This window comes from Streptomyces sp. LaPpAH-108 (genome assembly GCF_000373625.1).
Classification (GTDB): domain Bacteria; phylum Actinomycetota; class Actinomycetes; order Streptomycetales; family Streptomycetaceae; genus Streptomyces.
In genome coordinates, this window is sequence record NZ_KB891996.1 from 171402 (window position 1) to 227165 (window position 55764).

Annotated in this window: 52 protein-coding genes and 2 tRNA genes (2 of these 54 running past the window's edge); 23 read left to right on the forward strand and 31 right to left on the reverse strand. The window is 72.4% G+C overall.

Translation table 11 applies throughout. The features are described from left to right. On the reverse strand, positions 1 to 482 hold the 5' end (the start) of the coding sequence (locus B079_RS0122985) for an MMPL family transporter (RefSeq protein WP_018548194.1). 1723 nt of this gene lie to the left of the window's left edge; the window shows 482 of its 2205 coding nt (coding positions 1–482); the start codon lies at positions 480 to 482; its stop codon lies beyond the left edge, outside the window. A gap of 119 nt (positions 483 to 601) precedes the next feature. Further along, complete coding sequence (locus B079_RS0122990; RefSeq protein WP_018548195.1) at positions 602 to 1201, reverse strand: TetR/AcrR family transcriptional regulator; 600 nt, start codon at positions 1199 to 1201, stop codon at positions 602 to 604. Positions 1202 to 1461: 260 nt separating this feature from the next. Here B079_RS0122990 and B079_RS0122995 point away from each other — a divergent pair, with 260 nt between their 5' ends. Both B079_RS0122995 and helR read left to right on the forward strand, forming a co-directional pair. Beyond that, positions 1462 to 4776, forward strand: a complete 3315-nt coding sequence (locus tag B079_RS0122995; protein ID WP_018548196.1) for a S41 family peptidase — start codon at positions 1462 to 1464, stop codon at positions 4774 to 4776. Between the two features lie 161 nt (positions 4777 to 4937). Beyond that, complete coding sequence (gene helR, locus B079_RS0123000; RefSeq protein ID WP_018548197.1) at positions 4938 to 7112, forward strand: RNA polymerase recycling motor ATPase HelR; 2175 nt, start codon at positions 4938 to 4940, stop codon at positions 7110 to 7112. A 75-nt stretch (positions 7113 to 7187) separates the two neighbouring features. Here helR and B079_RS32600 read toward each other — a convergent pair whose 3' ends face one another. From B079_RS32600 to B079_RS0123020, 4 genes are all read right to left on the reverse strand, one after another. Then, positions 7188 to 7454: a hypothetical protein gene (locus tag B079_RS32600; protein ID WP_018548198.1), complete on the reverse strand. Its 267-nt coding sequence runs from the start codon at positions 7452 to 7454 to the stop codon at positions 7188 to 7190. A gap of 90 nt (positions 7455 to 7544) precedes the next feature. Then, a complete protein-coding gene (locus B079_RS0123010; RefSeq protein WP_018548199.1) occupies positions 7545 to 8429 on the reverse strand; it encodes an SDR family oxidoreductase in 885 nt (294 codons plus the stop codon). Then, positions 8426 to 9361 (reverse strand): alpha/beta fold hydrolase, encoded by a 936-nt coding sequence (locus tag B079_RS0123015; RefSeq protein ID WP_026248975.1) that lies wholly within the window; start codon positions 9359 to 9361, stop codon positions 8426 to 8428. The genes B079_RS0123010 and B079_RS0123015 overlap by 4 nt, the downstream gene beginning before the upstream one ends. Beyond that, the gene (locus tag B079_RS0123020; protein ID WP_018548201.1) at positions 9358 to 10920 is read right to left on the reverse strand and encodes a flavin-containing monooxygenase; all 1563 of its coding nucleotides are present in this window, start codon (positions 10918 to 10920) and stop codon (positions 9358 to 9360) included. Before B079_RS0123020 ends, B079_RS0123015 begins: the two co-directional genes overlap by 4 nt. Before the next feature lie 187 nt (positions 10921 to 11107). Here B079_RS0123020 and B079_RS0123025 point away from each other — a divergent pair, with 187 nt between their 5' ends. After that, the gene (locus B079_RS0123025; protein ID WP_026248976.1) at positions 11108 to 11728 is read left to right on the forward strand and encodes a MerR family transcriptional regulator; all 621 of its coding nucleotides are present in this window, start codon (positions 11108 to 11110) and stop codon (positions 11726 to 11728) included. 16 nt (positions 11729 to 11744) lie between these two features. Here B079_RS0123025 and B079_RS0123030 read toward each other — a convergent pair whose 3' ends face one another. Beyond that, complete coding sequence (locus B079_RS0123030; protein WP_086022411.1) at positions 11745 to 12551, reverse strand: exodeoxyribonuclease III; 807 nt, start codon at positions 12549 to 12551, stop codon at positions 11745 to 11747. Between the two features lie 69 nt (positions 12552 to 12620). On the opposite strand from B079_RS0123030, the gene B079_RS0123035 reads away from it, so the two are divergent. Then, positions 12621 to 13097, forward strand: a complete 477-nt coding sequence (locus B079_RS0123035) for a GNAT family N-acetyltransferase (RefSeq protein ID WP_018548204.1) — start codon at positions 12621 to 12623, stop codon at positions 13095 to 13097. 21 nt (positions 13098 to 13118) lie between these two features. Here B079_RS0123035 and B079_RS0123040 read toward each other — a convergent pair whose 3' ends face one another. The 8 genes from B079_RS0123040 to galU form a co-directional block, all read right to left on the reverse strand. After that, positions 13119 to 13973: a DUF1963 domain-containing protein gene (locus tag B079_RS0123040; RefSeq protein ID WP_026248978.1), complete on the reverse strand. Its 855-nt coding sequence runs from the start codon at positions 13971 to 13973 to the stop codon at positions 13119 to 13121. A 657-nt stretch (positions 13974 to 14630) separates the two neighbouring features. Beyond that, positions 14631 to 14704, reverse strand: a tRNA-Ala gene (locus tag B079_RS0123045). Between the two features lie 73 nt (positions 14705 to 14777). After that, entirely contained in the window at positions 14778 to 16052 is a 1275-nt protein-coding gene (gene glpR / locus B079_RS0123050) for a gephyrin-like molybdotransferase receptor GlpR (RefSeq protein WP_018548206.1), read from the reverse strand. Between the two features lie 173 nt (positions 16053 to 16225). Continuing rightward, on the reverse strand, positions 16226 to 16873 hold the full coding sequence (locus tag B079_RS0123055) for a GNAT family N-acetyltransferase (RefSeq protein WP_026248979.1): 648 nt from the start codon (positions 16871 to 16873) through the stop codon (positions 16226 to 16228). Beyond that, positions 16870 to 17427 carry a MogA/MoaB family molybdenum cofactor biosynthesis protein gene (locus tag B079_RS0123060; RefSeq protein WP_018548208.1) on the reverse strand — a complete coding sequence of 186 codons (558 nt, stop codon included), beginning with the start codon at positions 17425 to 17427 and terminating at the stop codon, positions 16870 to 16872. Before B079_RS0123060 ends, B079_RS0123055 begins: the two co-directional genes overlap by 4 nt. After that, positions 17424 to 17903, reverse strand: coding sequence for a cyclic pyranopterin monophosphate synthase MoaC (gene moaC / locus B079_RS0123065; RefSeq protein ID WP_018548209.1), 480 nt, complete (start codon positions 17901 to 17903; stop codon positions 17424 to 17426). Before moaC ends, B079_RS0123060 begins: the two co-directional genes overlap by 4 nt. A 142-nt stretch (positions 17904 to 18045) precedes the next feature. Then, positions 18046 to 19368 carry a gephyrin-like molybdotransferase Glp gene (gene glp / locus B079_RS0123070; protein WP_018548210.1) on the reverse strand — a complete coding sequence of 441 codons (1323 nt, stop codon included), beginning with the start codon at positions 19366 to 19368 and terminating at the stop codon, positions 18046 to 18048. Then, positions 19365 to 20276: a UTP--glucose-1-phosphate uridylyltransferase GalU gene (galU, locus tag B079_RS0123075; RefSeq protein ID WP_026248981.1), complete on the reverse strand. Its 912-nt coding sequence runs from the start codon at positions 20274 to 20276 to the stop codon at positions 19365 to 19367. Before galU ends, glp begins: the two co-directional genes overlap by 4 nt. Positions 20277 to 20355: 79 nt before the next feature. Here galU and B079_RS0123080 point away from each other — a divergent pair, with 79 nt between their 5' ends. Further along, on the forward strand, positions 20356 to 21000 hold the full coding sequence (locus B079_RS0123080) for a 5-formyltetrahydrofolate cyclo-ligase (RefSeq protein WP_086022412.1): 645 nt from the start codon (positions 20356 to 20358) through the stop codon (positions 20998 to 21000). 93 nt (positions 21001 to 21093) lie between these two features. On the opposite strand, the gene B079_RS0123085 is transcribed toward B079_RS0123080, so the two are convergent. Further along, positions 21094 to 23940, reverse strand: coding sequence for a penicillin acylase family protein (locus tag B079_RS0123085; RefSeq protein ID WP_026248983.1), 2847 nt, complete (start codon positions 23938 to 23940; stop codon positions 21094 to 21096). Between the two features lie 195 nt (positions 23941 to 24135). On the opposite strand from B079_RS0123085, the gene B079_RS0123090 reads away from it, so the two are divergent. From B079_RS0123090 to mscL, 6 genes are all read left to right on the forward strand, one after another. Next, the gene (locus B079_RS0123090) at positions 24136 to 25725 is read left to right on the forward strand and encodes a potassium/proton antiporter (protein WP_051095259.1); all 1590 of its coding nucleotides are present in this window, start codon (positions 24136 to 24138) and stop codon (positions 25723 to 25725) included. Between the two features lie 286 nt (positions 25726 to 26011). Further along, positions 26012 to 27313, forward strand: a complete 1302-nt coding sequence (locus B079_RS0123095) for an MFS transporter (RefSeq protein WP_018548215.1) — start codon at positions 26012 to 26014, stop codon at positions 27311 to 27313. A gap of 67 nt (positions 27314 to 27380) precedes the next feature. Continuing rightward, positions 27381 to 27683 (forward strand): FmdB family zinc ribbon protein, encoded by a 303-nt coding sequence (locus B079_RS34230; RefSeq protein WP_026248985.1) that lies wholly within the window; start codon positions 27381 to 27383, stop codon positions 27681 to 27683. A gap of 152 nt (positions 27684 to 27835) precedes the next feature. Continuing rightward, positions 27836 to 28669, forward strand: coding sequence for an S-methyl-5'-thioadenosine phosphorylase (locus tag B079_RS0123105; protein ID WP_018548217.1), 834 nt, complete (start codon positions 27836 to 27838; stop codon positions 28667 to 28669). A 147-nt stretch (positions 28670 to 28816) separates the two neighbouring features. Continuing rightward, a complete protein-coding gene (locus B079_RS0123110) occupies positions 28817 to 29443 on the forward strand; it encodes a hypothetical protein (protein WP_037801867.1) in 627 nt (208 codons plus the stop codon). A gap of 120 nt (positions 29444 to 29563) precedes the next feature. After that, positions 29564 to 30106, forward strand: coding sequence for a large conductance mechanosensitive channel protein MscL (gene mscL, locus B079_RS0123115; RefSeq protein WP_037801815.1), 543 nt, complete (start codon positions 29564 to 29566; stop codon positions 30104 to 30106). Positions 30107 to 30125: 19 nt separating this feature from the next. Here mscL and B079_RS35570 read toward each other — a convergent pair whose 3' ends face one another. Next, positions 30126 to 30302 (reverse strand): hypothetical protein, encoded by a 177-nt coding sequence (locus B079_RS35570; RefSeq protein ID WP_018548220.1) that lies wholly within the window; start codon positions 30300 to 30302, stop codon positions 30126 to 30128. Positions 30303 to 30376: 74 nt separating this feature from the next. On the opposite strand from B079_RS35570, the gene B079_RS0123125 reads away from it, so the two are divergent. The 3 genes from B079_RS0123125 to B079_RS0123135 all read left to right on the forward strand — a co-directional run bounded on the left by B079_RS0123125 (position 30377) and on the right by B079_RS0123135 (position 33067). Next, positions 30377 to 31036: a flavin reductase family protein gene (locus B079_RS0123125; protein WP_026248987.1), complete on the forward strand. Its 660-nt coding sequence runs from the start codon at positions 30377 to 30379 to the stop codon at positions 31034 to 31036. Positions 31037 to 31066: 30 nt separating this feature from the next. Beyond that, complete coding sequence (locus B079_RS0123130; protein ID WP_026248988.1) at positions 31067 to 32107, forward strand: P1 family peptidase; 1041 nt, start codon at positions 31067 to 31069, stop codon at positions 32105 to 32107. Between the two features lie 210 nt (positions 32108 to 32317). Beyond that, complete coding sequence (locus tag B079_RS0123135; RefSeq protein ID WP_018548223.1) at positions 32318 to 33067, forward strand: DUF6227 family protein; 750 nt, start codon at positions 32318 to 32320, stop codon at positions 33065 to 33067. Positions 33068 to 33210: 143 nt separating this feature from the next. On the opposite strand, the gene B079_RS0123140 is transcribed toward B079_RS0123135, so the two are convergent. From B079_RS0123140 to B079_RS0123150, 3 genes are all read right to left on the reverse strand, one after another. After that, positions 33211 to 35346: a PTS fructose transporter subunit IIABC gene (locus B079_RS0123140; RefSeq protein WP_018548224.1), complete on the reverse strand. Its 2136-nt coding sequence runs from the start codon at positions 35344 to 35346 to the stop codon at positions 33211 to 33213. Positions 35347 to 35523: 177 nt separating this feature from the next. After that, a complete protein-coding gene (gene pfkB / locus B079_RS0123145; protein WP_018548225.1) occupies positions 35524 to 36471 on the reverse strand; it encodes a 1-phosphofructokinase in 948 nt (315 codons plus the stop codon). After that, positions 36468 to 37229 carry a DeoR/GlpR family DNA-binding transcription regulator gene (locus B079_RS0123150; RefSeq protein WP_026248989.1) on the reverse strand — a complete coding sequence of 254 codons (762 nt, stop codon included), beginning with the start codon at positions 37227 to 37229 and terminating at the stop codon, positions 36468 to 36470. Before B079_RS0123150 ends, pfkB begins: the two co-directional genes overlap by 4 nt. Before the next feature lie 250 nt (positions 37230 to 37479). Here B079_RS0123150 and B079_RS0123155 point away from each other — a divergent pair, with 250 nt between their 5' ends. Next, entirely contained in the window at positions 37480 to 38454 is a 975-nt protein-coding gene (locus B079_RS0123155; protein WP_018548227.1) for a helix-turn-helix transcriptional regulator, read from the forward strand. 13 nt (positions 38455 to 38467) lie between these two features. Here B079_RS0123155 and B079_RS0123160 read toward each other — a convergent pair whose 3' ends face one another. Beyond that, positions 38468 to 39124, reverse strand: coding sequence for a TetR/AcrR family transcriptional regulator (locus B079_RS0123160; RefSeq protein ID WP_026248990.1), 657 nt, complete (start codon positions 39122 to 39124; stop codon positions 38468 to 38470). Between the two features lie 509 nt (positions 39125 to 39633). After that, positions 39634 to 40632 (reverse strand): sigma-70 family RNA polymerase sigma factor, encoded by a 999-nt coding sequence (locus tag B079_RS0123165; protein WP_026248991.1) that lies wholly within the window; start codon positions 40630 to 40632, stop codon positions 39634 to 39636. A 193-nt stretch (positions 40633 to 40825) separates the two neighbouring features. Between B079_RS0123165 and B079_RS0123170 the strand changes: the two genes are divergently transcribed. Then, positions 40826 to 41350, forward strand: a complete 525-nt coding sequence (locus B079_RS0123170) for a GNAT family N-acetyltransferase (protein ID WP_018548230.1) — start codon at positions 40826 to 40828, stop codon at positions 41348 to 41350. Between the two features lie 17 nt (positions 41351 to 41367). On the opposite strand, the gene B079_RS0123175 is transcribed toward B079_RS0123170, so the two are convergent. Beyond that, positions 41368 to 42177: a dioxygenase gene (locus B079_RS0123175; RefSeq protein ID WP_018548231.1), complete on the reverse strand. Its 810-nt coding sequence runs from the start codon at positions 42175 to 42177 to the stop codon at positions 41368 to 41370. 120 nt (positions 42178 to 42297) lie between these two features. On the opposite strand from B079_RS0123175, the gene B079_RS0123180 reads away from it, so the two are divergent. Then, on the forward strand, positions 42298 to 42807 hold the full coding sequence (locus tag B079_RS0123180; RefSeq protein WP_018548232.1) for a MarR family winged helix-turn-helix transcriptional regulator: 510 nt from the start codon (positions 42298 to 42300) through the stop codon (positions 42805 to 42807). Between the two features lie 35 nt (positions 42808 to 42842). On the opposite strand, the gene B079_RS0123185 is transcribed toward B079_RS0123180, so the two are convergent. Together B079_RS0123185 and B079_RS0123190 are read right to left on the reverse strand one after the other, a co-directional pair. Further along, on the reverse strand, positions 42843 to 44384 hold the full coding sequence (locus B079_RS0123185; protein WP_018548233.1) for an MFS transporter: 1542 nt from the start codon (positions 44382 to 44384) through the stop codon (positions 42843 to 42845). A gap of 200 nt (positions 44385 to 44584) precedes the next feature. After that, on the reverse strand, positions 44585 to 45226 hold the full coding sequence (locus B079_RS0123190) for a TetR/AcrR family transcriptional regulator (protein ID WP_026248993.1): 642 nt from the start codon (positions 45224 to 45226) through the stop codon (positions 44585 to 44587). A gap of 288 nt (positions 45227 to 45514) precedes the next feature. Between B079_RS0123190 and B079_RS32605 the strand changes: the two genes are divergently transcribed. The 3 genes from B079_RS32605 (at position 45515) to B079_RS0123205 (ending at position 48983) form a co-directional block, all read left to right on the forward strand. Beyond that, a complete protein-coding gene (locus B079_RS32605) occupies positions 45515 to 46852 on the forward strand; it encodes a M6 family metalloprotease domain-containing protein (RefSeq protein WP_018548235.1) in 1338 nt (445 codons plus the stop codon). A gap of 177 nt (positions 46853 to 47029) precedes the next feature. Then, a tRNA-Arg gene (locus tag B079_RS0123200) sits at positions 47030 to 47102 on the forward strand. Between the two features lie 447 nt (positions 47103 to 47549). Further along, the gene (locus B079_RS0123205) at positions 47550 to 48983 is read left to right on the forward strand and encodes a SulP family inorganic anion transporter (protein ID WP_018548236.1); all 1434 of its coding nucleotides are present in this window, start codon (positions 47550 to 47552) and stop codon (positions 48981 to 48983) included. 3 nt (positions 48984 to 48986) lie between these two features. On the opposite strand, the gene B079_RS0123210 is transcribed toward B079_RS0123205, so the two are convergent. Continuing rightward, the gene (locus B079_RS0123210; protein ID WP_018548237.1) at positions 48987 to 49637 is read right to left on the reverse strand and encodes a peroxiredoxin-like family protein; all 651 of its coding nucleotides are present in this window, start codon (positions 49635 to 49637) and stop codon (positions 48987 to 48989) included. 114 nt (positions 49638 to 49751) lie between these two features. Between B079_RS0123210 and B079_RS0123215 the strand changes: the two genes are divergently transcribed. After that, complete coding sequence (locus tag B079_RS0123215; RefSeq protein WP_018548238.1) at positions 49752 to 50363, forward strand: TetR/AcrR family transcriptional regulator; 612 nt, start codon at positions 49752 to 49754, stop codon at positions 50361 to 50363. Here the strand turns inward: B079_RS0123215 and B079_RS0123220 are convergent. Both B079_RS0123220 and B079_RS0123225 read right to left on the reverse strand, forming a co-directional pair. Continuing rightward, positions 50360 to 50725, reverse strand: coding sequence for a TraR/DksA family transcriptional regulator (locus tag B079_RS0123220; protein ID WP_018548239.1), 366 nt, complete (start codon positions 50723 to 50725; stop codon positions 50360 to 50362). The two genes, B079_RS0123215 and B079_RS0123220, sit on opposite strands and share 4 nt — an antisense overlap. A gap of 79 nt (positions 50726 to 50804) precedes the next feature. Then, positions 50805 to 51995, reverse strand: coding sequence for a hypothetical protein (locus B079_RS0123225; RefSeq protein ID WP_018548240.1), 1191 nt, complete (start codon positions 51993 to 51995; stop codon positions 50805 to 50807). Positions 51996 to 52071: 76 nt separating this feature from the next. Between B079_RS0123225 and B079_RS0123230 the strand changes: the two genes are divergently transcribed. Together B079_RS0123230 and B079_RS0123235 are read left to right on the forward strand one after the other, a co-directional pair. Next, positions 52072 to 53211: a helix-turn-helix domain-containing protein gene (locus B079_RS0123230; RefSeq protein ID WP_018548241.1), complete on the forward strand. Its 1140-nt coding sequence runs from the start codon at positions 52072 to 52074 to the stop codon at positions 53209 to 53211. Further along, on the forward strand, positions 53195 to 53701 hold the full coding sequence (locus B079_RS0123235) for a glutathione peroxidase (protein ID WP_018548242.1): 507 nt from the start codon (positions 53195 to 53197) through the stop codon (positions 53699 to 53701). Before B079_RS0123230 ends, B079_RS0123235 begins: the two co-directional genes overlap by 17 nt. Before the next feature lie 249 nt (positions 53702 to 53950). Here the strand turns inward: B079_RS0123235 and B079_RS0123240 are convergent, their stop codons facing one another. From B079_RS0123240 to B079_RS0123250, 3 genes are all read right to left on the reverse strand, one after another. Further along, positions 53951 to 54142 carry a DUF397 domain-containing protein gene (locus B079_RS0123240; RefSeq protein WP_018548243.1) on the reverse strand — a complete coding sequence of 64 codons (192 nt, stop codon included), beginning with the start codon at positions 54140 to 54142 and terminating at the stop codon, positions 53951 to 53953. 188 nt (positions 54143 to 54330) lie between these two features. After that, positions 54331 to 55188 carry a helix-turn-helix domain-containing protein gene (locus B079_RS0123245; RefSeq protein ID WP_026248995.1) on the reverse strand — a complete coding sequence of 286 codons (858 nt, stop codon included), beginning with the start codon at positions 55186 to 55188 and terminating at the stop codon, positions 54331 to 54333. A gap of 201 nt (positions 55189 to 55389) precedes the next feature. Next, positions 55390 to 55764 carry the 3' portion of a GOLPH3/VPS74 family protein gene (locus B079_RS0123250; RefSeq protein ID WP_026248996.1) on the reverse strand. 372 nt of this gene lie beyond the right edge of the window, so only the last 375 of its 747 coding nucleotides appear in the window; its start codon lies off the right edge, out of view; the stop codon is at positions 55390 to 55392.

Below are 55764 nucleotides of genomic sequence, written 5' to 3' on the forward strand. Positions count from 1 at the left end.
ACGGTGAGCCCGGCCTCGCGGGCGTGCCCGGCGGCCTCCTTGAGGGCGTCCCGGGAGGCGTCCTCCAGCTCCATGCCGGAGACCTTGTACTTCACCGAGGTGTAGGCGATCGTGCCGTCCTGGCTGACGGTGTGTCCGGCGTACGGGTCGGCGACGGAGGCGACCTCGGAGCCGGAGGACAGCTCCTTGACGGCCTTCTGGACGGCCGCCTTCTCACCGGCGTCGGTCATCTTGTGCCCGGCGGGCGCCTTGAAGACGACGCGGGCGGTGGCGCCGTCGGCGCTCATGCCGGGGAAGCGCTGTTCCAGCAGGTCGAAGGCGCGCTGCGCCTCGGTGCCCGGGATGGAGAAGGAGGAGTTGCCGGCGGGCGGCGCGGAGGCGGCGCCCACCCCGGCGAGGGTGAGCAGCGCGATCCACAGCAGGGCGACGAAGTGCCGTCGCCGGAAGGCGAACCGGCCTAGTTTGTAGAGGTACGTGGCCACGAGGGCGTACTCCCGGTCAGGTCGTGACGGGCATCTGGGCAGGGGGGATCAGCCCGGCGACGTGAGCGGTGACGTCAGGTGGTGGGCTTGCTGGGGAGTTCCGAGAAGGGCGGGACAGGTCAGGAGACGGGGACGCCGAGGGCGGGGAGGACCACGGCGTCGATGTACGAGCGCAGGAACGCCTGCGTCGGAGGCTGTTCGTCGATGAGCGCGCGCGTCGCGAACGCGCCGATCATCATGTGCACCACGTACGGCAGCGCCGGGTTGTCCGGCGCGACCTCGCCCCGGTCCACGGCCCGGCCGACCATCGCGCGCAGCGCGCCCATCTCGGGCTCGATGAGGTGCTCCCGGAAGGCCGCGAGCAGGTCGGGGTTGTTGTGGACGGCCATGGCCAGGCCCCGCATCAGGGCGTTGTTCTGCTCCATGGCGCAGTCGTCCTCGTGCTCGACGACCGCGTGGAAGTCGCCGCGCAGCGAGCCGGTGTCCACGTCGGAGACCGGGCCCGGTTTGCCGTGCCGTATCGCGCGGGCGACCAGTTCGGCCTTGCCGCCCCACTGGCGGTAGAGGGTGGCCTTGCTGGAGCGGGTGCGGGCGGCGACGGCGTCCATGGTGAGGGCGTCGTAACCGACCTCGCGCAGCAGGTCGAGCACGGCCTCGTACAGCTCGGCGGCACGCTCGGGGGTGAGCCTGCTGCGCCGCGCGGTGGCGGCATCGGTCATCGGTCTCACCCTCCCGCTGGTCAACGACACGGTCCCGTAGGGGACTTCATGCACACGTCTCTACGACACAGCGTAGGAGACCTCGCATGGGACGAAGGTACCGCAGCCTCTCGCGAAACGAAACCGTTTCGTACGTGTCCTGCATCACGGGCGCCCGTGTCAACCGGAACGGCCCACCCGGCGTCCCCCGGAAGGCCCACCTCCACCCGGCCCGGAAAGCCCGAGTTGCCCCACCCTCGCCGCCGGAAAAGCATGGAGAGGTGAGCTATCTGCGCCTTCCCCACATCAGCGGCGATCAGCTGTGCTTCGTGGCCGAGGACGACCTCTGGCTGGCGCCCCTCGACGCGCCGGGACGCCCCTGGCGGCTCACGGCGGACCGCACCAAGGCCGGTCACCCGCGCTTCTCGCCGGACGGCAGCAAGATCGCGTTCACGAGCTGGCGCAGCCTGATGCCCGAGATCCACCTGGTCGGCACCGACGGCGGACCCGCGCGGCAGCTGACGCACTGGGGCACCGCCGACACCCAGGTGTGCGGCTGGACGCCCCCGGACCAGAGCGGGCGCAGCGACATCCTGGCCGTCGCCTCCCACGGCCAGCCGTTCTCGTACTTCAGCTGGGCCCACAAGGTCCCCACCGACGGCGACCCGGGCGGCAGGCTGCCCTGGGGCCCGGTCGGCGACATCCAGGTCGCCGATGTCGACGGCGAGCACATGACGCTGCTGCTCACCGGCACCCCGCCGCACGAGATGGCCTCCTGGAAGCGCTACCGGGGCGGCGCCATGGGCAGGCTCTGGCTCCAGGGCAAGCGGCTCCTGGAGGACATCGACGGCCAGCTGGGCTCCCCGATGTTCGTCGCCGGGCGCATCGCCTTCCTCTCCGACCACGAGGGCATCGGCAACCTCTACTCCGTCGCCATGGACGGCACCGACCTGCGCCGCCACACCGACCACGACGCCTTCTACGCCCGGCACGCCTCCACCGACGGCGACCGGGTGGTCTACCAGTGCGCGGGCGACCTGTGGATCGTGGACGACTTCTCCCCCACCGGCACCTCGCGCAAGCTGGACGTCCGGCTCAGCGGCCCGAGCCCCGGCCGCCGCCCCTACCAGGTGCCCGCCGCGCACAACGTGGACGGCCTCTCCGTGGACGAGACGGGGCGGGCCAGCGCGGTCGTGGTGCGCGGCAGCCTGTACTGGCTCACCCACCGCGACGGCCCCGCCCGCACCATCGCCGACACCCCGGGCGTCCGGGTCCGGCTGCCGGAGATGCTGGGCTCGACCGGCCAGATCGCCTACGTCACCGACGCCGAGGGCGACGACGCGATCGGCATCGCCCAGCTGCCCCGCGCGAGCGGCGACCGCGAGCCCCGGCTGCTGGCGCAGGGCAGGCTCGGCCGGGTCCTGGAGATGGTCTCGGACCCGCAGGGCGAGCGGATCGCCGTCGCGTCCCACGACGGACGGCTGCTGCTGATCGACGTGGCGGAGAACGCCGAAGACGCCGGGGGCGCCGCAGGCGAGAGCGGGGAGGGCGGGGAGGGCGCCGAGAGCACCGCCCCCGGCACCGTCACCGAGCTGATCCACTCCGTCAACGGCCCGGTCCGCGACCTCGCCTTCTCCCCCGACGGCGCCTGGCTGACCTGGTCCCACCCGGGCATCGGCCGCTCGCTGCGGCAGATCAAGCTGGCCCGGATCAAGGACCGGATGGTCGTGGACGTCACCAACGGCCGCTTCGAGGACGAGAACCCGGTCTTCACCAGCGACGGCCGCTATCTCGCCTTCCTGTCCTGGCGCGGCTTCGACCCGGTCTACGACGTGCACACCGGCGACCTGTCCTTCCCGCTCGGCTCCCGCCCGTACCTCGTCCCGCTGTCCTCCGCGACGCCCTCGCCCTTCGCGCTGAACCCCGAGGGGCGCCCGGCGGCGGGCGGGCTCGACCCGCTGGAGGGGGAGAGCGGCGAGGGCGGCACGGTGATGGTGGAACTGGAGGGCCTGGAGAACCGGGTCACGCCGTTCCCGGTGATCGCCTCCAAGTACTCGGCGCTGCGCCCGGTCGCGGGCGGCGGCCTGGTCTGGCTGCGCTGGCCGATCTCCGGCGCGCTCGGCGAGACCTTCGTGAACCCGGCCGACATCTCGGGCCGCCCGACCCTTGAGCACTTCAACCTCAGCAAGGCCAAGAAGTCCGAACTCGTGGGCCATCTCGACTGGTTCGAGGTGAGCGGCGACGGCACCCGGCTCGTGGTGGTGGACGAGGGCGAGCTGCGCGCGGTGCCCGCGACCGAGCCGGGCGACAGCGACACCACCGTCTGGATGGACCTGCGCCGCATCCTGCACGAGGTGGACCCCGGCGCCGAGTGGCGGCAGGCGTACGGCGAGGCGGGGCGGCTGATCCGGGACTACTTCTGGGCGCCCAACATGTGCGGCGTCGACTGGGACGCGGTCCTGGAGCAGTACCGTCCGCTGGTCGAACGGGTCACCTCCCCCGACGAGTTCGCCGATCTGCTGCGCGAGGTCCTGGGCGAACTCGGCACCTCCCACGCCTATGTCACCCCGGCCCGGCGCAGCGAGGGCCCGCCGCACTACCAGCGGCGTCAGGGGCTGCTCGGCGCCAACTTCGTCCGCAGGGACGGCAACTGGGTGGTCCGGCGCATCCTGCACGGCGACTCCTCCGACTCGCGGGCGCGCTCCCCGCTGGCCGGCACCGGCATCCGCGAGGGCGCGGTGCTGACCCACGTCAACGGCCGCCCGGTCGACCCGGTGACCGGTCCGTACCCGCTGCTCGCGGGCTCGGGCGGCACCACCGTGGACCTGACCTTCACCCCGCCGCCGGGCGAGCCGGGACCGCCGCGCCGGGTCGCGGTCGTCCCGCTGATCGACGAGCGCCCGCTGCGCTACCAGGACTGGGTGGCGGGGCGCCGCCAGGTGGTGCGGGAGCTGAGCGGCGGCAAGTGCGGCTATCTGCACATCCCCGACCTGGGCGGCTCAGGGTGGGCGCAGTTCAACCGCGACGTACGCCTGGAGGTCTCGCGGCCCGCGCTGATCGTGGACGTGCGGGGCAACGCGGGCGGCCACATCAGCGAGCTGGTCATCGAGAAGCTGACCCGGACCATCCTCGGCTGGGACCTCACCCGGGACGCGCAGCCGGTGTCGTACGCCTCCAACGCGCCCCGGGGTCCGGTCGTGGCGCTGGCCGACGAGGCGACCTCCTCCGACGGCGACATGATCACCGCCGCGTTCAAGCTGCTGGGGATCGGCCCGGTGGTCGGGCAGCGGACCTGGGGCGGCGTGGTCGGCATGACCGGACGGCACCGGCTCGGGGACGGCACGGTCATCACGGTGCCGATGAACGCGGCCTGGTTCGACGAGTACGGCTGGTCCGTGGAGAACCGGGGCGTCACCCCCGACCTGGAGGCCCTGCGCACCCCGCTGGACTGGGCCGAGGGCCGCTACGCCCAACTGGACGACGCGGTGCGGCTCGCGCTCGACATGCTGGAGACGACGCCCGCCTCGGTGCCGCCCGACTACAGCGACGTACCGGACCGCTCGCGGCCCAAGCTGCCGCCGCGCGAGGAGAGTTGAGCGGGCCGCGTGAAGGGCCTCGGAGGAAGGGGCGCGAGGAGGTGTCCGCACTCCCCGCCACTTACAACGTATAGCGCAAGGGGGGCCTTGCGGCAAGGCCCCCCTCATGCCGCAGAATCGCTGGCCGAGCCCAGAACCTGCGGAAATGAGTGATCCACGCCATGTGTGCGCTGCTGTCCGAGCGTGAGCCCGAGTCCCGCGCGTTCGACCTGCCCGACCGGCTCGCCGCCAAGGCCGACCCGGCACTGATCGCCGCCGACGAGCGGCACTTCGCGGCCATCGCCGAGAGCCTGGAGCGGACCGTCGCCGAGCTGTCCGCGAGCATCGACGCGCTGCGCCGGGCGCCCGGCGGGGTCGGCCGGGAGGTGCTGGAGCGCGACCTGGAGATCCACCGGCTGACCGCCCGGCTGCGCGCGCTGCGCCGCTTCGGGCTCGACCTGTGCCTCGGCCGCATCGTCCACGCCGACGACCCGGAAGGCGCCGAGCCCGTCTACATCGGGCGGCTCGGCCTCACCGACAGCACCGGCCGCCGTCTGCTGGTCGACTGGCGCTCCCCCGCCGCCGAACCGTTCTTCGCCGCCACCCACGCCCGGCCGATGGGCCTGGCCAGCCGCCGCCGCTACCGCTGGACGCGCGGCCGGATCAGCGACTACTGGGACGAGGTGTTCACCACCGAGGGCCTGGAGCACCACGCGGCGCTCGACGACCAGTCCGCGTTCATCGCCACCCTCGGCACCAACCGCTCCGAGCGGATGCGGGACGTGCTCGCCACCATCCAGTCCGACCAGGACGCCATCATCCGCGCCTCCTCGCGCGGCGCCCTCGTGGTGGACGGCGGCCCCGGCACCGGCAAGACCGTCGTCGCCCTGCACCGCTCCGCCTACCTCCTCCACTCCGACCCGCGCCTCGGCCACCGCAAGGGCCGGGTGCTGTTCGTCGGCCCGCACCAGCCGTACCTGAACTACGTCGCGGACGTGCTGCCGAGCCTGGGCGAGGAGGGCGTACGGACCTGCACCGTGCGGGACCTGGTCACCGAGGGTGCCACGGCGGGCGTCGAGGCCGAACCGGAGGTGGCCCGGCTGAAGTCCTCGGCGGAGCTGGTGAAGGCGCTCGAGAAGGCGGTGCGCTTCTACGAGACCCCGCCCACCGACGGGCTCACCGTCTCCACCCCCTGGGCCGAGCTGCGGCTGACCGCCGCCGACTGGGCCGAGGCGTTCGAGGCCGCGGAGACGGGCGTCCCGCACAACGAGGCCCGCGAGCTGATCTGGGAGGCCCTGATCACGATCCTGCGGGACAAGCTCGACGTGGAGGTCCCGCCCAAGCTGTTCCGCCGGGCGCTGGCCGCCGACACCGAGCTGACCGGCACCCTGCGCCGGTCATGGCCCCTGCTGGAGGCGGCCGACCTGGTCGGCGACCTGTGGACGGTCCCCGCCTACCTGCGGATGTGCGCCCCCTGGCTCACCCCTGACGAGGTACGCCTGCTGCGGCGCGCGGAGCCCCAGGCGTGGACGGTGTCCGACCTGCCCCTGCTCGACGCAGCCCGGCAGCGGCTCGGTGATCCGGAGACCGCCCGGACCAAGCGCCGCCAGGCCGCCACGGCGGCCGTCGAGCGCGAGCGCATGGCCGCCGTCATCGACAGCGTGATCGCCGCCGACCCCGACGGCGAGGGCGCGGTGACCATGCTGCACGGGCAGGACCTCAAGGACAGCCTGGTCGACGAGGACGCGCTGCCGACCCTGACCACGGACGAACTGGCCGGTCCCTTCGCGCACATCGTGGTGGACGAGGCCCAGGAACTGACCGACGCCGAGTGGCAGATGCTGCTGCTGCGCTGCCCGTCCCGCAGCTTCACCATCGTCGGCGACCGCGCGCAGGCACGGCACGGTTTCACCGAGTCGTGGAAGGAACGGCTCGCGCGCATCGGGCTCGACCGGGCGGAGGTGGCCTCGCTGAGCATCAACTACCGCACGCCGGAAGAGGTGATGACGGAGGCGGAGCCGGTGATCCGCGCGGCGCTGCCGGACGCCAACGTGCCGGTGTCCGTGCGGTCCAACGGAGTTCCGGTCACGTACGGCGCGGTGTCCGACCTGGACGAGGTCCTGGACGACTGGCTGGCCGGGCACGCCGAAGGGACCGCCTGTGTCATCGGCGATCCCACGTTCCTGGAGCGGCCCCGAGTCCGGTCGCTGACACCGGAGTTGGCGAAGGGGCTCGAATTCGACCTGGTCGTCCTTGTGGAGCCGGAGGCGTTCGGCACGGGCATCGAGGGCGCGGTGGACCGCTATGTGGCGATGACCCGGGCGACCCAGCGGCTCGTCGTCCTCACCGGCGCGTAGCGCAGGACGGCCGGGGCGGGGTGCCCGGTGGCCTACCGGGCACCCCGCCTTCACGGCTGACGCCGGACCTGACGCTCAGGCGCTGTGGTCCGGGTCGAAGCGGTCCTCGCGCTGGTCGCGGTGCGCCTCGTGGGCACCGGCCTGGCGGGCGTCGCGCTCCGGACGGCCGTCACGGCCGTCACGCTGCTGCTGGCCACGCTGACCGGCGGCAGCGGCCTTCTCACGGCCCTGGGCCGCCTTGTCACGAGCCTGCCCCGCCTTCTCGCGAGCCTGGCCCATCTTCTCCTTGGCCTGGCCCTGCGCCTGGCGGGACTTCTCCTGGATCTGGTCCTTCATACCCATGTGGGTTCACATCCCTGGTGGGGTGAGGGGAAATCGGCCCTTGCTGGGCCTCGACCAGATTCACACGGCCGAACACGGAGCGCATGTCGATCAGTTACGTTCCGTAGCCCTCTCCGCCTCGTCCGCCGCGCCGCCCGCGCCCACCAGGCCCGAGCGCATCCCCTGGAGCCGGGAGGCGTACCGGCGCATCTCGCGCTGTCCGACCGTGCCGATCAGCGCCGGGAGGTAGCCGCGCACCCCCTGCATGCCGCGCAGCCACCACTGCCCGTACACATGCGCCGAGCGCCGCTCGATGCCGTCCGCGATACGGTCCACGGCCGGGCCGAGCGGATAGGTCTTGTTCGACGGCCAGGGCAGCCGCTTCCTCAACTCCCGCATCACGTCGTCCTGATCGGCGCCGCGCACCATGTCGGTGTCGGTCCAGGACAGATACGCGACGCCCACCCGCACGCCCTGGTAGCCGACTTCGGCGCGCAGGCTGTGCGCGTACGCCTCCACGCCCGACTTGGAGGCGCAGTACGCCGTCATCATCGGGGCCGGGGTCATCGCGGCGAGCGAGGCGACCTGGAGGAGATAGCCCCGGCTCTCGGTCAGCACCGGCAGGAAGGCGCGGGCGGTGACGGCCGAGCCGATCAGGTTCACCTCGATCACCCGGCGCCAGGCCACCGGGTCGGAGTCGGCGAACGGACCCCCGGTCGCCACACCGGCGTTGGCGACCACGATGTCCACCTTGCCGAAGCGCTCCTTGACCTCCCGGGCCACCCGGCTCATCGCCTCGTGGTCGGTGACGTCGGCGTACCAGTAGCCGCCCTCGCCGTGCAGCCGCTCGGTGGCGGCCTTCAGTGCCTCCTCCTCCAGGCCCACCAGCGCCACCGTCGCCCCGCGCGCGGAGAGCTTGCGCGCCAGCAGCTCCCCGACGCCGCGCGCCGCCCCGGTGACGACCGCGACCTGTCCTTCGAGACCCACCCTGCTCATGCGCCCTCCTCCAGCGATGCGGGGGCGTTCCCCGCGACGTACGTGGTGACGAGTTCCCGTATCCGGGCGGTCACCGCCTCCGGTGCCTCCACCGGGGTCATGTGGCCCGCCCCGGGCAGCTCCTTCAGGCCGACGCAGCGGGGCAGCGCGGCGACCAGCGCGTGCGCGTGCGCCACGGGGGTGAGCCGGTCGGCGGTGCCGTGCAGCACCTCGGTCGGCGCGGTCAACTGCCGTACGCCGTGGTCGAGATCGAGCGTGTCCAGGACCGTGCCCCAGGTGTGGCGGGCGGTGCGCGGGCAGGCGTGCACGATGCGGGCGCAGGCGTCCACCATGTGCGGGGCCGAACCGGCGCCCATGGTCGCGTACTTGAGGACCGCCTTCGCCACCGGCGTGACCGGGCCGAGCGGGGCGCGCGAGCCGAGGACGCGCCCGCTCAGCCAGGTGCGCAGCCGCCCGGCGGGCAGCGGCACCACCCGGGCCTCGGCGGTGAGCCGCGAACTGCCGGTGCTGCACAGCAGGACGGCGGCGGTGTGCTCGCGGAAGCGGGGGCGGTGCGCGGCGGCCATGATGGTCATCCCGCCCATCGAGTGGCCCGCGATCAGGGCCTGTTCGCCGGGTGCGAGGGTGTGCGCGAGGACGGCTTCGAGGTCGTCGGCGAGCGTGTCCGTGGAGCAGTCCGGGCTGAGCGGGCTGCGGCCGTGGCCGCGCTGGTCGTACGCGATCACCCGGTGGTCGCGCGCCAGGTCCCGTATCTGCGCGGCCCAGAAGGCGGTGGAACAGGTCCACCCGTGGGCGAGCACGACGGCCGGGGCACCCTCGGAACCGTGCACCTCGACATGCAGCCGGGCGCCGTCGGCAGAGATGACGTCGACCGTACGGGCGGGAACCGGCGGGGCATAGGGGCCGGTGGCACCCGGCACGGGGCGGCTCATGCGCCGGCCTCGGTACGGGCGGGCTTCTTGGCGGCGGGCTTCGCGACCTCGGGAGCCTCGGAAACCTCGGGAGCCTCAGCCGTCACCTTCCGGGCGCGGATCACCTCGTACTCCCCGAGGTCCACCCGTCGCACCGCGCGGCGGAACTCGGCGGTCGTGCCCGGCCAGAGCGTGGTGTTGCGGCCGCTGGCGTCGAGGTACCAGCTCGTGCAGCCGCCGTTGTTCCAGACCGTGCGCCGCATCCGCTCCTGGACCCGGTCGTTCCAGGCGTCGACGGCGGCGGGGCGGGCGTCCAGGGCGGCCCGGCCGCCGAGCACGTCGAGCTGGCGCAGATAGTCGGCGAGGTAGTTCAGCTGGGACTCGATCATCAGGATCATGGAGGAGTTCCCGAGGCCGGTGTTGGGCCCGATGATGCTCAGCCAGTTCGGGAAGCCCGCGGCGGCGCCCCCGCGCAGCGCCTGCATCCCGCCCTTCCAGGACTCCGCGAGCGTGACGCCCCCGACGCCGACCACGCGCTCGGCGATGGGCATGTCCGTGACGTGGAAGCCCGTACCGAAGATGATCGCGTCGACCTCGGTCTCGGTGCCGTCGGCGGCGACCACGGTCGAGCCGCGGATCTCGCTGAGCCCGCTGGCGACCACGTCCACGTTGGGCCGGGCGAGCGCCGGATAGTAGGCGTTGGACAGCAGGATCCGCTTGCAGCCGATGCGGTAGTCCGGGGTGAGCTTGGCGCGCAGGGCCGGGTCCTTGATCGCGCGGGCCATGTTCCGCTTGGCCAGCCGCTCGACCAGGCCGAGTTCGTCGGGGTGCTTGGTGAACGCCTGCACCTGGAGTTCCCGGATGCCCCACAGCAGCCCGCGCCGCAGCCGGGTGGTCAGCGGCAGCGCCTGGTGCAGCCGCCGCTCGGCGGTGCTGATGGCGCGGTCCACGCGGGGCATCACCCAGGGCGGGGTGCGCTGGAAGAGGGTGAGGCGGCCGGCCTTCGGCTGGATCTCGGGGACGATCTGGATGGCGGAGGCGCCGGTGCCGACCATGGCGACGCGCTTGCCGCGCAGGTCGTAGTCGTGGTCCCAGCGGGCGGAGTGGAACACCTTGCCGGGGAAGGAGTCCAGGCCCGGGATCTGGGGGATCTTCGGGTCGGACAGCGGCCCGGTGGCGGAGACCACCATGTCGGCGGAGTACGACCCGCTGGTCGTCTCGATGTTCCAGCGCAGCCGCGCCGCGTCCCAGGTCATCAGCTTGACCTCGGAGTCGAAGCGCAGATGCGGACGCAGCCCGAAGGTGTCCGCGACGTGCTCCAGGTAGGCGCGGATGTGCTCCTGCCCGGAGAAGGTGCGCGGCCAGTCGGGGTTGGGGGCGAAGGAGAAGGAGTACAGGTGCGAGGGGACGTCGCAGGCGCAGCCGGGGTAACTGTTGTCCCGCCAGGTGCCGCCCACCCCGCTCGCCCGCTCCAGGACGACGAAGTCGGTGATCCCCTCGCGGCGCAGCCGCACGGCGGCCCCCAGACCGCCGAACCCGGACCCGATCACCGCCACCCGTACATGCTCGTGCTCGGCCATCCCGAAGCCTCCACGCATCAGCTGGACTCTGCCAGTGAACACTGGCGCAATGGGACTGTAGAGCAGCTCCGTACTGAGCGGTAGGGGGCGCGAAAGGAAAGTTACCGGCGGTACGCCATAGGCTGCGGGCGTGACGGACGAGGGCGGACACAGCGCGGAGCAGACCGGCGGCGTACGCGAGTACCGCATGGAGGAGCTGGCCCGGCTGGCCGGCATCACCGTGCGCACCCTGCGCTTCTACCGCGAACGCAAGCTGATCCCGCCGCCCCGCCGCGAGGGCCGTATCGCCTGGTACGACGACCACCACCTGGCCCGGCTGCGCACGATCTCGGCCCTGCTGGAGCGCGGTCACACGCTCAGCGGCATAGCGGAGCTGGCCGAGGCGCTGGACCACGGCCGCAATGTCGCCGACCTGCTGGGCGTGGGGCCGCCGAGCGAGGAGGAGCCGGTCCGCCTCACCCCCGAGGAGCTGGCCGCCCGCTTCGAGGACGACATCACCCCGGAGAACCTGGCCGCCGCCCTGGAGCTGGGCTACGTCGGCACCGACGGCGATGAGATCGTGCACATCAGCCGCCGTCTCCTCGACGTCTCCTCCGCCCTGGTCCGCGAGGGCATCCCGCTGGCCGAGGTGCTGGCGGCGGGCGCCCGCGTCCGCGAGCACGTCGACGCCCTGGCCGACCTCTTCGCCTCCCTGGTCCTGCGGCACGGGCCCGAGGAGGACCTGCACCGGCTGCGCCCGCTGGCGCGGAGCGTGGTGGAGGCGGAGCTGTCGCTGGCGATGGACCGGCGGCTCAGGAAGCCGAAGTGAGCGGGCCCCAGGGGGCTCAGCGCTCGTAGACGACCGTCACCGGCGCGTGGTCCGACCAGCGCTCGGCGTGGGTGGCCGCGCGCTCCACGTACCCCTTGACGGCCTTGGCGGCGAGCCCTGCGGTGGCCAGGTGGTAGTCGATGCGCCAGCCGGAGTCGTTGTCGAAGGCGCGGCCCCGGTAGGACCACCAGCTGTAGGGGCCGTCCACATCGGGGTGCAGGGCGCGCACGACGTCGACGTAGCCGCCGTCGCTCTCGTCGAGCACCCGGCTCAGCCACTCCCGCTCCTCGGGCAGGAAGCCGGAGTTCTTGGTGTTGGCCCGCCAGTTCTTGAGGTCGGCCTGCTGGTGGGCGATGTTCCAGTCGCCGCAGACCAGGACCTCGCGGCCCTCGGCGGCGGACCGCTCGCGCAGCTCCTTGAGGTGGGCCAGGAACTCGCCCATGAAGCGGACCTTCTCGTCCTGCCGCTCGGTGCCGACCTCGCCGGAGGGCAGATAGAGGGAGGCGACGGTGACGCCGGGCAGCTCGGCCTCGACGTAGCGCCCGGAGCCGTCGAACTCGGCGGAGCCGAAGCCGGTCCGGACCCGGTCGGGCGCACGGCGCGTGTACAGGGAGACACCGGCGCGGCCCTTGGCGGCGGCCGGGGCGTGCACGACGTGCCAGCCGTCGGGCTCCCTGACCTCCTCGGGCAGCTGGTGCGGCTCGGCGCGCACCTCCTGGAGGCAGACCACGTCGGCCGGGGTGTCGGCCAGCCACTCCACGAAGCCCTTCCTGGCGGCGGCGCGGAGCCCGTTCACGTTCACGGAGGTAACAGTCAGCACCATGGCACGATACCGGGACACCACCGACACCCGACGACGCTCCGCCGCCCGCATGGAAGTACGGTCACCAGCATGAACATACGCCGCGTCCGCTTCGACCACCCCGACGCCGTCAAGCTCAACGACGAGGTCCAGGCCGAATACCACGTGCGCTACGGCGACGGCGGCGACGCCACCGTGCTGGACGTCACCGACTTCGACCCGCCCCGGGGCGTCTATCTGATCGCCTACGACGAGCACGACCGCCCGGTCGCCACCGGCGGCTGGCGCGCCCAGGACACCAACGGCGAGGGCAACGAGGACGGCGACGCCGAGCTGAAGCGCATGTACGTCGTCGCCGGCATGCGCGGCCGGGGCGTCGCCCGCCTGATACTCACCGCCCTGGAGGACGACGCCCGCGCCGCCGGCCGCCACCGCATGGTCCTGGAAACCGGCACCCGCCAGCCGGAGGCCATCGCCCTCTACACCTCCAGCGGCTACACCCCCTGCGCCAAGTTCGGCTTCTACCGGGAGTACGAGAGCAGCCGCTGCTTCGCGAAGCGGCTGTGAAGGGGCGTCGGGCCATAGTCCTCAGGGGTTCCAGTAGACCGTCGTGAACGTACGGTCGAAGCGCCGGGCGACCAGATCCGCACGCTGGATCGCCCAGTGCACGGTGGCCCCTTCCCACCCCTCGATCCCGGGGTTCCAGTCGGCGAGCAGCGCCCAGTCGGCGACGTCGTCGGACACCGGGCCCTCCCACCGGCCCGCCTCCGCCTCCTTGCGGGCATGGAACACGGCCCCGGCCACCGGGTCGGTGTGGACGGCCTCCTCCGAGGCGTACCCCCCGATCCGCAACGGCCCGCCGCTCGCCACGTCCCCCCGGACCTCGTCCCAGACCGCCACCAGCTCCTCGGCCCGCGGATGCCCGGCAAGCGGCTCGCTCCCCGGCTCCCCGGCCCGCTCGACCGCGCAGTGGTACGGCAGCGACACATCGACGGTCGCCCGCAACTCCCCCTGCGGAAACGCCTCCACCATCCTCCGGTACTCCTCGATGCCGGACAGCCCCCATGCGTACCGGTCCCGCTCCTCCACCTCCGCCCCGGCCGGGACGTACACCGCGGTGCCCCTGTTCCCGTAGTCCCCCTCGTCCTCCGGCACGGCGAACAGCAGGAGTTGCCCGTCGGACGGCAGCGGCAGACCGGTCACCCCGGCAGGGAGCGCCGCCAGATCGAGAGCGGCGACGAAGGGATGGAACGGCGCCTCCACACCAGGGGGCAGCGCCAACGACCCCCCGAACCGCCCCACGACCGGCCCGCCCCCACCCTCGGCCAACGTCACACAAACCCGAGCAAGCCCGAGCCACCGCTCCACATCCTCACCGGGCACCCCCCGCCCAAACGCCTTGCCCCGGAAGAGACTTAAGCGATCCCACAGTTCAGGAGTCATGAGGGAACCGTAGAGGGAGGGTCCGACAGACCCCGCGGACGCCGAGCTTCGGGTTCGGGGTTGTAGGCGTACACACGGAGGGGATCGAGGTGCAGTTCATGGGGCCCAAGACAGTCCGCGGCAAGGGTTGCCACGAGTGCTCCACAGGCGCACGCCATGTTGCGGCCCCCTGTTCCCAACGGCCCGCAGCACCCGCGATGCATGCCCGGCGCATCGGCCAGACGGAGGCTCGGCACGTCCTTCGGATGCACGATCACCGAGTCCCTGGGGCCGGTGGAGACCGCTCCGTCCAGTTCGGGCGGCATGAGAAGGGCGCGATTCCCGGATGCATCAAGTCCGGGGCCGTGCGCCGACGGTCGCACGAATGGCGCGCCCCATGGCTTCGGGTCGATGGCGTAGGCCCCCCTGGGCACGGTCGACGGTGCCAGCCGGGTTGTGTGGTCACGGTCCGCATCGGCCACGCGGGCGTCGGGGACCTCTGGAAGCTCCTGAAGGTCACGGGTCAGCCGAGCACCGCACTTCGCACAGTAGAAGACCGTCATGTCGGCCGTTCTACCCTCTCAACCCGAACGGGCTCGAACAGGCCCCGGAAACGCCGAGATCCCCGTCCGATGAATCGGACGGGGATCTCGTGACCGCCTCGGAGGCGGCGCTGCGTGGACCTGAGGGGATTTGAACCCCTGGCCCCCTCGATGCGAACGAGGTGCGCTACCGGACTGCGCCACAGGCCCTTGCAACGAGTGAAACTCTAGCATCCCGATCCGGGTGCTCGGAAATCCGCTCCCGGACTGGTCAGGGCGGGGGTCACTCGTTGGCGGCGCGGGGGCGGCCGTCGGTCTCGTACTGGTCGAAGAGGGGGGTGCGGCCACGCTCGCGGGAGCGGCGGGCGGAGGCGGCGCGGCGGGCGGCGTCGCGGGTGTCCTCGGCGCGGGGCTCGGGGACCTCCTCCGGCTCGCTCTCGTGCTCCGAGACGACCGGGCCCGAGCGGGCGGAGCTCCAGGTGTCCGGGGCGCCGAGGTCGACGTCGGGGGTGGCGCGCGGGGCGACCGGGGCGGTGACGTAGGTGGGCAGCGGGACCGGGACCGGCTCCCAGCTGTCGCCGTGGCCGGGCGGCCGGGTGCGCTCGCGCTGCTGGTCGACCCACTCGGCGTGGTCGGTCTGCTCGACGAGGGCGCGGCGGTCGGCGGCGAGCGCGGCGGACAGCGCCGGGTCGGTCTTCGGCTCTGATCCCTCCTCCGGTTCGTCGGCCACCGGGCCCGCGTCGACCGTGGCACGGCGGCGCGGCCGGCGCGCGTTCTCGCGCAGCTGGCGGGCGGCGTCCTCGGCGCGGCGGCGGTCCATCTGGTAGGCGAAGCGGCGCCGTTCCTGGGTGCGCAGATAGGCGATGTAGCCGCTGAGCAGCAGGGCGGGCACGGCGGGCACCCACAGGAAGGCGAGCCCGCCGACGGCGGCGACGATCGCGCCGCAGGTGAAGGCGAGGAAGAGGACCACGGTGGTACGTCTGCGCCGCGCGAGCACCTTGGAGCGCTGGGCGCGGGCGGCGGCCGACTGAGGGGCCGGACCGCGCCGGGCGGCGCCCTGGGCCGGGGCGGGGCCGCTGCCGCGCTGCCGCGCCGACGCGGGCGCGGGCGCGGGCGCCGGGTCCGTCGTACCCGGCCGGTGTCCCTGCACCGGCTGCGCGCCGGATCTGTGGCCCTGCGCCGGGTGCGCGCCGGAGTGATGCGCCTGGGCCGAGGGGGACTTGGGGGCCGGTTCCGGGTGCCCGGGCTCCTCCGCGCGGACGTCCGCGCGCGCCTGACGGCGGGTCGGAGGCATGGCGAAGGCCCGGACGTCCACCGAGTCGGTGGCGGTGTCCGGGTCACCGGCGTCCGGCTCCCCCTCCTCGGCGGAGCGCGCCCGCAGGTCCTTGGCGTACCGGCGCTCCATCCCCGCCCGTCCGGACAGCAGCCGGATGGCGGTGCTGAAGCGTTCCGTCGGACGGGCCTCGTTCAGCTCGTCCTGCCTACGGAGCCACATCGGCACCAAGTAGGCGGCCCAGGCCCCGACGATGACTGCGTAAATGAGGCCGCTGCTGCTCACGCCTCACACGGTAGAGGGGTTTGTATGGGGCCATCCGCCAATTGGGCCGGTGTGTCGCACGATCTGGCTGATATTCCGAGCTTTTTTTGCGATCGATGCGATCAGCCGACCGTCAACGTCATGAATTGATATGCCTCGGAACGGTCAGTGACCGATTGAATTCGAACACTTATTCAATTTCCGGGGGTCGGCTGATTTCCGGACGCGTTCTCCGCGCGCGTGCGCCGCCACCGGGAGAGCAGCCCGTCGGGGACCTCCTCCGCCGTGAGGGCGTAGACGAGGTGGTCGCGCCAGGCGCCGTCGATGTGCAGATAACGCGGGCGCAGCCCCTCCTCGCGGAATCCGAGTTTCTCCACCACCCGGCGGCTGGGCCGGTTCTCGGGGCGAATGCACACTTCGAGCCGGTGCAGCCCGACCGAGCGGAAACAGTGGTCCGCCACCAGCGCGACGGCGGTCGGCATGACCCCGCGCCCGGCGACCGACTCGTCCACCCAGTAGCCGACGTGCCCGGAGCACATGGAGCCCCAGGTGATCCCGGCGACCGTGAGCTGGCCGACCAGACGGCCCTGGTACTCGATGACGAACGGCAGCATCCGCCCCGCGTTCGCCTCCGAGCGCAGATGGCGGACCATCTGGCGGTAGGTCGGCCGGTGCGTGATCGGGCCCTGCGGGGTGGGCGGCGGGATGGTCGCCTCCCAGGGGCGCAGCCAGTCCCGGTTGCGCCGGTTCACCTCGCGCCAGGCCCGCTGGTCGCGCAGTCTTATCGGCCGGAGGACGACATCCGCGTCCGCCAGCGCGACGGGCCAGGACCGGCCGGTCAGCTCGCACCCCCGGAACCGGCGGCGTGCTCCGCCGCTGCGGGGCGGGGGTGGTCGCCGCCGCGGATCTGGTCCACGGCGTGGATCAGCAGCGGCTCCAGGACGGCCAGGCCGTCCCGTACTCCCCCGGTCGAGCCGGGCAGGTTCACGATCACCGTGCGACCCGCGACTCCGGCGAGGCCGCGCGAGAGGACGGCGGTGGGGATCTTCTCCCGGCCGTAGGCCCGGATCGCCTCCGCGATGCCCGGCACCTCGTAGTCCAGCACCGTGCGGGTCGCCTCGGGGGTGCGGTCGGTGGGCGAGATGCCGGTGCCGCCGGTGGTCACGACCACGTCGTACCCGGCCGCCACGGCCTCGCCGAGCGCCGCCTTCACCGGGTCGCCGTCGGGCACCACCCGGGGGCCGTCCACGGCGAAGCCGAAGCCGCGCAGCCCCTCGGCGACCATCGGTCCGCCCTTGTCGGCGTAGACCCCGGCGGCGGCCCGGTTGGAGGCGGTGACGACCAGCGCGCTGTACGGCGCGGTCAGGGCGCCGCCCAGGGGCGGATCCGCGCTCACGCCCGGCTCCAGTCGCCCGACTTGCCGCCCGTCTTCGTCTCGACCCGGACGTCGGTGATGACGGCGCCCTTGTCCACGGCCTTGATCATGTCGATCACGGTGAGCGCGGCGACCGACACGGCGGTCAGGGCCTCCATCTCGACGCCCGTGCGGTCGGTGGTCTTGACCGTGGCGGCGATCTCCACGGCGTCGTCCACGACCGCGAGGTCCAGCTTCACCCCGGAGACCGACAGCGGATGGCACAGCGGGATCAGGTCCGGGGTCCGCTTGGCGCCCATGATCCCGGCGATGCGGGCGGTGGCCAGGGCGTCGCCCTTGGGCACTCCCTCGCCGCGCAGCAGCTCGATCACGCGGGGTGAGACGAGCACCCGGCCGGTGGCGCGGGCGGTGCGCGCCGTCACGTCCTTGCCGGATACGTCGACCATGCGGGCCGCGCCCGCCTCGTCGATGTGCGTCAGTCGGTCCTGCGTACTCATGGTGTGCCGTGCTCCCGGTCCCGGCCCGTCGCCGATGCTGGTTGTACGGGCCTGTGTGCGCGACACGGTACCTCCAAGTCGGCCCGGACACCGGGTCGAGACCCCGCGCGGCCCCTGCCCCGGCCGCGCGGAAGGCGCCCGGTCAGCCGAGCAGCACGACCTCCACCTCGGTGCCGGACTCGGCCGAATCCACGTCCTCGGGAAGGACGATGAGGCAGTCGGCGTGGGCCAGCGCGGCGATCAGGTGCGAGCCCGCGCCGCCCACCGGGGACACCTCGCCGTCGTCGTACTTGCCGCGCAGGAACTGGCGGCGGCCCTTGGGCGAGCGCAGCGGCTCGTCGGTCCGCAAGGTCGCCCGGGTGTGCGGCCGGTGCACCTCGGGGAGGCCCATCAGGGTGCGGATCGCGGGGCGCACGAACAGCTCGAAGGAGACGTACGACGACACCGGGTTGCCGGGCAGCGCGAGCAGCGGGGTGTGGTCGGGGCCGACCGAGCCGAAGCCCTGCGGCTTGCCGGGCTGCATGGCGAGCTTGCGGAAGTCGACCCCGGCGCCCTCCTCGTCCTCGTCGGAGACCTCGGACAGCGCCTCCTTGACCACGTCGTACGCGCCGACGCTCACCCCGCCCGTGGTGACCAGCAGGTCGGCGCGCACCAGCTGGTCGTCGATGGTGGAGCGCAGCACGTCGGCGTCGTCCTCGACGGCGCCGACGCGGTAGGCGATGGCGCCCGCGTCCCGGGCGGCGGCGGCCAGCGCGAAGCTGTTGGAGTCGTGGATCTGTCCGGGGCCCAACGGCTCGCCGGGCTGGACGAGTTCGCTGCCGGTGGACATGACGACCACGCGCGGGCGCGGGCGTACCCGGACGGTGCCCCGGCCGATCGCGGTGAGCAGTGCGATCTGCGGCGGCCCGAGGACCGTACCGGCGGCGAGGGCGAGGTCGCCTGCGCGTACGTCGCTGCCGCTGGGGCGCACGTGGGCGCCGGGCTCGACGGCCTCGTAGATCCGCACCTGGCCCTCGGCTCCCTCGGGGGCCAGCGCGCGGGCGCGCATCCCGGCCGCCGGGCCCTCGCCGAGCCCGGCGTCGGTCTGCTCGACGGGGACGACGGCCTCGGCGCCGGGCGGCACCGGGGCGCCGGTCATGATCCGGGCGGCCTGGCCCGGGCCGACCCGCACGAGGTCGGCGGCACCGGCCGCCACGTCGCCGACGACCTCCAGGACGGCCGGGTACTCCTCGCTCGCCCCGGACACGTCCGCGACCCGGACCGCGTACCCGTCCATGGAGCTGTTGTCGAACGGGGGCAGGGACACCGGCACCACCACGTCGTCCACGAGGACGCAGCCCTGGGCCTCCAGGACCGGCAGCTCGATGGGGTCGAGCGGGCGGATGGTGGTGAGGATGTCCTCCAGGTGCTCGTCCACCGACCACACGTGGTCCGGTCCGGCGGGACGGTTCGGGGCGGTGCTCAACGTTCCTGCATCTCCTCGGCTACGTACGTGCGAAGCCAGGTCCGGAAGTCCGGGCCCAGGTCTTCACGTTCGCACGCGAGTCTGACAATGGCGCGCAAGTAGTCGCCACGGTCACCGGTGTCATAGCGGCGGCCGGTGAAGACGACGCCGTGCACGGGGCCGCCCGCCTTCTCGTCCTGGGCGAGCTGCTGGAGGGCGTCGGTCAGCTGGATCTCGCCGCCCCGGCCGGGCTCGGTGCGGCGCAGGGTCTCGAAGATGCGGGGGTCGAGGACGTAGCGCCCGATGATCGCGTAGTTCGAGGGGGCGTCGGCCGGGTCGGGCTTCTCGACCAGGCCGGTCACGCGGACGACGTCACTCTCGCCGGTGGTTTCGACGGCGGCACAGCCATAAAGGTGGATCTGCTCGGGGGCGACCTCCATGAGCGCGACGACGCTGCCGCCGTGCCGCTCCTGGATGTCGATCATGCGCTGGAGCAGGGGGTCGCGGGGGTCGATCAGGTCGTCACCGAGGAGGACGGCGAAGGGCTCGTGGCCGACGTGCGGGGCCGCGCACAGCACCGCGTGGCCGAGGCCCTTGGGGTCGCCCTGGCGCACGTAGTGCATGGTGGCCAGGTCGCTGGACTCACGGACCTTGCCGAGCCGTTGGGCGTCGCCCTTCTTCTGCAGCGCCGATTCCAGCTCGTAGTTGCGGTCGAAGTGGTCTTCCAGAGGGCGCTTGTTGCGTCCGGTGACCATGAGGACGTCGTCGAGGCCCGCCGACACCGCCTCCTCCACCACATACTGGATCGCCGGCTTGTCGACGACCGGCAGCATCTCCTTGGGAGTGGCTTTGGTGGCCGGCAGGAACCGGGTGCCGAGGCCCGCCGCCGGGATGACAGCCTTGCTGATCCTTGGGTGCGACTGAGTCATGCCGGCAACCCTATCCGGTGTCTTGGCAGGGAATCCGCTACTCCGGTTGGCTGACCCTCATATGAGTGGATTGAGTGACATGCCAGAAGAACAGACCGGCCCCCTGGGACACCGAGGACGTGTCGACGAGCCTGACAAGCGCGCGTTGCGGCGGGAATTCCTCCAGGTGAGGAGCGCATTGCCGGAGGATGACATCCGGTCGTCGGCCGCCGCGCTCGCCGGACAGGCCCTGCTGCTGCCGGAGCTGGCCGGTGCCCGCACGGTGGCGGCGTACGTCTCGATGGGGAGCGAACCCGGCACCCGCGCGCTGCTGGACACCCTGCGCGCGCGGGGCGTACGCGTCCTGCTGCCCGCGCTGCTGCCCGACAACGACCTGGACTGGGCGGAGTACACCGGCCCCGGCTCGCTCGTCCCGGTCCGGCACGGCGGCCGTATGGAACTGCTCGAGCCCTCCGGCCCCCGGCTCGGCCCCGGTGCCGTCACCACGGCCGACGCGGTCCTGCTGCCCGGCCTCGCGGTGGACGCGCGCGGGCTGCGCCTGGGACGCGGCGGCGGGTCGTACGACCGGGTGCTCGCCCGGCTGGAGCGCGCGGGCGCGTATCCGGCGCTCGTGGTGCTGCTGTACGACACGGAGGTCGTCGCGCGCGTGCCCGCAGAGCCGCACGACCGCCCGGTGCACGCCGTGGTGACCCCGACGGGCGTGCGCCGCTTCGTACGCCCCTGAGCGAACCCCGGCCGGACCGGGGGCCCCTGAACATGCGGAACGGCCCTCCACGCGCGGGTGGAGGGCCGTTCCGGTGCCGATCGCGTCAGGGGATCACGGCTTGAGGACCAGGGTGTCCTTCGTGCTCCCGTCGACCGCCTTGCCGGTGAAGGACCAGGGCAGCAGCTCGCCCTTGGCCCACTTGTCCGTCTGGTCGGTGTAGTGGGCGCTGAAGGCGTGACCCGAGGCGCCGGAGACGTTGATCCACTTGGACTTGTCCAGGTCGGCCAGGTTGACCACCATCCGCATGGACGGCACCCAGACCACGCCGTAGCCGCCCGCCGCGTTCCAGCCGGTGGCGTCGACCGTGGCCTCGCCGCCGCTGAGCTTCCAGGGGCCGCGGTTGAGCGCGTACCGCAGGACCTCGGGGCCGTCGGTGCCGAGCGTCTGGTTCTTCAGGAACAGCCGGTGCAGGCGGCCCCAGCTCCAGGTGTCGATGTCCTTGCCGAGCTTGGCGGTCAGCTCCCAGCGCGCGTCGATCATGGCGCGGGTGAACAGCTGGTCGCGGTTCTCGGCGGCCGGGCGGTTGCCCGCCTTCGGGGCCTTCCACCAGTCGCTGTCGGGCTTGTCCATCAGGGTGCGCACGACCTCGAACCAGCGGTCACCGCCGTCCGGCTGCGCCTGGTCGGCATCGCGCTGACCGCACTCGCGGACCTTGGTGGTGTCGTCCACCGGACCGGTGCTGCCGGCCCGCTCGACCCACAGGCACTGGCCCTTGACCCGCAGCTCCTTGGGGAGCTTGTCGCCGAAGGCCAGCTTGAGGATGTTGCGCCAGACCGCGTTGAAGTACGCGGCGGCGGCCGAGTCGGCGTCCTGGGTGTAGTCCCAGCCCTCCAGGAGCTTCTGCGCCTGGCGGACGTCCGGGTCGTCCAGGTTGAGCTTCAGCAGCTTGGGCACCAGCAGCCGCGCGATCTCGCTGCTGTTGTCCGTCTGCATCTGGCGCATGTCGTCGGTCGAGATCTTGCCGCCGTCCTTGATCTTGGACTCGATCAGGTCGGTGATGCGCTGACTGCGGGTGCCGTAGCCCCAGTCGGCGGTCAGGGTGTACGGGTACGTGGCCTTGTCGATCACGGCCTGGTTGGCGGTGACGATGTAGCCGCGCTTCGGGTTGAACTCGTACGGCAGCGCGTCCTGCGGGATGTAGCCGATCCAGCGGTACTTGGAGTCCCAGCCGGGGGCCGGGAGCGAGCCGTCGTCGGCCGCGGAGCGCGTGGGGATCTTGCCGGGCAGGGTGTAGCCGATGTTCTTCGCGTCGGCGTAGACCAGGTTCTGCGACGGCACGTCGAACAGGGCGGCGGCCGAGCGGAAGCTCTTCCAGTCGGACGCCTTGTCCATGGCGAACACGGCGTCCATGGAGGTGCCCGGCTGCAGCGCGGTCCACTTCAGGGCGACGCCGTAGCCGTCGCCGCGGTCGGGGGCGGCGGTGTCGACACCGGCCTTGCGGCCGACCTCGACCAGTTCGTCGTCACGGTCCGACAGCAGCGGCATCCCGTCGGCGGTCTGGCGCACGACGATCTTCCGGGACGGGCCGCCCGCGACCTTGATGGTCTCCTCGCGGGTGCGGAAGGGGCGGACCTTGCCGTCGTAGAGGTAGCCGTCGCCGGTGATCTTCTCCAGGTAGAGGTCGGTGACGTCCACCCCGGAGTTGGTCATGCCCCAGGCGATCTGGCCGTTGTGCCCGATGATCACACCGGGCATCCCGGCAAAGGTGTAGCCCGTGACGTCGTACTGGCACTTGCTGCTGACGGTCCGGCAGTGCAGGCCCATCTGGTACCAGACCGAGGGCAGCGTGGCGGACAGGTGCGGGTCGTTGGCGAGCAGCGGCTTGCCGGTGATCGTGTTGTCGCCGGAGACGACCCAGGAGTTGGAGCCGATGCCCTGGCCGTTGACGCCGACGGCGGTGGGGAGGTCGTCCAGGACCTTGGAGAGGCCCATGAGCTGGCTGGTGACGGCCGAGCCGGAGTTCGCGGTGGTGCCGGAGGCGGGTGCGCCGGAGGTGCCGGTGCTGGTGCCCGTGGAGCCGGTGGTGCCCTCCGTACCCGTCGCGCCCGTCGCGCCCGTGCTCCCGGTGGTGCCCGTCGTGCCGGTGGCTCCCGTTGCGCCCGAGGTGCCGCTGTCCCCGAAGGTCTTGGTCAGCTCGTCGTACTGGCCGTTCTGCACGATCGGCTTGTTCCGGCTGTACGGGTAGTCCGGGTAGAGGTCGCGGATCTGCTGCGGGCCGAGGCGGCTCGTCATCAGGGCGCGGTCGGCCTCGTCCCGCATGTTGCCGCGCAGGTCCCACGCCATCGCCTTCAGCCAGGACAGCGAGTCGACCGGGGTCCACGCCGAGGGCTTGTAGTCGTTGGTGAGGTTCAGGGCGGCGTACTCCAGGGAGATGTCCTTGCCGTCCTTGCCCTGGAGATAGGCGTTGACGCCCTTGGAGTAGGCGTCGAGGTACTTCTTGGTGGAGGCCGACAGCTTGGTGTCGTACTCCTCCTTGGCCACCCGGTCCCAGCCGAGCGTGCGCAGGAAGGCGTCGTTCTTGACCTGGCCCTTGCCGAACATCTCCGACAGGCGGCCGGAGGTCATGTGCCGGCGCACGTCCATCTCGTAGAAGCGGTCCTGCGCCTGGACGTAGCCCTGCGCCATGAACAGGTCGGCGTCGGAGGAGGCGTAGATCTGCGGGATGCCGTAGCCGTCGCGCTTCACGTCCACCGGGCCCGACAGGCCCTTGAGCGTGAGTGTGCCGCTCGTCTGCGGGAAGGAGGCGCGCACGGTGCTGACCGTCCAGTACGCACCGAAGGCGATGCCGCCGATGACGGCCAGAACCAGGACCAGCACGATAAGTCGGGCTTTGCGCCCCTTCTTCCTGCCGGACTTGCCAGGCTTGTCACCTGTTGTGGCGGTGGTGTTGGGGGGCATCGCTGTCCTTGCTGTCCTAACGCGAGCGGCAGGTCGGGCCATGACTTTGAATGAGCGCTGGAGCAACCATAGGCGCAGGGCCCCGAGCCACTTGACGCGGAGTCGGGAACTGGCGCGCACGGGCGTTCGATCTTGCCAAGGCGAGCGTCAAGGAAGCGTCAAGAGTTAGGTAAGGTAACGAAGTACTTGGGTGCGGTGCGCCGCAGCCTCGGGTCTTGTGTACTGAGCCCCGCCCCCGCGTCGGACGCGGGCCGAGGAAGGGAAGCGCCGCTGACTGTCCACCACCTCAACCAGCTCCTGCTCGCCTGCTCGCTCGTGCTCCTGGTCGCTGTCGCGGCCGTGCGGATCTCCTCGCGCAGCGGGCTCCCCAGCCTGCTCGTGTACCTGGGGATCGGCGTCCTCATGGGCTCCGACGGCATCGCGCACATCCATTTCGACAACGCCGGGCTGGTCCAGGTCATCGGGTACGCGGCCCTGGTCGTGATCCTCGCCGAGGGCGGTCTGGGCACGAAGTGGAAGGAAGTGAGACCCGCGCTGCCGTCGGCCTCCGTGCTGGCGACGCTCGGCGTCGCGGTCAGTGTCGGGGCCACGGCCGCGGGCGCGCACTATCTGGTCGGGCTGGAATGGCGGCAGGCACTGATCGTCGGCGCGGTGGTCTCCTCGACGGACGCGGCGGCCGTGTTCTCCGTGCTGCGGCGCATCCCGCTGCCCTCGCGCGTGACGGGCACGCTGGAGGCCGAGTCCGGCTTCAACGACGCCCCTGTGGTCATCATGGTCGTCGCCTTCTCCCAGGCGGGCCCGATCGACCACTGGTACGTGCTCCTCGGCGAGATCCTGCTGGAGCTGGCCATCGGCGCCGCCCTCGGTCTCGCGGTGGGCTTCCTCGGCTCCTGGGGGCTCCGGCACGTCGCGCTGCCCGCCTCCGGTCTCTACCCGATCGCCGTCATGGCCATCGCCGTCACCGCGTACGCGGCGGGTGCCCTGGCCCACGGCAGCGGCTTCCTCGCCGTCTATCTGGCCTCCATGGTGCTCGGCAACGCCAAGCTGCCGCACTGGCCGGCCACCCGGGGCTTCGCGGACGGGCTCGGCTGGATCGCGCAGATCGGCATGTTCGTGCTGCTCGGCCTGCTGGTGACCCCGCACGAGCTGGGCGACGACATCGTGCCCGCGCTGGTCATCGGCCTGGTGCTGACCATGGCGGCGCGTCCGCTGAGCGTGGTGCTGAGCCTGACGCCGTTCCGGGTGCCCTGGCAGGAGCAGGCGCTGATGTCCTGGGCGGGACTGCGCGGCGCGGTCCCCATCATCCTGGCGACGATCCCCATGGTGAGCGGCGTCGAGGGCAGCCGCCGCATCTTCAACATCGTCTTCGTCCTGGTCGTCGTCTACACCCTCGTCCAGGGCCCGACCCTGCCCTGGCTCGCCCGCAAGCTGCGGCTCGGCGAGGAGGGCGAGGCGTCCGACCTCGGGATCGAGTCGGCGCCCCTGGAGCGGCTGCGCGGCCATCTCCTCTCGGTCGCGATCCCGGAGGACTCCAAGATGCACGGCGTGGAGGTGGGCGAGCTGCGGCTGCCTCCGGGCGCCGCCGTCACCCTGGTGGTGCGCGACGGCAAGTCCTTCGTGCCCTCGCCGACGACCGTGCTGCGGCACGGGGACGAACTGCTGGTGGTCGCCACCGACCCGGTGCGCGACCAGGCCGAGCGGCGGCTGCGCGCGGTCACCAAGGGCGGCAAGCTGGCGGACTGGCTGGGGACGGGGCAGCCGGACGGCGGGCGGCCTCGGCGGTGAGGCGGGGCGCCTCCGGGGCATCGAGGGGTGCTGCGGGGATCGCGCGGCGGGCGCTGTGAGGGTGCCCGTTCTCACAGGCCGCGCGCCGGGTGCCCCCTGTACGATCAAGGCATCTGATCGAACCAACTCTGTCTGATCTGTCTGACGCAGAGCTGGCGCGACCGTATGGCGGCCGGAACGCCTCTTTCGTAGTGCAGCACCGGTATCTACCGCAGTCCCGCGCAAGAGGACAGCTCTCGGTGCCCCCCGCACGGGCGCGCTACCAGGCGGAAGAAAGGCACGGGCCGTGGAGTCCACGGTCACCACCGAGCCGGCCGAGCAGCGGCCGGCTCCGCCTCGTCCGGGCTACGGACAACTGCTGCGCACCCGGGGTGCCTGGACCTTCCTGGTCCCGGGCTTCGCCGCGCGCCAGCCGTTCGCGATGCTCACCATCTCCATCGTGCTGCTCGTACGGCACACCACCGGCTCGTACGGCGCCGCCGGGGCCGCCGCCGCCGTCACCGGCGTCTCCATGGCCCTCTGCGCGCCCTACGGCGGCCGTCTCGCGGACCGCTACGGACAGCGGGCCGTCCTGGTCCCCGGTGTCGTCGTGCACGCGCTGTCCGGGCTCGGCCTGACCGCGCTCGCCCTGTCGCACGCGCCCCTGTGGGCGCTGTTCGCGGCGGCCGTACCGACCGGTGCCTCGGTGCCGCAGGTCGGCCCCATGGTGCGCGCCCGCTGGGGCGTGAAGCTCCAGGGATCGCCGCTGATGAGCACGGCGGCGGCCTTCGAGTCCGTCACGGACGAGCTGACCTTCGTGGTCGGCCCCCTCCTCGCGACCGCCCTGTGCACGACGGTCACACCGTCCGCCGGTCTGGTCACCGAGGCGCTTCTGACACTGGTGGGCGGGCTGCTGTTCGCGGCACAGCGCGGGACGCAGCCCTCCGTGGACGCGCACGGCGCCGACGAGCACGCGCGCGTGACGCACACGTCCGCCCTGCGGGTGCCCGGTGTGCGCGTGCTGATCGTGACGTTCCTCGGCATCGGGGCGGTCTTCGGCGGGATGCAGGTCTCGCTGGCCGCGTTCACCGAGTCGATCGGCGAACCGGGTCTGAACGGCGTCCTGTACGGCGTCTTCGCGGCGGGCAACATGCTCTCCGGCTTCGTCTGCGGCGCGATCGCCTGGCGGGCCACGCCCCGGCGGCGGCTCGCGGTGGGGTATGCGGGGCTCGCGCTGACCGCGTCCGCGCTGTGGACGGCGCACTCGCTGCCGCTGCTTGCCGGGCTCGGCCTGCTGGTCGGCGTCTGCATCGCGCCCGCGCTGATCACCGGCTACACGCTGGTCGAGGCGCTTGTACCGGCCGGTGCCCGCACCGAGGCGTTCACCTGGCTGACCGGTGCGGTCGCGCTGGGCCAGGCGGCGGCCGTCACCGTCGCCGGACAACTGGAGGACCGGCTGTGGGGCGGGGCCGGTTTCCTGGTGCCGATGGCCGGTACGGTGCCCGCGCTGGCGACGCTCCTGCTGCTGCGTTCGCGGCTCGTGCCCCGGCCGGTGAACCGTACGGTGGCACGTGGCGTGGGTCACCGCGCGCCGGTCGCGGTGGACTGATCCCCGGGAATGCGTCAAGATGGACCGTCGTTAGCACTCATTGAGTGAGAGTGCCAGGAGGAAGACAGTGCCGACCTATCAGTACCAGTGCAAGGACTGTGGCGAGGGCCTTGAGGCGGTGCAGAAGTTCACCGACGACGCCCTGACCGAGTGCCCCAGCTGCGGTGGCCCCCTGAAGAAGGTGTTCTCCGCGGTCGGCATTGTCTTCAAGGGCTCCGGCTTCTACCGCAACGACTCGCGTGGCGCGACGTCGAGCAGCAGCCCGGCCTCGAAGCCGTCGTCCTCGTCGTCGTCCGACTCGAAGGCGTCGTCGTCTTCGTCCACGTCGTCTTCGACGTCCTCGTCGTCCTCGTCCGGCTCCGCCGCCTGAGAACCGCGCCTTTCCGACCCTGCCGTCCGGCCTGCCGTGACGGTGGGGTCTTCGGCGTTCCCGGGGGCGGTCTGTCCTTGTGCGCGTGACGTTCCCGAACCGTTCCCGATGGTCCCTGGGGCGGGTTTCCGGGTCCGGCTAGGGTGCTCGGCATGGCGAACGCAGAGATCGGCGTAATCGGCGGCTCGGGTTTCTACTCCTTCCTGGAGGACGTGACCGAGGTCCGGGTGGACACCCCCTACGGGGCGCCCAGCGACTCCCTCTTCCTCGGCGAGATCGCCGGCCGGCGGGTCGCCTTCCTGCCCCGGCACGGCCGGGACCACCACATCCCCCCGCACCGCATCAACTACCGCGCCAATCTGTGGGCGCTGCGCTCCGTCGGGGTCCGCCAGGTCCTCGGCCCGTGCGCGGTGGGCGGGCTGCGCCCGGAGTACGGCCCCGGCACGCTGCTGGTGCCGGACCAGCTGGTGGACCGCACCAAGTCACGGGAGCAGACCTACTTCGACGGGCTGCCGCTGCCCGACGGCACGGTGCCCGAGGTGGTGCATGTGTCGCTGGCCGACCCCTACTGCCCCACCGGTCGGGCCGCCGCGCTGAAGGCGGCGCACGGCCGCGACTGGGCGGCGGTGGACGGCGGCACGCTGGTCGTGGTCGAGGGTCCGCGCTTCTCCACCCGCGCCGAGTCGCTGTGGCACCAGGCGCAGGGCTGGTCGGTGGTGGGCATGACCGGGCATCCCGAGGCGGCCCTCGCCCGTGAGCTGGAGCTGTGCTACACCTCGCTGACCCTGGTCACCGACCTCGACGCGGGCGCCGAGACCGGCGAGGGCGTCTCCCACGAGGAGGTACTGCGGGTGTTCGCGGCCAACGTGGACCGGCTGCGCGGGGTGCTGTTCGACGCGGTGGCGGCGCTCCCGGCGACGGAGGAGCGGGACTGTCTGTGCGTGGGGGCGCTGGGTGGGGTGGAGCCGGGGTTCGTGCTGCCGTAGGGGCTTCCGGGGCGGGGATCTCCTCGTTCGGGTGACGGAGTTTTCCACAGGCGCCCCGGCCGTTCACAGGCTCTGACGGGCCTCGGCGAAAGCCGTCATCGTGGGGAGCGCAAGCAGCCGATTCCCTCGTAGCAGGCGGTGATCCCGATGTCCTCGGCCAACCTGGCTTCCTCCCCCGTCTCTCCCCCGCGCCCGTCGCGCCCAGCGCGCCCGGCGTTCCGTGTCCCGCGCCCGCCGGGCACGGACGTTCCCGCGACCCGTGAGGTCCCCGCCTTCGCGCCGGTGTGCGTACGCGGCGGTGGGTACGCGGCGCGGCAGCTGCTGCGGAGCCGCAGGCGGGCGGTCGCGGCGGGCCTGGCGGTGACGGCGGCGGCGCTGGTCGCGGCGGGTCCACGGGCGGTGTCCGGACCGCAGGGCGCCGAGCGCCCACGGGGGCGTCCGGTGGCGGAACCGGCGCCCCGGCACGGCCCGGCGGAGCTGGTGCGGGCACCGGTGCGGATCGCGGACGCGGCGGCCGTCCGGCTGCTGCGGCCCGGCGACCGGGTCGATGTGATCGCCGCCGAGGACCGGCCGACGGGCGGCGGCGCCCACGTCCTGGCGCGGGGCGCGCGGGTGACGCGGCTGCCGGAGCCGCTGGGTGACCCCGAGGACGGGGTGGGCGCGGGCGGGGTGAGCGCGGGCGGTGCGCTGGTGGTGCTGGCCGTGCCCCGTGCGACGGCGGCCCGGCTGGTGGGCGCTAGCCCCTCGGCGCGGCTGGCGGTGACGCTATGGTGAACGGCCCGCGTCCTCTGCCCGCAGGCGCGCTGTCAAGTCGCTCGATCGAGCGACGGGATTGGACACGATGGCCGCGCGGTGCCGTAGGTTGCGGAGCGCTTTGTTCCACAACCTGTGCACATGAGGAGAGTCACCGAGGTGAGCAAGACGAAGAAGGAAGCCGCGAGCGTTCTGGACGGCTTCAAGGCGTTCCTGATGCGCGGCAACGTCATCGACCTGGCGGTCGCGGTGGTCATCGGGGCCGCCTTCACGAACATCGTCAACTCGGTGGTGAAGGGCGTCATCAACCCGCTGGTCGGCGCGTTCGGTTCGCAGAACCTGGACCACTACAGCGTGTGTCTGAAGGACCCGTGCGAGATGGCCGCGGACGGCACGGTCAAGAGCGGTGTGCCGATCCTGTGGGGCTCGGTCGTGGGCTCCGCGCTGCAGTTCCTGATCACCGCGGCGGTGGTCTACTTCCTGATGGTGCTGCCGATGGCCAAGTATCTGGCCCGCCAGGAGGCCCGCAAGAAGGCCCGCGAGGGCCAGGCGGCGAACGAGCCGACCCCGGTGACCGAGGTGGACGTCCTCCAGGACATCCGCGACCTGCTGGTCGCCCAGCGCAACGGCAGCGCGGACGGCGCGGTCACCCAGCAGCGCACCGCCGGGCCGGACGGGCGCTGACGGAGCTTTTCCGTACCGCTCAGAAGTGGTGGGGCGGCTTCTCGTCGAGGAAGCGCTTCAGGTCGGCGGCGCTGTCGCCGACCGGGCGCTCGCCCCACCCCCGGTCGGTGTCGTCGGAGGACTGCTGGTTCAGCGGGTCGTCGAAGACGAGCGCGGCCTTGGGGTCGCGCGGCTCGGGTGCGGGGGCGCTGCTCATGCCACCAGGGTACGGCCGCCCCGCCCCGGCATCGTTCGGCGACCACCGAACCGACCGGTTCCTAGGCTCCCGCCATGAACACGATGACACCGTCCGACCAGGTGACCTCCGACCATGTGACCATCGAGCCGAGCATCCTCTACTTCGGGACACCGGTGGTGCTCCTGACCACGGAGAACGAGGACGGCTCGGTCAACCTCGCCCCGATGTCCTCCGCCTGGGCGCTCGGCCGGACGGTCGTCCTGGGGCTCGGCCGCGAGGGCCAGACCGCGCGCAACCTGAGCAGCCGCCCGGACCTGGTGATCAGCCTGCCCGGCCCGGAGCAGTGGCGGGCGGTGGAGCGCCTGGCCCCGCTGACCGGCCGCTGTCCGGTCCCGCCGACGAAGGCGAAGGGCTGCCGGTACGAACCGGACAAGTTCGCCGCCTCAGGTCTGCGCCCGGAGCCCTCCCATCTGGTCCGCCCACCCCGGGTGGCGGAGTGCCCCCTCCAGCTGGAGGCTCGCGCCGAGCGCGTTCGGCCGGACGTCTCGGGCGACCACCTGATCGTGGAGACCCGGGTCCACAAGGTCCACGCGGCCCCCCGCCTCCTCGTCCCGGGCAGCCAGCACATCGACCCGGCCGCCTGGAGCCCGTTGATCTACAACTTCCGCCACTACTTCGGCCTGGGTCCGGAGCTGGGCCACTCGTATCGCACGCAGACGCCCCGGGACACGGCGGCCGTGGAAGCGGTGTGAGTCCGGGGGCGCCGGGTCAGACTGAGGGGCATGGCGGCTGACGCGGTGAGTGATGTCGGGGGTGTGCGGGTCGGGCATGCCACGCGGGACGGGGACGGGTGGCTGACCGGGGTGACCGTCGTGCTGGCACCGGAGGGCGGTGCCGTCGCCGCCGTGGATGTGCGCGGGGGCGGGCCGGGCACCAAGGAGACCGACGCGCTGGACCCGCGCAACGTGGTGCGGACGGTGGACGCCCTCGTGCTCACCGGCGGGAGTGCCTACGGGCTCGACGCCGCGTCCGGGGTGATGGCCTGGCTGGAGGAGCGGGGGCGCGGGGTGCGGGTCGGGGCGGACCCGGCGCATGTCGTGCCGGTCGTGCCCGCGGCCTGTCTCTTCGATCTGGGGCGCGGCGGGGACTTCCGGGCCCGGCCGGACGCGGCGCTGGGACGCGAGGCGGTCGAGGCCGCCGCGGCGAGTGAGCCGGGCGCCGGGGTGCCCGAGGGGTGTGTGGGCGCGGGGACCGGGGCCGCCGCCGGGGTGCTCAAGGGCGGGGTCGGCAGTGCGAGCACGGTGCTGGAGTCGGGGATCACGGTGGGCGCGCTCGCGGTGGTGAACGCGGCCGGGTCGGTGCTGGAGCCCGAAACCGGCTTGCTGTACGGGGAGTTGTTCGAGGGGAGGCTGACGTGTCCGGAGCGGTCGGTGCACGAGGCGGCGCGGCGGCGGCTGGCCGAGGTGGCCGCGCGGAACCCGGAGCCACCGCTCAACACCACGCTCGCGGTGGTCGCGACCGATGCCGACCTGACCAAGGCGCAGGCGCAGAAGCTGGCGGGCACCGCGCACGACGGCATCGCCCGGGCCGTACGGCCGGTGCATCTGCTGCACGACGGCGACACGGTGTTCGCCCTGGCGACCGGCGCCCGGCCGCTCGATGCCGGGCGGCCCCTGGCGCTCAACGAAGTCCTCGCGGCGGGCGCGGATCTGGTGACGCGCGCGATCGTGCGCGCCGTGCGCGCTGCGCGCCCGGTGGCCGGTCCGGGCGGCGAGTGGCCGTCGTACGAGGAGCTGTACGGGAACGGGGCGCGGGCGGAGTGATCCGGTAACGCCCGCTTTTTCCAAGGCGGTTGGGGCTGCCGTGACAGAAGAAACGGACGGATTTTTTTCACGGAGGCCCAGCTCACGGGAACCATCCGGGCGCGAGCGGCGTTTACCTGAAGTACGTTTCTCGGTTCCCGGGCACGATGTCCGACCGAGGGGCTACGGTATGCACCCACCAGGTGACATGCAGCGACGCCGGGAGAAACCTTGAGCGTTCCGTACGAGACGGCGGAGTACGAGTCCGCCGAGTCGCCCGAGTCTCCCGAGGAGCACCTCGAGCGGCTCCTCGGCCGCACCCTGAACTCCTTCGAGCTGCCCGACGAGGTGATACGCGTACTCGACTGCGCGCTGGCGCACGACAGTTCGCTGCACTCCGCGCACCACAGCGCGGGGCTGCACCGCGAGACGTACCGCCACACCTGGCTCCTCGCGGACGGCTCGGCGGTCACCCTGTGGGAGCTGGTCCACAACACCGCCCCGGGCGGTGACGCCCAGCACGAGGTGTACATCGACGAGGAGGAACTGCAGACCGCGACCGCGCGTCTCGCGCTTCCCCAGGAGACCCCCGACTTCGAACTGCCGCTGCTGGCCGAGCTGTCGGCGGTCCCCGAGCCCCGCCATGTGTATGTCGCGGACAACTCGGCGGACCACGCCCGAAGGCTGCTGCGCCGCGCGGAGAACCCGGACCGCCCGGACGCGGAGACGGCGGCGCTGCTCGCGACGACCGCCGCGCACCAGATCACCCAGGCTTTCGGCCGCCCCGGCCGCAAGACCGCGCGGGCCGGGCTGAGCTTCGCGCTGTACGAGCACGCGTTCCTGCTGCGGGACGGCCGGGAGGTCTCCCTGTGGGAGGTCGAGCACACGGCGACGCCGGACGGGCGGCACATGTGCGAGGTGTACACGAGCCAGGACGCCGCCCGGGACGCCATGGAGCGGCGGGCGGCGGCGCACGGCTGACGGTTCGGCCCCGCCGGACACCCCTGAGAACCCGAGAATCCCGAGAACCCTGAAAACCCCGTAGGCCCCGGGCAGCGGAAAGGCGTCACGGCCCGGGACTCGGAGGTCCGGGCCGTGACGCCTCGCGTCGAAGGCGGCAGCCGTCAGGCGGCTATCGGCTGCTTCGCGTTCCCCGTGTCCCGCGCCGGGGTCTCGGCGGAGCCGGAGGCCGCGTCCCCGGGCTGCTTGCGGGTGCCCTTGAGGAGGATCACCAGGGCGGTGCTGACGCAGACGCCTGCGGCGATGGCGACCAGGTAGAGGAACGCGTTGCCGATCAGCGGGACCACGAAGATGCCGCCGTGCGGGGCGCGCAGGGTCGCGCCGAACATCATCGACAGCGAACCGGTGACCGCGCCGCCGACCATCGCGGACGGGATGACCCGCAGCGGGTCGGCCGCCGCGAACGGGATCGCGCCCTCGGAGATGAAGGAGGCACCGAGGACCCAGGCGGCCTTGCCGTTCTCGCGCTCGGTCGGGGTGAAGAGCTTGCCGCGCACGGTGGTGGCCAGAGCCATCGCCAGCGGCGGGACCATGCCGGCCGCCATCACCGCGGCCATGATCTTCATCGCGGAGTCGCTGGGGCTGGCGACGGCGATACCGGCGGTGGCGAAGGTGTAGGCCACCTTGTTGACCGGGCCGCCGAGGTCGAAGCACATCATCAGGCCGAGAAGGGCGCCGAGCAGGATGGCGTTGGTGCCGGTGAGGCCGTTGAGCCAGTCGGTCATGCCCTTCTGGGCGGCGGCGATGGGCTTGCCGATCACCACGAACATCAGGAAGCCGACGATCGCCGAGGAGATCAGCGGGATCACCACCACCGGCATGATGCCGCGCAGCGCCGCCGGGATGTTGACCCGCTGGATCGCCATCACCACGCCACCGGCGATCAGACCGGCCGCGAGGCCGCCGAGGAAGCCCGCGTTGATGCTGAGCGAGATCGCGCCGCCGACGAAGCCGGGCACGAGTCCGGGGCGGTCGGCCATGCCGTAGGCGATGTAACCGGCGAGGACCGGGACCAGGAAGTTGAAGGCCATGCCGCCGATCTGGAACAGCAGCGCGCCCCAGCTGTCGGCCTGGGTCCACACGAAGTGGTCCATGACGGAGGGGGCCTTGTTGACCGTCCAGCCGCCGATCGCGAAGCCGAGGGCGATGAGCAGACCGCCCGCGGCGACGAACGGGACCATGTAGCTGACGCCGGACATCAGCCACTTGCGGAGCTTGGTGCCATAGCCCTCGGTGGAGTCGCCCGCGCGTTCCACGGGGGTTCCTCCGGCCGCGCCCGCCGGAGCGGTCCTCTCGCCGCGTTCCGCCTTGGCGCGGACCTCGGTGATGAGGTCGGCGGGGCGGTTGATGCCCGCCTTCACGCCGACGTCCACGGTGGGCTTGCCCGCGAAGCGGTCCTTCTCGCGCACCGGCACGTCATGGGCGAAGATCACGGCGTCCGCCGCCGCGATCACGGCCGGGTCGAGCCGGGTGAAGCCCGCCGAGCCCTGCGTCTCCACGACCAGCTCGACGCCCGCCTCGCGGCCCGCGTTCTCCAGCGACTCGGCCGCCATGTAGGTGTGGGCGATACCGGTGGGGCAGGAGGTGACGGCGACGATACGGAAGGGCGGCGCCTGCGGAGCGGCCTCGGCAGGGGTTCCCGCCTCCGGGGCTGCCTCCGGGGCCTTTTCCGTGGCCGTCGCGGCCTTACTACCCGCCGCGGCGTCGGCGGAGGCCGCCGCCGACGCCGTGGCGGTGTCCTCGGGGGCGCTCGCCGCGCCCTCCACACCCCCGGCACCCTTCGCCGCAGCCGCCGGAGGCTCCTCGCCCCGGATCAGCGCAGCCGCCGTACCCGGGTCGGAGACCGCCCGCAGCGCGTCGGTGAACTCGGTGTTCATCAGCTGGCGCGCCAGCGAGGAGAGGATCGTGAGGTGGGCGTCGTCGGCGCCCGCCGGGGCGGCGATCAGGAAGATCAGGTCGGCCGGGCCGTCCGCCGCGCCGAAGTCGATCCCGGCCGCGCTGCGCCCGAAGGCGAGCGTCGGCTCGGTGACGTGTTCGCTGCGGCAGTGCGGGATGCCGATGCCGCCGTCCAGGCCGGTCGGCATCTGCGCCTCACGGGCGGCCACGTCGGCGAGGAAGCCCTCCAGGTCGGTCACCCGGCCCTGGGCCACCATCCGTTCGGCGAGGGCGCGCGCCGCCGCTTCCTTGCTCTCGGCGGACAGGTCGAGGTCGACCAGATCCGCGGTGATCATCTCGCTCATCGCGGGCTCCTTTGCTCGCGTATCGCCCGGGGCGTGGGGTGGGCGTGACGGGGGACGAGGGTGGTGCTGTGGGGGAAGCAGGGGTGGATCGGGGCGGGCACGGCACCGGCCGCCCGGGGGGATCGTCGAGCGGAGAACGCGGCCTTCATGGCCCCGGCCCCCTCGATGCGGCGGTGCTCATGACACCGGCTCCCTGAGCGGTCGGTCGGACGGGATGTCCGCCGTGACCGTCACACCCGCCGGGTCCAGATCGGCGGGCGTCGGCATCACACTGCCGGGCAGCTGCACGGCGGCGGCGCCGTGCGCGACGGCGGAGGCCAGGGCCTCCGGGCCACTGCCGCCCGCTATCAGGAAACCGGCGAGCGAGGAGTCACCGGCGCCGACGTTGCTGCGTACGGCGTCGACGGGCGCGGTCGCGAACCAGGCGCCGTCGCCGTCCACGAGCAGCTGGCCGTCGGCGCCGAGGCTGGCGAGCACGGCACGGGCGCCCATCGCGCGCAGTTCCTCGGCGGCCTTGACCGCGTCGCCCACGGTGAGCAGCGGGCGTCCGACGGCCTCGGACAGTTCCTCGGCGTTGGGCTTGACCACGTCGGGCCGGGCGCGCAGGGCCTCGGACAGCGCGGGCCCCGAGGTGTCCAGGGCGATGCGCTTGCCCGCGGCGTGCGCCCGGGTGACGAGGTCGGCGTACCAGGCGGGGGCCAGACCCCGGGGCAGGCTGCCGCAGCAGGCGATCCAGTCCGCGCCGTCGGCGTGCGCGCGGACGGTGTCGAGCAGCGACTCCTGCTCGTCCGGGGAGAGTTCGGGCCCCGGCGCGTTGATCTTCGTGAGGACGCCGTCGGCCTCCGCGAGCGCGATGTTGGACCGGGTGGCCCCGGCGATCGGCACCGGGGCGACCTCGATGCCCTGCGCGTCGAGCAGCTCGGAGATGAGCGCGCCGGGGGCGCCGCCCAGGGGCAGTACGGCGACGGTGCGCCGTCCGGCGGCGGCCACGGCCCGCGAGACGTTCACGCCCTTGCCGCCCGGGTCCATGCGCTCGCCGGAGGCGCGGATGACCTCGCCGCGCTCCAGGGCGGGGACCTCGTAGGTGCGGTCCAGCGACGGGTTCGGGGTGACGGTGAGGATCATGCGCGTACTACTTCCGTGCCGCCGCGCTCGATGGCGGTCGCGTCGTCGGGGCTCAGCCCGCTGTCGGTGATCAGCAGGTCCACGTCGTCAAGACCGGCGAAGCGGGCGAAGTGTTCCTGGCCGTGCTTGGCGGAGTCCGCGAGGAGGACGACCCGGCGCGCGGCGGCGACGGCCGCGCGCTTGACGGCGGATTCCGCGAGGTCGGGGGTGGTCAGACCGTGCTCGGCGGAGAAGCCGTTGGCGGCGACGAAGGCCACGTCGGCGCGGATCTCGCCGTAGGCGCGCAGCGCCCAGGCGTCCACGGCCGCGCGGGTACGGTGCCGGACCCGGCCGCCGATCAGATGCAGCTGGATGCCCGGGTGGTCCGCGAGGCGGGCGGCGATGGGCAGGCTGTGGGTGACGACGGTGAGCGAGGACTCCAGCGGGAGCGCGGCGGCCAGGCGGGCCACCGTCGTACCGGCGTCGAGGATCACCGTGCCGTCGACCGGCAGTTCGGCGAGGGCCGCCTTGGCGATGCGGTCCTTCTCGTCGGCGGCGGTGGACTCGCGCTCGGTGAGGTCGGGCTCGAAGTCGAGACGGCCTGACGGGATGGCCCCGCCGTGCACCCGGCGGACCAGGCCCGCGCGGTCGAGGGCCTTCAGGTCGCGGCGGATCGTCTCGGCCGTGACCTGGAACTCCTCGGCCAGCGACAGCACGTCCACCCGGCCGCCCTCACGGGCGAGCCGGAGGATCGCCTGCTGCCGCTCCGGTGCGTACATCTCCGCCGCCTCCGCGTCGTCTCCGGCCGGTCGTCCGGTCGTCGTACGGTCCACTCGTCTCGTCCCACGCGTCCGGCCATCGCCATTGATGCCCGAACGTGTGGTTTCACTCGGAGGCTACGCCGGGATTTCCGGAAAGTAAACGGGTTCGGACTTTATTCGGGCATGAACGGACTCCCGGGCGGACAGGAACGGACCCGCTCGGGGAAAGCGGCCAGCCCCTGTCCTCCTTCTCGGTCATCCTCGACCCATGACGACGGACACCCCGGCCCGGCTCCTGCGCCTCCTCTCCCTCCTCCAGAGCCCGCGCGAGTGGCCCGGCGGCGAGCTGGCGGACCGGCTCGGGGTCTCGCGCCGCACCGTGCGCCGGGACGTCGAGCGGCTGCGCGAGCTGGGCTACCCGGTGCGGGCCACGCTGGGCGCCGAGGGCGGGTACCGGCTGGTCGCGGGCAAGGCGATGCCCCCGCTGCTGCTCGACGACGAGGAGGCCGTGGCCATCGCGGTCGGGCTGCGCGCCGGGGCCGGGCACGCGGTGGCGGGCATGGACGAGGCGTCGGTACGGGCGCTCGCGAAACTGGAGCAGGTGCTGCCCGCCCGGCTGCGCCACCGCGTGACCACCCTCCAGGCCGCGACCACCCCGCTGACCGGCGGCGACGGCCCGACCATCGCGCCGGAGACGCTGACCGCGCTGGCCTCGGCGGTCACCGGGCGCGAACGGCTGCGGTTCGCCTACCGCGCCGGGGACGGCGGCGAGTCCCACCGCCTGACCGAGCCGTACCGCCTGGTGTCCACCGGGACGCGCTGGTACCTCGTCGCCTACGACCTGGAGCGCGAGGACTGGCGCACCTTCCGCGTGGACCGGCTGAGCGAACCCTTCGCCACGGGGGCCCGCTTCACTCCCCGGGACCTCCCCGAGGGCGGAGTGGAGGAGTATCTGCGCCGCTCGATCCGGCACCACCAGGACAGCTACGCCTTCACCGTCCGCTTCACCGACGCGCCCGAGACGGTCGCCGCCCGGCTGCCCAAGTGGCTTGGTTCGCTGGAGAGTTACGGGGACGGCGGCTCGGTGCTCACGGGCACGAGCAGCGAGCCGGTGGAGTGGCTGGCGGTACGACTGGGGCTCGCGGGGTACGAGTTCACGGTCCTGGAGCCGGAGGAACTGGTGCTGTGCGTACGGGAGTTGGGCGGGCGCCTGAGCCGGGCGGCGGGCACTCCCACCCCGTAGCGCCCCTCAACTCCTAGCCCTCCCCCGGCTCTTCCTCCCAGTCGAACCCCGCCAGCGCCTCCAGGTTGCGCAGAGCCAGCGCGGCCGGGCCCGTGGCGCCGGTGTGCGGGGCGGCGGTCTGGGCCCAGGACTCGACGGCGACCCGCACGGCCGCCCCCGCGACGGCGGCGGCGAAGCGGAGCCGGGGGGTGAGGGGGGCGGGCCCGGTCTCGGCGGGGGCGGACCCGGCAACGTTGTCGGAGCCGTCCACCGGGCCGCTTCCCGGCTCCGCCGTCCGCCGCTCCGCCAGTACCCGCGCCAGTTCCTCCTCCGCCTCCTGGCAGACCTCCGCCCACACCTTGCGCAGGGCGGGACCGGTGTGGGCCATGCGGATGAGGGTGCGGGCCCACTCCCAGGTGGAGGCGGAGACGCCGCTGCCGGGGGCGAGGGTGTGCTCGACCGCGTGGCGCAGCGCCTCGGGGATGGTGAGGTGGGCCGGGGCGGTGCGGACCGCCTCGGTCCAGCAGGCGGCTCCGGCCGCGTAGAGCGGGGCGACCGCCTCTTCCTTCGAGGCGAAGTAGCGGTAGAAGGTGCGCGGGGCGATGCCCGCCGCCTGGGCGATGTCCTCGGCGCGGGTGGTCTTCAGGCCCTGCCGGACGAACAGGGTGGCCGCCGCGCGGGCGATCTCCATGCGGGTCTCGGCCTTCCGGCGCTCGGTCAGGGACGCCGAGGGCGAGGCCGGAAAACGCTGCCGGTGTGCTGTGGTGCCGGTGGTGCCGGTGGTACGGGTGGTGCTCACGTCGGCAGGCTATGCCCCTGTGGCAGAATCTGCCATTCGGTGGGCCACCCCGCGGTTCAGGTGCGGGGTGGCCCGCCTCTCCGGCGATCCGCCGACGGTGAGAGCCCCCACGAGAAGAGTCTCGCCCCGTCCCGTCCCACGCAAAAGCCGGGCCCGGCGCCTGGGGGGATAGGCGCCGAGCCCGGCTGGGGAGTCCCGGCGCCGGGGGGGGATGGCGCCGGAACTGGCTCATATGTGGTGCGTGGGGGAAGTGCGGCCGGACCAGGTGGGGAGTGCGGCCCCGGGAGCTGTCGAACTCCTGGGCCCGGAAGGGTTGTTCCCCCGGGGCCGGGCGTTGAAGCGGCGGTACCGCGCCATGTTGGCGCGGCGCGCCCTCCGCCGCCCGGCACACTCCCCGGCGATCAGGCGGCGGCGTCGAAGCCGGTGTCGCGGGCCAGCTTCTTCAGTTCGAGCAGCGCGTGCTTCTCGATCTGGCGGATGCGCTCGCGGGTCAGACCGTGCTCCTTGCCGACCTCGGTGAGGGTGCGCTCGCGGCCGTCCTCGATGCCGTACCGCATCTTGATGATGGAGGCGGTGCGCTCGTCCAGACGGCCGATCAGGTCGTCCAGCTCCTCGCGGCGCAGCAGGCTGAGCACCGACTGCTCCGGGGAGACCGCCGAGGTGTCCTCCAGCAGGTCGCCGAACTGGGTCTCGCCCTCGTCGTCCACCGACATGTTCAGCGAGACCGGGTCGCGGGACCAGTCGAGCACGTCCGTGACGCGCTCCGGCGTCGAGCCCAGCTCCGCGGCGATCTCCGCGGGCTCCGGCTCGCGGCCGTGCTCCCGGTTGAACTCGCGCTGGACACGGCGGATACGGCCCAGCTCCTCCACCAGGTGGACGGGGAGCCGGATGGTGCGGGACTGGTCGGCTATGGAACGGGTGATGGCCTGCCGGATCCACCAGGTGGCGTACGTCGAGAACTTGAAGCCCTTGCGGTAGTCGAACTTCTCGACCGCGCGCACCAGGCCCGCGTTGCCCTCCTGGATCAGGTCGAGCAGGGGCAGGCCGCTGCGCGGGTAGCGCCGGGCCACGGCCACGACCAGGCGGAGGTTGGAGCGGATGAAGACGTCCTTGGCCCGCTCGCTCTCCTCGACCAGCGTCTCCAGTTCCTCGCGGGTCGCCGCGGCGGTGGTCTCCTCCACCCCGTCGAGCACCTGCCGCGCGAACACACCCGCTTCGATGGCCTGGGACAGCTCGACCTCCTTGGCGGCATCGAGGAGCGGCGTGCGCGCGATCTCGTCGAGGTACATGCCGACCAGGTCCCGGTCGGCTATCTCGCCGCTGTGGACGCGAACGCTGCTTGCCGAGTCGGCCGTCTCGCCGGTGACCGACCTACGACGGGCGACGGCACGGGTTGCCATGCGTGCTCCCTTGCGATTGGGCGGGTGGGTCCTGAAATGAACGCTCAGCACTCCCGGGACTCTCTCTCGGGACTCTCCTCGAGTGCCCTGCATCTGTGGGAAACAACGACTGGAATCCGGACAGAATTCCCCACCCACCCCCCGAATTTCCTGATCATGCAGTACCCTGCGGAGCCGCACAGGGAAGGCGACGGTGACCGGACGCACGGAGGCGCAGGTCAGACCCGGCACGGCGGCCGATCTCGGCGCCCTCACGGACCTCTACAACCACTACGTCCGTGAGACGGCCGTCACATTCGACACGGCGGAATTCACCCAGGAGGGCCGACGGCCCTGGCTGCTCTCCCACCCGGAAGACGGCCCGTACCGCTTGATGGTTGCCACCGAACCGCACTCACAGCGGATTCTGGGGTACGCCACGTCCAGCCCGCACCGCCCCAAGGCCGCCTACGCGACCTCGGTGGAGACCTCGGTGTATCTCGCCCCGGAGGCGACCGGGCACGGGGTCGGCAGCCTGCTCTACACCGCCCTCTTCGCCGCGCTGGCGCAGGAGGACGTGCACCGCGCCTACGCCGGGATCGCGCTGCCCAACGAGGCGTCCGTCCGGCTGCACACCCGCTTCGGCTTCCGGCACCTGGGCACCTTCGGCGAGGTGGGCCGCAAGTTCGGCCGCTACTGGGACGTGGCCTGGTACGAGAAGGCGCTGCCGGGCCGCTGAGACCGCCGGGCGAGCGCTCAGCCGAACTGCAGCGACCGCTTCGCCAGCCCCATCCAGAAGCCGTCGATCACCGAGCGCGGCCCGTCCAGGTCGCCGTCGGCCGCGCCCATGGTGACGAAGAGCGGCGCGAAGTGCTCGGTGCGGGGATGGGCGTAGCGCCCGGCCGGTGAGGTGGCCTGGAAGTCGAGGAGCGCGTCCCAGTCGCGGGCCTGAAGCGCCCGCCTGCCCCAGTCGTCGAACTCGGCGGACCAGCTCGGCACGCCCGTGTGGCGCAGGGCGGCCAGGTTGTGGGTGAAGAAGCCGGAGCCGACGATCAGCACCCCCTCGTCGCGCAGCGGGGCCAGCTTGCGCCCGAGGTCCATCAGGCGGGCCGGATCGAGGGTGGGCAGGGAGACCTGGAGGACGGGGATGTCGGCGTCCGGGAACATCTCGACGAGCGGGACGTAGGCGCCGTGGTCCAGCCCCCGGTCGGGGATGTCCTGGACGGGCGTGCCGGGGGCGCGGAGCAGCTTGCGGACGGAGTCGGCCAGCTCGGGGGCGCCCGGGGCGTCGTAGCGGACGCGGTAGTAGTGCTCGGGGAAGCCCCAGAAGTCGTAGACCAGCGGGACGGTGCGGGTGGCGCCGAGGGCGAGCGGGGCCTCCTCCCAGTGGGCGGAGACGACGAGGATCGCGCGGGGCCGGGGCAGCTCCGCGGACCAGGCGGCGAGCTGGCCGGGCCAGACGGGGTCGTCGGCGAGCGGCGGCGCGCCGTGGCTGAGGTAGAGCGCGGGCATGCGGTCCGGGTGGGTGGACTCCGGCCGGACGGCGGCGGACTCGGCGGCAGACATGGCGGCGGCTCCCGGTGGATCGGTCCCCCTGAGAGGAATGCTTTAACTCTCAAGCTTTACGGAAACAGCGTACGTCTTGGTTGTTCAACTTTCAAGAACGCGCCTCGTACAGTGGGACGCATGAACACGGCATCGGACCCCGCCGACCGGCACCGCTGGCTCACCGACGAGGAACAGCGCGTCTGGCGCTCCTATCTGCACGCCACGACCCTCCTGGACGACCATCTCGACCGGCAGCTCCAGCGCGACGCCGGAATGCCGCACATGTACTACGGCCTGATCGTCAGCCTCGGCGAGGCACCGCGCCGCAGGCTGCGGATGACCGAGCTGGCCCGGAAGTCGAAGATCACCCGCTCCCGGCTCTCGCACGCCATCGCCCGCCTGGAGAAGAACGGCTGGGTGCGCCGCGAGGACTGCCCCTCCGACAAGCGCGGCCAGTTCGCGGTGCTCACCGACGAGGGCGCCGAGGTGCTGCGCCGGACCGCCCCGGGCCATGTGACCGCCGTACGGCAGGCGCTGTTCGACCGGCTCACCCCGGAACAGCAGAAGACCCTCGGCGAGATCATGCAGATCGTCGCCGAGGGCCTTCAGCCGAGCGAAGCGGGTGCCGACCTGCCCTGGCTGCGCTGAGCCGGGCAGGCCCTCCTCACGTCAGTGCGCCGGGGTCAGTGCGCGACCACCGGGATCTGCGCCTCGTCCGCCGCGCCCGCACCGTCGCCGGAGGCCACCTTGGCGGAGCCCGGACGCCCGGCGTTGACGAAGGTGAACGCGATCAGCGAGGCCAGCGCCAGGATGCCGACCGCGCACCAGATCGCCGTGCTGTAGCCGTGCACCATGCCCTGGAGCTGGACCAGCTGCGCCTGCGGCTTGGAGGCCGCACCGGCGATGTGGTCCTTGATGTACGACGTGGTCGCGGACGCGGCGATGGTGTTCAGCAGGGCGGTGCCGATCGCGCCGCCCACCTGCTGCGAGGTGTTGACCATCGCGGAGGCCACACCGGCGTCGCGGGGCTCGACACCCATGGTCGCCAGCGACATCGCGGGCATGAACGCCGTACCCATGCCGAGGCCGAGCAGCACCATGGCGGGCAGCAGGGTCGCGGCGTACGAGGAGTCGATCTTCAGCTGGGTCAGCAGCAGCATGCCGACACCGGCGACGAAGAAGCCGGGGCCCATCAGGAAGCGCGCCGGGACGCGGGTCATCAGGCGGGCGCCGATCTGGGTCGAGCCGGTGATCATGCCCGCGACCATGGGCAGGAACGCGAAGCCGGTCTTGACCGGGGTGTAGCCCTTCACGATCTGCAGGTAGTAGGTCAGGAAGAGGAACAGGCCGAACATGCCGATGATGGCAAGGCCGAGCGAGAGGTAGATGCCACCGCGGTTGCGGTCGGAGACCACACGCAGCGGGAGCAGCGGGGCCTTGACGCGGGCCTCGACGGCGACGAACGCGAGCAGCAGCACGGCGGAGGCGACGAACATGCCGATCGTCAGGCCGTCGCCCCAGCCGTCGGACTCGGCGCGGGTGAAGCCGTAGACCAGGGCGACCAGGCCCAGGGTCGAGAGGATGACGCCGGGGATGTCCAGCGGGGAGCGGTTGCGCCCGCCCTCCGGCTCACGGATGACGAACCAGGCGCCGAGCGCGGCGACGACGGCGAACGGGACGTTGACGAAGAAGGTCCAGCGCCAGTCCAGGTACTCGGTGAGGAAGCCGCCGAGGATCAGGCCGACGGCACCGCCGCCGCCCGCGATGGCGCCGTAGATGCCGAACGCCTTGGCGCGCTCCTTGGCGTCCGTGAACATCACGGCGAGCAGGGAGAGCGCGGCCGGGGCCAGCAGGGCGCCGAAGACACCCTGGAGGGCGCGGGCGCCGAACATCATGACGCCGCTGGTGGCGATGCCGCCCAGCGTGGAGGCGGCGGCGAAGCCGATGAGACCGATCAGGAAGGCGCGCTTGCGGCCCCACTTGTCGGCGATACGGCCGCCGAAGAGCAGCAGGCCGCCGAAGGCGAGGGCGTAGGCGGTGACGACCCACTGCCGGTTGCCGTCGGAGATGCCGAGGTCGCGCTGGGCGGACGGCAGGGCGATGTTCACGATGGTGGCGTCGAGGACGACCATCAGCTGGGCGAGCGCGATGAAGACGAGCGCCTTCCAGCGGTTGCTGTCGCCGCCGGGCGCGGCGACGGGAGCCTTGTCGGCTGTCTGAGACATGGGGGTACCCACTCCGGTACTTCGTGAGGATGAGACTCGTGAGGATGCGTGCGCCTCGCGGGCGATCCGTACGGCGCTGTACGGGCGAAAGGCGTGCGGTATCGGCGGCGCGCCCTCGGGGCGGCCGTAGGCATGCGGGGTCGCGGAGCCGGGGCGCGGGCCCGGCCGGACCGGTCGGTCAGGCGGTCAGATCGGTTCGGTCAGGGCCGGCGCAGGTCCTCCATGGTCACGGCCGTACCCGGCAGGACGGAGCGGGCCGGGGCCCGCAGACCGTCCAGGAACAGCTGAAGATGGCGGTGGACGAAGCGGTCGACGCTGAAGCAGGCCGCACCGGCCGGGGGCCGGCTGAGCTGCGCCGCGGCGACCAGCAGGTCACCGACGCCGACATCGGTCCGCAGCTGACCGGCGGCCTTCGCGCGGTCCATGATCTCCGCGACCAGTCCCTCGATCCGTCGGCGCGCGGCCTCCAGATCGGGGTGGTCGTGGTCGAAGTCGCTGGAGATCATCGGACACAGCGCGCTGATCCGCTCCTCGGCGGCGGTGTGCACGAAGCGCTCCAGCGCGGCGAAGGCGTCGCCGGTCTCCGCGAGGGCCTGCTCGGCCGCGCGGGCCGTGCGGTCCATCACGGAGCAGACGACCTCGCGGGCCAGGGCGTCGCGGTCCGGGAAGTTGCGGTACAGCGTGGCGTTGCCGACACCGGCCCGGCGGGCGATCTCGTCGAGCGGCACGTTGAGGCCGTGTTCGACGAACGTCTCGCGGGCGGCGGTGACGATCCGCTCCCTGTTGCGCAGCGCGTCGGCACGGGGCCGGGACGCCTTGCGGGCGGGGGCTGCGGTCTGCACGGCGAACTCCACTTCGAAAGGGTCGGGCGGTGGACACAGGGTTAAACGGGGAGAGGTTCCCCGGTTATTTCCCCTCGCGGGACTTTCCGGCTGTGACCTGAGTCACCCGCCTCTCCGACCCCTGTCCCACTTGCCGCGATTCACCCCCAGCCTATGTGATTCACACCCGCTCGTACGGAAATCCCACGATCGGTCTCTCCCAGCGCGCGCCCCCCGCACCGCCGACACAGGGTGAGCGCAAGGGCGCAGTCGGAGACGGGCGGCTGCCGTGGAGCGAGAGGTCCCTGCATGCAGCCGCAGTCGCCCCGCCGCATACGCTCGCGCCGCGCGGCTGCCCTGGCCTCCGTGACGGTCCTGACCTTCGCGGTCAGCACCTCGGCCGGATCCGGGCAGCTCACGGCGCACAGCTCCGCGGGCCCCACGGGCCTCACCCGCACCAGCGCCGCCCTGGCACCTTGCATGATCCACGGCGGCTCCGACGTCCAGATGACTGAGGGCGTGCCCACCACGGGCGGCTACTCCCGCTCCACCGGCACCGTCCACGCGCTGACCCTGATGATCGACTTCCCCGACGCCAAGGGCCGGGGCAGCGCGCTCGACCGCTTCCACGAGTTCTTCCCGCAGACCCAGGAGTGGTTCCGCAAGGCGTCGTACGGCCGCCTCGACTACCGGCCCGAGACCCCGATCACCCACTGGCTGCGGATGCCGAAACCGTTCAAGGACTACGGCATAGAACGCGGCGCCCCCTTCGACCCCGGCTACCGGGACCTGGTCCACGACATCGTGGCCGCCGCCGACCCCGAGGTGGACTTCCGCTCGTACGACCTGCTGAACGTCCTGGTCACCCCGAACGCCGGGCCCTCCGCCCTGGACACCGTGCTCTCCGTGACCTTCGCGGGCAACGGCGACGCCCCGGTCGCCGACGGGGCGCCCCTGGCCAACGCGTCCTTCGTCTACTCCCGCCAGGACGACGGCTCCGGCACCTACGACAAGACCGGCTACCGGGTCCTGCCGCACGAGAACGGCCACACCTTCGGACTGCCCGACCTCTACACCCAGGACGGCGGCAGCTCGGTCGGCCACTGGGACATCATGAGCGAGGACTGGGGGGCCAACAACGACCTGCTCGGCTGGCACAAGTGGAAGCTCGGCTGGCTCGACACCTCCCAGGTCGCCTGCGCGACGACCAAGGGCAGCGCGGAGTTCACCCTGACCCCGCTGCACGAGAAGGGCGGCGGCAAGCTGATCCTGGTCCCCTTCGGCAGAAGCACCGCGTACGCGCTCGAGCTGCGCACCGAGGGGGGCAACGACGAGGACGTGTGCGGTCCGGGCATCCTCGTCTACAAGGTGGACGCCGACGTCGACACCGGCCGGGGCCCGGTGACCGTCGCCGACGCCCACCCCGACAGCGGCGGCTGCACCCGCAGCCCCAACGTCCAGGCCGAACTCTCCGACGCCCCCTACACCCCGGGCGAAACCTTCAAGGACCCCAAACACGGCATCACCGTGCAGGTCACCAGCACGGACGCGACCGGAAAGTACCGGGTACGGGTGACCCGGACGAAGGGGGTACCGGAGGGGACGGGGGCGGCGGGGGCGGTACCGGAGAGGCTGGGGCGCAGGTGATCTCCGGCGGGCGGTGACGCCGTTGTCGACGAGATCAAGTAACGCGCTCCGGCCCCGAGTTGATCCGTCCCCCGCACGCCGCCCCACCCCGCACCCCTCGATCCGCTACCCTGTCATGGGCAGCCACAACGTGGCCGCCCACACCCTTGCCGGAGCGACACCGCTCCCCAAGGCCCCGCCTTCGTAGCTCAGGGGATAGAGCACCGCTCTCCTAAAGCGGGTGTCGCAGGTTCGAATCCTGCCGGGGGCACAGACCTGAAGCGCAGGTGTGAGCGCTGGAAGGCCCCCGTTCCGTTCGGACGGGGGCCTTTCGCTCTTTCCGTGGTCGGGCTTCGAGGGGTGTGGTTCACCCCTTGCAGATACAACTCCGGCCGACGGGACAGTAGTTGACGTTGGGGATCATGGCGCCGGTGTTCGCGCTCATGAAGCCGCCGCTGAAGTCGGTGTACGCCTCGGCGCTGTCGCACCGGTCGCGGAGGCCGGGGCGGCGCCTATCCCGCCCGGTAGAGTTGCGAGGCCGCCGCCCGCCCGCGTGACCCCCGTCCGCACGCCGCGCGGCCCGCCCCCCCTCCCATGGTCGCCGCGATGCCGGGGCGTCCGAGCATGACAGGTTTGTTTTCTCTTGCCTTTCTTCGTATCGTCCCCGGCCGCTTGGCGGCGTGGGGTGAGTCGTTCGTCCTGGTTGTCCGATCCGCGGGTGCTGCGTACCGAGGTGCTGGCGGGGGTCGTGGTCGCGCTGGCGTTGGTTCCGGAGGCGATCTCGTTCTCTGTGATCGCCGGGGTCGATCCGGCCATCGGGCTGTTCGCGTCGTTCACGATGGCCGTGGTCACGGCCGTCGTCGGCGGGCGGCCGGCCATGATCTCCGCGGCGACCGGCGCCGTCGCCCTGGTCATCGCCCCGGTCAACCGTGAGCACGGCTTCGGTTACCTGATCGCCACCGTCATCCTGGCCGGTGTCTTCCAGATCGTCCTCGGCGCGCTCGGCGTCGCGCGGCTGATGCGGTTCGTGCCGCGCAGTGTGATGGTCGGCTTCGTGAACGCTCTGGCGATCCTGGTGTTCCTGGCGCAGGTGCCGGAGCTGACGGGCGTGCCGTGGCCGGTGTATCCGCTGCTCGCGGCGGGGCTCGCGATGATGGTGGTCTTCCCGAGAATCACCAAGGCGGTTCCGGCGCCGCTGGTGTCCATCGCCGTCCTCACCGCCGTCACGGTCGCGGCCGGGATCGCGGTGCCGACCGTGGGCGACAAGGGCAGGCTGCCGTCGTCGCTGCCGGTGCCGGGGCTGCCGGCCGTGCCGTTCACCCTGGACACGCTGACCACCATCGCCCCCTACGCGCTAGCGATGGCGCTGGTCGGGCTGATGGAGTCGCTGATGACCGCGCGGCTCGTGGACGATCTCACCGACACCCCTTCCTCCAAGACGCGCGAGTCCGTCGGGCAGGGCATCGCCAACATCGTCACCGGGCTCCTCGGCGGCATGGGCGGGTGCGCGGTGATCGGGCAGACGATGATCAACGTACGGGTCTCCGGGGCCCGTACGCGGCTGTCCACCTTCCTCGCGGGAGCCTTCCTCCTCACGCTCTGCGTCGCGTTCGGGCCGGTCGTCTCCGCCATCCCCATGGCCGCGCTGGTCGCGGTGATGGTGATGGTGTGCTGCGCGACCTTCGACTGGCATTCCGTCGCGCCGAAGACGCTCCGGCGGATGCCCGCCGGGGAGATCGCCGTCATGGTGATCACCGTGGTGTGTGTGGTCACCACCCACAATCTCGCCGTCGGTGTGGTGACCGGCTCGCTCACCGCGCTGGCCGTCTTCGCCCGGCGCGTGGCGCGGCTGGCCGAGGTCACCGCCGTCACCGACCCCGACGGCGACGCGGTGATCTACCGGGTGACCGGCGCGCTCTTCTTCGCGTCGGCCGACGGGCTGGCCGGGCGGTTCGACTACGCGGGCGACCCCGACAGGGTGATCATCGACCTCTCCGCCGCCCACATCTGGGACGCCTCCTCCGTCGCCGCCCTGGACGCCGTCGAGACGAAGTACGCCCAGCGCGGCAAGACGGTCGAGATCACGGGCCTGAACGAGCGCAGCGCCCGCATCCACGGGACGCTCAGCGGGGAACTGGCGGCCAAGGACTGACCGTCAGCGGAGGGCGTCCAGGGCCGCGACGATGTCGCTCGGCTCGGCCCGCTTCGTGTAGTCCGTGTCGACGAACGCCCAGCGGATCACCCCAGTCCCGTCGATGACGTACGTCGCCGGGACCGGGAGCGTGCGGGAGTGGCCGCCGTTGGAGCGGTGGAGGTCGATGCCGAGCCGGGTGTAGACGGCGGCCAGGTCGTCGGGGAGGTCGAAGGCGAGGCCGTACTGCCGCGCGACGGCGGAGCCGGGGTCGCTCAGCACGTCGAAGTCCAGCGCGTGCTTCTCGGAGAGGGTGAGGGACTCGTCCGGGACCTGCGGGGAGACGGCCATCAGCCGGGCGCCGCGCGCGGTGATCGCCTCGTGGTGCCGCTGGAGGGCGCGGAGCGCGAGGTTGCAGTACGGGCACCAGGCACCCCGGTAGAAGGTCAGGACCACAGGGCCCTCGGCGCGGAGCGCGTCCAGCGAGAGCGTTCCGCCGGTGGCCGTGGCGAGGGCGAAGCCCGGGGCCTTGTCGCCGGTGGTGAGGGCGCGAGCGGCCTGCCCGGAGTCGGCCAGCTCCTGGTCCGCCCGTCGCATGACCTCGCGGATCTCGGCGGGGATGTCCTGCTGGCGTGCGGTGTAGAAGGCGCGCAGTTCGGTGTTGAGCGTCGTCATGGTGCTCGTCCCTCCCGGACTCATCCTGAAACGGTCGTTCCAAGATAGCGGCCTGCCTCTTGATCCGGGGCGCGTATCTTGGAATCGGCGTTTCAAGACGGCGAGGGACGGACCATGCCGGACATCAAGCACTTCGACCCCGACACCGCCCTGGACACCGTGGTGCGGCTGTTCTGGCGGCAGGGTGCGGCCTCCACCGGCATCCAGGACGTGGTGAGCGCGACCGGGCTCAACCGGTCCAGCCTGTACGCCACGTTCGGCGGCAAGCGGGAGCTGTACCGCGCCGCGCTCCGGCGCTATGTGGAGCAGTGGTCCTGGCCCGCGTTCCACCGGCTGACCGAGGACGGACGAGGGCTGCCCGCCGTCGCCGAGTTCTTCGGCGCGCTGGTCGAGATCCGCTGCACGGGTGAGTACGCCCGCTGGGGCTGCATGATCGCCAACGCGCACGCCGGGGGCGAGAACGACGACCCCGAGGTACGGGACCTGCTGGAGCGGCATCATCAGCGGCTGCGGGACGCCCTGCGCGCCGCCCTCGCGGGTGCCGAGCGGCAGGGGCAGCTCGCGCCGGGTACGGACCTCGACGCCTCCGCGGAACTGCTCGCCCTCCTCGCCTACGGCGTCAACCTCCGCTCCCGCACCGGCGCCGAGCCCGCGACCCTGCACCGGACCGTCGCCGTCGCGCTCGACTCGATCAGGGGCGGCGGCGCGGCGCCGAACTCCCACTAGCGGCGGCGCCGCGCCCCCTCCGCGCACCCCACGCACATCGTGGCGGCGGGCCGGATCGCCAGCCGTTCCGGCGGGATCGGACGGCCGCACTGTTCGCAGTGGCCGTAGGTGCCCTCGGCCAGGCGGGTCAGGGCATCGTCCAGGGTGTCCAGGTGGGCCTCGGCCTGCTTGAGGAGGGAGGCGACGTGGGCGCGTTCGAAGGCGGTGCTGGATCCTTCGGGGTCGTGTTCGTCGTCCACCGCGACCAGGGCGTTCGCCTCGACAATCGCCTGGAAGTCCCTGCTCAGCGCCTTGATCCGGGCGTTCGTGGCCGCGCGTTCCGCTGCCAGGCGGTCGCGGACCTCCGTCGTCCAGTCGGTCATTTCATCGCAAACGATGACTTTTGCGGACGTATTCCGCCGTGGATACGGTGCGTGCGCGGGGACGTGGGGCACCCGGAGGCTAGGCAGCGTCCCGAGCCGCCGCAGCCGCCGTGGGAAGACTCCGGCCCGCTGCGGCGAGAGCCAGGGTCACGGCGACCGACGCCGCCGCCATCGCCGTCATCGCCGTTGCCGGAGAGGTGAGTTGGGCGATCGTTCCGGCCAGGGCCGCGCTCGCGCCCTGGAGGGTCAGCATGCCCGCGGAGTGCAACCCCAGGGCGTGCCCGGCGAGTTCGTCCGGGGTCAGGGCCATCAGCCGCTCCTGCTGGACCAGGCTCGCTCCGAAGCCGACGGAGGCGAGCGTCACGCACACCATCGCCACCGGCAGCGGCGGACGCGCGGCGAAGAGCAGGTACGGCACCGCCAGCAGAAGCAGCAGCGGGGTCGCGAGGCGGCTCCGCACCCCGGGCGGGAGCAGACGGCCCACGGACACGTCCCCCGCGAACATGCCGAGCGCCGCGCAGGCGAACAGCGTGCCCGCCGCGCCGGGGGCGTACGACACGTAGAGCGATTCGCAGCCGACGACCAGGCCGTTGGGCACCCACAGCCCCAGATAGGTCAGGCGGCGCGAACGGTCCGACCACAGGCGGGCGTTGGTGCGCCAGGTGACTGCGGGGGACGGGCAGCCACCGACCCGGGGCGGGCGCGCGGAGAGGCCGAGGCGCAGCAGCGGCGCGGCCGTCAGATACAGGGCCGCCGCCAGGAGCAGGCAGCTGCGCGGGGAGAGGGCCGTCAGCAGGGCGCCGCCGGTGACGTACCCGGCGATCTGCGCCAGCCCGCTCATCATGTTGAAGAGCGAACGCCCGGGCAGATAGCCGTCCTTGCTCAGGATCTCGTTCAGCAGACCCCAGCGGACCCCGACGCCGAGCGAGGAGACGAGGCCGAGGAGCAGGACGATCAGCAGGAGCATGCCCGCGGGGAGGCCGGGGAGGGACTGGAGTGCCGTACCCGCCGCGAAGGCCAGCGCGATGACGGACAGGGCGGTGCGCGGGGGCAGTCGGTCGGCGCCGGAGAGCAGCACGGTCGCGCCGAGGACTTGGGCGAGGGAGGGGCCGAACATGCTGAGCGCCGCGAGCAGCGGGGAGCCGGTGGCGCGGTAGACGAGGGTGCCGAGGGCGAGTCCGCCGAGGGTCTGGGCGGCGGTCTGGGCGGCCGAGCCGAGGAACAGCGGGGTGAACTCCGGTGTGCGGAACAGGGATCGGTAACGGGGCATGACCGGAGTCTCAAATCTCGCCGCCCGCGCCGATATTGTTTCGCCGGTGCGCGAAAGGTCGTGAGGGGGAGCCGACTTGGGGTGGTGGCAGCTCGACGCCGACACGCTCGCGCGCGGGCGGTTCGTGATCTCGCCGCTCGCCGAGACCTTCGCCGCGCTGTGGCTGCTGCACACGGGGAGCGGCACGCATCCGGGGGAACGGGAGTGGCTGCGCGCCCATCTCCGGCGCTATCAAGCCCTGTTGGCCGCCGAGCCGGTCACCGCGCGCCTCGTCCAAGCCGGGCTCGGCCGCAACTGGACCGCCGACTTCCTGACCCCGGTTCCCCGTCCCGGGGAGGACTTCGCCACCGAGGTGGCGCGGGTGCGGGCCGCCCGTCCTGCCGACGCCCGCGCCCATCTGCTGCTCTCGATCGAGGGCCCGGTCCCCGCCGTACTGGAGCGGGACGACCTGCCCGAGCGGGCGGCCACGCTCCTCGAGTGGGTGTGGGAGGCGACGGTACGGCCCACCTGGGAGCGGCGCCGGAAGGTGCTTGAGGCGGATGTGCTGGCGCGCACGGCGCGGGTGAGCCGGGACGGCTGGGCCGGTGTGCTGGACTCGCTGCGGCCGGGGCGGACACGGTGGCTCGGGGACAGCCGCCTCCAGGTCAACCTCCAGACGTATCCCCCGCGCGACATCTCGGGCGCCGAGCTGTTCTTCGTCCCGGTGACCCCGCAGCGCGGCGGCTGGGTGGCCTGGGAGGACGGGGTGCGCTACGCCAAGGTCTACCCCTGCGCCGGTTCCCTCGCCTGGCACCCCGAGCGCCCGGCCCCCGCGAGCCTGGGCGCCCTGCTCGGCCCGGCCCGCGCGGCCGTCCTCCTGCTCCTCGCCTCCCCCATGAGCACCACCCAGCTGACCGCGGTCACCGGCCGGCCCCTCGGCTCGGTCGGCCGCCACCTGAAGGTGCTGCGGGAGGCGGGCCTGGTCGTACGCCGCCGGGCCGGGCGCTCGGTGCTGTACGAGCGCACGGCTGCGGGGGACGGGGTGGTGAGGGCGGCGGGTCGGCCTGCGGAGGACGGGGCGGTACGGCGCGCCGGGGACCGTACGGCGGCGGGGCGGTCCGCCGGGAGCGCGCCGGTGGCGGGGCGGGCAGCCCAGGACGGCTCGACGACCAGGCGGTCCGCCGAGCGCGGAGGATCGTCCCCCCGGTTAGCATCCGCCCATGACGACAACCGATGACAACACCCCCGTACTGGACACCCCCATCGGCGCCCTCCAAGGCGGCGAAGCCTCTCTCGCGCGCTACGCGGGTGGGCCCGTCCTGATCGTGAACGTGGCCTCCAAGTGCGGGCTGACCCCGCAGTACACCGGTCTTGAGCGGCTTCAGGAGCGGTACGGCGATCGTGGCTTCACCGTGGTCGGGGTGCCCTGCAACCAGTTCATGGGCCAGGAGCCCGGCTCCGCCGAGGAGATCGCGGAGTTCTGCTCGGCGACGTACGGCGTGACCTTCCCGCTCACCGAGAAGGTCGAGGTGAACGGCGCCGGACGGCACCCGCTCTACCAGCGCCTCGTGGACTTCGCGGACGCCGAGGGCCACACCGGTGACATCCGCTGGAACTTCGAGAAGTTCCTGATCGGCCGCGACGGCACCGTCGTCGCCCGCTTCTCCCCGCGGACCGAGCCGGAGTCGGCGGAGATCGTCACCGCGATCGAGACCCAGCTCGGCTGACCGGTCGACCGGGCGGTCCGGGTGCGGTGGAACCGGCGGGGAGGCTGGCTCGTACCCGGATCGTGCGGGCTCAGACGGCGTGTCCGCGGCTGCCGACCGCGTTCGAGGCGGTGGAACGGTGGGAGCGCGGAGCCCCCTCGGCGAGGACGGCGTCAGGCCGAGAGGGCTTCGCGGGGTGGTGCGTGTGCTGTTGTCCTCGAAGCATCGGTCGCGCTTCTACGAGGGCGGTGGTGGACCGGGAGCGGTCCCTTACGCCTTGACCGAGGCCACGAAGGTGTTCCAGGCCGTGGCCGGGAAGGCCAGCACGGGCCCCTCGGTCACCTTGGAGTCGCGAACGGCGAGTTCGGCGGCGGTCGGCGACTTGACCTCGACGCAGGCGCCGTTGCCCGCGGAATAGGAGGACTTCATCCACGTCTCCGAAGCGCCCTGAATCAGTGCCATGTCCACTCCTGTTGCGAGTTGCGGTGGTGCGGTTCACGCCAACCCTGTCGATCGATTGGCGTGATCGACGCTACCCGGCAACGGCCATGTGTGGCTGGGCCGTTCACCCGAGCGGATGGCATATTCCAAACGCGCCTCCGCTCGGGTGGCCCGACGGTGTACGATCCCTCGCCACTTGTCCGGCGGGGTCAGTCCGCGAAGTTTTTCGCCGCCTTCGCGATGAACTCCCGGGAATGTTCCACACTGAGGGACTGTGCCCGCAGATGCTCGTACATCACCGCGTACTTCTGCACGTCGGGCGCCTTCTCCAGATACAGGTCGCTGGTGACGCCCTCCAGGTAGACCACGCTGGAGTCGGACGCGTCGGCGAACTCCAGGATGGCGTACTGGCCGTTGAGCCCCGGGTGCGCGCCCGCCTCGAACGGCAGGACCTGCACGGTGACATGGGGCAGCTGGCACATCTCGATCAGGTGCTCCAGCTGCTCGCGCATCACCAGCCTGCTGCCCACCACCCGGTGCAGCGCGGCCTCGTCCAGGACGACCCACAGCCGCAGCGGGTTGGCCTCCTCGGTGACCCTTTCCTGCCTGCGCATACGGACGTTGACCCGCTTGTCGATCTCGGCGGCCGACGTCTCCGGCAGCGCGCCGTGCACCAGCGCCTCGGCGTACGCCCGGGTCTGCAACAGGCCCGTCACCAGCTGGGGTTCGTACACCCGCAGCGACTGCGCGGCCGACTCCAGGCCGATGTACACGCTGTACGGGATGTCCCCGAAGGTGTGCCACCAGCCCTGCTGGCGCGAGTCGCGGGCCATCTCCATCAGCGAGTCGACCACGCGCTGGTCCTCGACCTCGTAGACCCCGCACAGGTCGCGCACGTCGCGCTGGCTGATGCTGCGGCGGCCGTTCTCCAGCCTGCTGATCTTCGACTGCGACACGAGCAGGCGGTCGGCCACCTCTTCGGCGGTCATGCCCTTCGCCTCACGGAGTCTGCGCAGCTCCTGGCCGAGACGGCGCCGCCTGACAGTGGGATTGACATTGGACGCCACGGTTAGCGCACCTCCGGCTGCCTGCCTGTTCCTGACACTTTGTGTATCTGCTGTTGAGCAGACTGCCACCACAGTGCTTTCTACCGCTGGAAAACATCGGATATGCGGCGCGTACGCGTCAGTTCGGACATGATTCGGGTGAACGCCGAGGCGGCGGGGCGACGTTCGCCCCACCGCCTCGGTGCCGGCCGTGCCGGTGGATCAGTGCGCGGCGGCCCGCGCCATGGGTCCGTGATGCGGCTGCATCGGCACCCCGTGGGCCGGTTCGGCCCGCGCGGGACCGCTCGGCCGGGGCGGCCCGGCCTGGCCCCGCCGGGGCTGCGCGGCGGCCCCGTTCTGCACGTCCATGACGGCGTGGGCGACGAGCCCGCCCATCGGGTCGTGCCGGATGAGGTCGCGCAGCCGGGAACGGGACGAGCGGCCCTCGTTGCCCGGGTAGAGGTGCTTGCCCAGGCCCACGGCGTGCGCCAGTGCGGCGAGCGCGGCGGTCCGTGGGTCCGGTGGTACGCCGGTGCGGATCGCGGCGTCCAGGCGGGCGCGGATCTCGCGGCTGATCGCCGTGTCCGTCGCCTGGTA

What these genes read in the sequence shown, in the direction of transcription:
- B079_RS0122990 (WP_018548195.1), bottom strand. Translation starts at nt 1,201, where the DNA reads ATGACCGATGCCGCCACCGCGCGGCGCAGCAGGCTCACCCCCGAGCGT.
- helR (WP_018548197.1), top strand. Translation starts at nt 4,938, where the DNA reads ATGTGTGCGCTGCTGTCCGAGCGTGAGCCCGAGTCCCGCGCGTTCGAC.
- B079_RS32600 (WP_018548198.1), bottom strand. Translation starts at nt 7,454, where the DNA reads ATGGGTATGAAGGACCAGATCCAGGAGAAGTCCCGCCAGGCGCAGGGC.
- B079_RS0123010 (WP_018548199.1), bottom strand. Translation starts at nt 8,429, where the DNA reads ATGAGCAGGGTGGGTCTCGAAGGACAGGTCGCGGTCGTCACCGGGGCG.
- B079_RS0123015 (WP_026248975.1), bottom strand. Translation starts at nt 9,361, where the DNA reads ATGAGCCGCCCCGTGCCGGGTGCCACCGGCCCCTATGCCCCGCCGGTT.
- B079_RS0123020 (WP_018548201.1), bottom strand. Translation starts at nt 10,920, where the DNA reads ATGGCCGAGCACGAGCATGTACGGGTGGCGGTGATCGGGTCCGGGTTC.
- B079_RS0123025 (WP_026248976.1), top strand. Translation starts at nt 11,108, where the DNA reads ATGGAGGAGCTGGCCCGGCTGGCCGGCATCACCGTGCGCACCCTGCGC.
- B079_RS0123030 (WP_086022411.1), bottom strand. Translation starts at nt 12,551, where the DNA reads ATGGTGCTGACTGTTACCTCCGTGAACGTGAACGGGCTCCGCGCCGCC.
- B079_RS0123035 (WP_018548204.1), top strand. Translation starts at nt 12,621, where the DNA reads ATGAACATACGCCGCGTCCGCTTCGACCACCCCGACGCCGTCAAGCTC.
- B079_RS0123040 (WP_026248978.1), bottom strand. Translation starts at nt 13,973, where the DNA reads ATGACTCCTGAACTGTGGGATCGCTTAAGTCTCTTCCGGGGCAAGGCG.
- moaC (WP_018548209.1), bottom strand. Translation starts at nt 17,903, where the DNA reads ATGAGTACGCAGGACCGACTGACGCACATCGACGAGGCGGGCGCGGCC.
- galU (WP_026248981.1), bottom strand. Translation starts at nt 20,276, where the DNA reads ATGACTCAGTCGCACCCAAGGATCAGCAAGGCTGTCATCCCGGCGGCG.
- B079_RS0123080 (WP_086022412.1), top strand. Translation starts at nt 20,356, where the DNA reads ATGCCAGAAGAACAGACCGGCCCCCTGGGACACCGAGGACGTGTCGAC.
- B079_RS0123085 (WP_026248983.1), bottom strand. Translation starts at nt 23,940, where the DNA reads ATGCCCCCCAACACCACCGCCACAACAGGTGACAAGCCTGGCAAGTCC.
- B079_RS0123105 (WP_018548217.1), top strand. Translation starts at nt 27,836, where the DNA reads ATGGCGAACGCAGAGATCGGCGTAATCGGCGGCTCGGGTTTCTACTCC.
- B079_RS0123110 (WP_037801867.1), top strand. Translation starts at nt 28,817, where the DNA reads ATGTCCTCGGCCAACCTGGCTTCCTCCCCCGTCTCTCCCCCGCGCCCG.
- mscL (WP_037801815.1), top strand. Translation starts at nt 29,564, where the DNA reads ATGAGGAGAGTCACCGAGGTGAGCAAGACGAAGAAGGAAGCCGCGAGC.
- B079_RS35570 (WP_018548220.1), bottom strand. Translation starts at nt 30,302, where the DNA reads ATGAGCAGCGCCCCCGCACCCGAGCCGCGCGACCCCAAGGCCGCGCTC.
- B079_RS0123125 (WP_026248987.1), top strand. Translation starts at nt 30,377, where the DNA reads ATGAACACGATGACACCGTCCGACCAGGTGACCTCCGACCATGTGACC.
- B079_RS0123130 (WP_026248988.1), top strand. Translation starts at nt 31,067, where the DNA reads ATGGCGGCTGACGCGGTGAGTGATGTCGGGGGTGTGCGGGTCGGGCAT.
- B079_RS0123140 (WP_018548224.1), bottom strand. Translation starts at nt 35,346, where the DNA reads ATGAGCGAGATGATCACCGCGGATCTGGTCGACCTCGACCTGTCCGCC.
- pfkB (WP_018548225.1), bottom strand. Translation starts at nt 36,471, where the DNA reads ATGATCCTCACCGTCACCCCGAACCCGTCGCTGGACCGCACCTACGAG.
- B079_RS0123150 (WP_026248989.1), bottom strand. Translation starts at nt 37,229, where the DNA reads ATGTACGCACCGGAGCGGCAGCAGGCGATCCTCCGGCTCGCCCGTGAG.
- B079_RS0123155 (WP_018548227.1), top strand. Translation starts at nt 37,480, where the DNA reads ATGACGACGGACACCCCGGCCCGGCTCCTGCGCCTCCTCTCCCTCCTC.
- B079_RS0123160 (WP_026248990.1), bottom strand. Translation starts at nt 39,124, where the DNA reads ATGGAGATCGCCCGCGCGGCGGCCACCCTGTTCGTCCGGCAGGGCCTG.
- B079_RS0123165 (WP_026248991.1), bottom strand. Translation starts at nt 40,632, where the DNA reads ATGGCAACCCGTGCCGTCGCCCGTCGTAGGTCGGTCACCGGCGAGACG.
- B079_RS0123175 (WP_018548231.1), bottom strand. Translation starts at nt 42,177, where the DNA reads ATGTCTGCCGCCGAGTCCGCCGCCGTCCGGCCGGAGTCCACCCACCCG.
- B079_RS0123180 (WP_018548232.1), top strand. Translation starts at nt 42,298, where the DNA reads ATGAACACGGCATCGGACCCCGCCGACCGGCACCGCTGGCTCACCGAC.
- B079_RS0123185 (WP_018548233.1), bottom strand. Translation starts at nt 44,384, where the DNA reads ATGTCTCAGACAGCCGACAAGGCTCCCGTCGCCGCGCCCGGCGGCGAC.
- B079_RS32605 (WP_018548235.1), top strand. Translation starts at nt 45,515, where the DNA reads ATGCAGCCGCAGTCGCCCCGCCGCATACGCTCGCGCCGCGCGGCTGCC.
- B079_RS0123210 (WP_018548237.1), bottom strand. Translation starts at nt 49,637, where the DNA reads ATGACGACGCTCAACACCGAACTGCGCGCCTTCTACACCGCACGCCAG.
- B079_RS0123215 (WP_018548238.1), top strand. Translation starts at nt 49,752, where the DNA reads ATGCCGGACATCAAGCACTTCGACCCCGACACCGCCCTGGACACCGTG.
- B079_RS0123220 (WP_018548239.1), bottom strand. Translation starts at nt 50,725, where the DNA reads ATGACCGACTGGACGACGGAGGTCCGCGACCGCCTGGCAGCGGAACGC.
- B079_RS0123225 (WP_018548240.1), bottom strand. Translation starts at nt 51,995, where the DNA reads ATGCCCCGTTACCGATCCCTGTTCCGCACACCGGAGTTCACCCCGCTG.
- B079_RS0123235 (WP_018548242.1), top strand. Translation starts at nt 53,195, where the DNA reads ATGACGACAACCGATGACAACACCCCCGTACTGGACACCCCCATCGGC.
- B079_RS0123240 (WP_018548243.1), bottom strand. Translation starts at nt 54,142, where the DNA reads ATGGCACTGATTCAGGGCGCTTCGGAGACGTGGATGAAGTCCTCCTAT.